Below are 46,258 nucleotides of genomic sequence, written 5' to 3'. Positions count from 1 at the left end.
CAACGATAATGATCACCGGGCGGATCTTATCTTAGCGGCATTGGTACTGCCGTACGGTGGTGGAATGGGCGACAAACAACTGTGGACGACCGGGGACATCGCTCAGAGGCTGGGTATCTCCGTACAACGGGCCCGGCTTCTCTCCCGTCGACCGGATTTTCCCGATCCCGCCCAGGAGATCCCCCACTTCARTCTGTGGCGTGCCTGCGACGTGGAGCTCTGGCTCGTGAACGGTGTGACCGATCGCGAAACGTAGTCGGCGTTGGTGGGCCACCGGCTGTCCTCCACCCGCCTCCAGGGGAATTCCTTCCGCGAGACGGACCCGCGATCCGTCTCGTCCGCCTCGTAACCAGGGACACGCGCCGTGCCGGACGGCCGGCGAGCGGGCCTACGCCGATCCCGAACTCGTCGATCTCATACGGACCGTGACGAATTCATCCGGACGTCCAGGTAGGCGACGCACACGGCGGATGCCGGAGGGTGGAGTGGACAGTGCTGGTCGACGTCGCCTACGGGCTGCTGGGCGCGGGAATGATCATTCTTGCGGCCCTGGTCGCGCGGAGGGTCGGCCTGCCGGCGCCGGTCCTGCTCGTCGCCGTCAGCATCCTGTACGCCGTACTACCCGGTCCGAACATCGCGCTGGACTCCGAGGTCGTCCTCGTCCTGGTCCTGCCGCCGCTGCTGTACTCCGCGGCGCTGAACTCGAGCCTGACAGGGATCCGCGCGAACCTCCGGACCGTGATCTCACTGTCCGTCCTGATGATCATAGCGACCGCTCTGCTCACGGGCTACCTGCTGGCAGCGGTCGTGCCCGGTCTGTCATTCGCGGCCGCCTGCGCTCTCGGCGCCGCGCTGGCTCCGATGGACCCCGTCTCGGCACTGTCCATCGGACGGCGGCTGGGTCTGCCCGAACGGCTGCGTACCGTGATCGAAGGGGAGAGCCTCCTCAACGACGCGACGGCTCTGACCGTGTACACAGTGGCGGTGGCCGCCCTGGTCGGCGGGGGTTTCGACGTGCCGTCCGTGCTGGGACGGTTCGTCCTGGCCCTCGCCGGGGGTATCGCATTCGGCCTCGCCGTCGCCTGGATCGTCGGCCTGGTCCGTCGCCGGCTGGAGGAACCGGTGGTGGAGACCACTCTTTCGCTGGCAACCCCGTTCCTGGCCTACCTGCCGGCGGAGGCCTTCCACAGCTCCGGTGTCCTCGCCGTGGTGGTCGCGGGCCTGGTCCTGGGCCACCGGTCACGGCGGCTGCAGTCCGGGCCCGCGCGCCTGCACGCCGTGGCCGTCTGGCACCTCGTCGACCTCCTGCTGGAGGGATTCGTCTTCCTCCTCATCGGCCAGCAGCTACCTGCCGTCCTCCACAACATCCAGAAGTATCCGGTCAGCACGGTGGTCGCCGCGACGACGGTCACGATCGCCTCGATCGTGCTGCTACGCCCCCTGTGGCTGCTGCTGCCCACCCTGCTGCCCGTGCGGCTGCGGATCCTCTCGCCGCACCCGAACCTCAACGGCCGTGAACTGACCGCTCTGTCCTGGACGGGCATGCGCGGGGTGATCTCCCTCGCCGCCGTCTTCGCCCTGCCGCCGTCCGCCGGCAGCGCCCCCTTCCCGCACCACGACCTGCTGCTGTTCTGCGCGTACGTCACGGTGCTGGTCACACTCGTCGGTCAGGGACTCACCTTCGGACCGCTGCTGCGGTGGCTGGGGCTACGACCCGACCTGGGCGAGGACCAGCGCCTGCGCGCACGGGCACGGATCGCGGCGGCGGACGCGGGGCTGCGGGCGCTCGAGTCACTCCAGAACCGCGAGTCGGTCCCCGAGGACATCGTCGAACGACTGCGGAACATCGCGGACATCCGCAGGAGACGGAGCGAGGACATCCTCGCGGYGCTGGCTGTGGACACCACGGCCAACCCCGCGGCCGAGAGCACCAGCGCCGTGTTCGGTCACGTCCGCCGAACCATGATCGAGGCGGAGCGGGACGAACTGCTGCTCTGGCGGGACACCGGGAACCTGCCTGACAGCAGCCTCCGGCTGCTGGAGAACGAACTCGATCGCGAGGAGGGGGCGCTGYCGCCGCCCGTGCCCAGGCCCCCGCGCCATGCTGAAACGGCCCCTCAGAGCTGAAACGGCCCCTCAGATCGCGGCGGACGCACGGCTGGCGTCCGCGCCGCTGGAGACGTTCCGCATACGTTCGCCGCCGCCGTACCAGTCCAGACAGAAGACCGACGCGTCGTCGGCCAGCCTGCCCTTCACGGCTCGCACGACCCTGCCGGTGAGGTCCTGGACGAGTTCCCGTGGATGCAGACCCCGCGTCTCGACCAGCACCACGGGCAGATCGACCCGTGCGGCGTTACGCTCCACGATACCGTCGGTGACCAGCACCAGCCGATCACCGGGCCGCAGCCGAAGGCTGTGCGTACGGTAACGAGTCTCCGCGAACATGCCGAACGGCGGATCCGCCGGAAAGGACACCGTCTCCACAACGCCGTCCCGCAGACGGTAGAACGGCACATGCCCGGCGTTCACCACGCTGACGGCCCCGGTGGACAGATCGACCTGCAGCAGCAGACCGGTGACGAACTGGTCGGGCCGAATGTGCRCCGCCATCATCGTGTTCGCCCGCACGACCTGCTCTGCGAGATCCCCGCCACCACGGCGGACGTTGCGCAGGCTACCCACCAGCAAGGTCGCCAGCAGCGCCGCCGCCAGCTCGTGTCCCATCGCGTCGGTGAGTGACACATACAGCTGGGAACGCCCGAAGCTGTAGTCGAAGGTGTCCCCTGCCACGGATCCCGCGGGCTCCACCCAGCCGGCCACCGTCGCCTGCGCACCCTCACAGGTGAACGACTCCGGCAGCAACCGTCGTTGGATCTCCGCCGCCAGCCCGAGCGGGACGGAACGCTGGCCCCACTCGAACAGATCCGTGTACCGCCGATTCGTGATCACGATGTAGGCCAGGGCATGCCCCGTGCTGGCGACGGTCTCGACAGYATCCTCGGTGGCACCGGCAGGCAGGTGTGCCTCGAGCACCCCGATCGCCTCGCCGCGGGCCGTAACCGGCACATACACACTCGTCCGGGCCGAGGATCGGCACACCCGCACCCGCTGTGTCCGCAACACCCACCCGTGGACGGTGCCATCCGTCGGCACCCGTTCCATCGTATTTCCGCCCGTCCCGTCACCATCGGGAAACCGCGCCAGGCAACCGCCCGCATAGTCCGCGATCAGGAAGGACACCCCAAACGCGCCGATCATCCGGGTCAGCTCACCCGCCACCGCGTGCAYCGCGTCGGCGGGCGCGGCGCGTTCCACCGCCGTCAGCAGCTTCCGTAAATCGACCGTTCCAGAAGGTGCCACTCCTCTCACGCTAGTCAGCGCCGCGACAACCGGCACGCTGGGCTATCGGGCTCACACCTTCAGCTTGTCGCTTAACCTCTTCCGGTCACACTTCGTGATAGGTGATGGTGATCCGGGATGCCCCGGCGTGTCACCATGGCATAAAACAACCTCCCGTTGATCATTCCTTCCCGCCAAGGAAATCATGATCAAATAGAAGGTCGCGGCGCGACAGCTCGGCCCACAATGTCCCCGCGGTCGAATACCCGAATGTGGTGGGTCGACTCCGAGGGGAGCCCCCTGCCGCTGCCCGACCCGGCGGAGCGACGTACTGTTCGAGCTCGCCGATGCCGTGCTGTGCTGTGCGCGGACGGTCCGGTACACGACCTGGTCGGCCTGCCCTCGGCCCCCGACAAGCACCGTCGGGACCACGGGACACTCTGTGACGGAATCATCCACAGCCGTCTCGACGTGAACCGTCTGCGCCGGTCACCGACCAACCAGCCGCTCCCGCGGGCCGCGGACAGCCGGATCATCCCGGAGACGGACATCCGAAGAGTGTGCGAACGAAGCGATGACATCGCTTCCACCCTGTTTTCGACGTCACGGCCCCGCCCGCCGACACCATCCCCACCCCGGCAGACCTCACACCCTCAGCGAAGCCAGAACCCGACAGAAACGCTAATGATGTTGTCAGAGCCGTCGCCCCTAGGATTTTCGGTGAGCTCGCCATCCGGGCCAGACATCACAGCCCCAGCAAAACAACACAAAAGACAGTAAACCAGCCCAACCAGCCCAACCAGCCCAGCGAAGCTTCCCAAAAGGCGGCAACCCACCCCAACCATAAAACCGTGGGGAGTGCCGGGGGCATGACGCCCCCTGCTCGAATCCGCCCTCACCCGGATGGAACAGCAGGTCGCTGGCCTGCCCCGGGCGCCGTCATACACCTGGACGGCGGCTACGACGGCCAGCCGTCCCGGGATGTGCTCACCACCCACAGACTCGTCGGCCGGACCGGGCCCGGCATGGAAGTCGGCGATGATCGTAAGTGCCGCCGGCCGGGGCGTCGGGGTCAGCCACCCGCGTGCCCCTGATGAGCCACGTCGGCCCGTCGGCGAAGTCGCGGATGGCGCGAAGAACGCGGCGGACGGCTCGCCGGCGCGGTGGGCGCCGAAGGCTGCCTCGTGGGCGTAGCCCTCGTTCAGGCAAATCGGTCGGGCTGATCGGGGTTCCGGACGAGCTGCGAACCGCAGGGTGGCGGGCTCGGCCGTGGCGGGCTCGGCCGTGGCGGRCTTGGCCGCGAGCGACGTCCGGCCATCCAGCAACGCTGCGTCGATGAACTCGCGGTTGCGTTCGGCGGGGACGTCGAACGCAACCGCGACGGTATACATGAACAGACCTTTCAGGGACGGATGGTCAACAGCGGCCGGCTGGGGCCTTCGCCGACGCCCGAGCGCTCGATCGCGGCGGCGACGGTCGCAAGCTCGTCGTCGTCGAGCGTCAGGTCCGCCGCGCCGGCCCAGTCGGCGATCTGCGTAGGGCGGCGCGCGCCGACGATCGCGGCGGTCACCCCGGGCCAGCTCAGCGTCCAGGCGATCGCCGCGGCGCTGGTGGTGATCCCGCGCGCCTCGGCGACGGCGGCCAGGGCGGCAGCGACCTCGAGGTTGGCGRCCAGGGCCGCGGTGAAGTCCGGGTGCCGAGCGCGCCAGTCGTTGTCGGGCAGCGCCGCGACGCGCGCGGCGCTGAACGCGCCGGTGAGCAGGCCCGAGGCCATCGGCGAGTAGACGATGACGCCGGTGCCGTGCGCCGCGGCCCAGGCCAGCTCGGGAACCGCCCCCCGGTGGATCGCGGAGAACAGCGGCTGGATCACGTCGACATGGGCCACCCGCTCGGCGCGCTCCAGCAGATCGGCTGTGTGGTTGGACAGCCCGATCGCGCGGACCTTGCCCTCGGCCTTGAGCTGCGCCATCAGGGCCCAGTACTCCTCGAGCGGCGTGCCGCCCGGCTGGTCGGGATCGCCGGCCGCGGCACCCACACCTCCGAGCGGCTGCCCGTCCCCGGGCCAGTGCACCTGGTAGAGATCGATCGCCTCCACGCCCAGCCGCCGCAGTGAGCCCTCCATCTCGTGCCGCACGCTGTCCGGCCGCATGACCCTGCGGATCGGCGCGTCCGGGCCGTCGCCGTCGCGGATGAGACCGCACTTGGTGAAGACCGCGGGCCGGTCGGCGGCCGGCAGCGTGCGCAGCGCCCGGCCGACGACGTCTTCGGAGTGCCCGTTGCCGTATGCCGCAGCGGTGTCGATCCATGTCAGGCCGGCGTCGACGGCGCGGTGGATCGCGGCGATCGAGTCGGCGTCGTCCTGCGGTCCCCAGGCGAAGCTCCAGTCGCCACCGGAGATCGCCCAGGCGCCGAAACCGACGCGGCTGATGCGCAGGCTGGTGGTGCCGAGGGGAAGCGTCGAGAGCGTCATGGCGGCATCGTGTGCCCGGCCCGGAGCGCGGGCCAAAGCGCTGTCGGCCCCAGGGCGGACGATCCTGGGGCCGGTAACCCCAGGCTGGATGGCGGGTGGATGAAACACAATGCGGACATGGACCGCCGCTCGGAGCTGGGGGCGTACCTGCGCTCGCGTCGCGCGCAGCTACGCCCGCAGGACGTCGGGCTGCCCGGGGGCCTCGGGCATCGGCGGGTGCCGGGACTTCGCCGCGAGGAGCTCGCGTTGCTGGCCGGCGTCAGCGTCGACTACTACATCCAGCTCGAGCAGGGGCGCACAGGTGCGATCTCCCATGTCGTGCTCGACGCGGTGGCCCGCGCGCTGCGCCTGGACGGCTCCGAGCGCGACCACCTCTTCCATCTCGCTCGGCCGGCGCCGGCGCGGCCACATCCGCCGCGAGCCGCTCGAGGCGTCCGACCCGCGCTGCGGCAGATGCTCGACTCGTTCGGCGGCAGCCCCGCCTATATTGTCGGCCCGCACACCGAGGTGCTGGCCTGGAACCCATTGGCGTGCGCCGTCTTCGCCGACTTCCCCCGGCYCCCGCCCGAGCGGCGCGTCAAGGCAAGGCTCGTCTACCTCGACGAGACGTGGCGCGACCTGTACGACGACTGGGAACAGAAGGCCGACGACCTCGTCGCCTACCTTCGCTACCAGGCCGGCCGCGACCCCGACGATCCCGACCTGGCCGCGCTCGTGGGCGAGCTGTCGGTCAAGAGCGAGGACTTCCGCCGCCGCTGGAGCCGCTACGTGGTGCGGGACAAGACCCATGGCACCCTCCGGCTGAACCACCCGCTCGTCGGTCCCCTCGACCTGTCGTGGGAGACCCTTCGTTCCACCGGCGAAGAGCACCACGTGCTGATCGTGTACTTCGCCGAGCCGGACTCGCCATCCGAAGGCGCGCTGCGGCTGCTGGGTAGCTGGCAGGCCGAGGGCAAGCCGCCCACCGGCGCAGGGGCACGGGGTGCGGCGATGAACTCGGCCGGGTCGGTGGCGACAGCGTCCAGCCGTCCAACCGACCCACGATGCTGATCGTAACGCGGGAATACTGCGCTGCTTCCGTCGGTCACGCCCGCCGGCGCACCCCCGCACCAACAGCCCCCGCCCGCCGACCAGCCCACCCGGACCGCCCCCGCCAGCCACCGCATCGACCAGCATCCGCACGGCCCGGGCAAGACGGCGCGGCGACCGCGCTCATCACCTCGCCATGCTGTTCACCGCCCACCCGGCACGGACCAGCCGGACAGCGCGACCTGACCCGGTTCGGGCGCCGTTCGCCGTCACCCGCCACGCGGCGAACGGCACCCGAACCATCCGCGCCACTACCCACAGCCCCCCGCAGGATCACGATCCGGCTCGATGGGACCACGCTCGCCGGGCACCAACCAGTGGGCACGAGCACACCCTGGTCGTAACATACCGACAGGATAAAATTACGGAGAGGCAGCGAAGCCAGTCACTGCCCCGAACGCAGACATAAACACTCAGCTCATGCCATAGCGTACGAAGATCACTTGGCTAGGCTCAACCCCCAAGCAAAGCGAAGCTGCCCAAAGGACAGCAAGCCACCCCAACCATAAAACCGTGGGGGGTGCCGGGGGGCTCGRCCCCCCCGGCAGACATCCCGGCCCCCGGGGAAGCCCCCCGCAGGGGGGCGACCAGCACGAGCCAGCTCGTGGGCGAGGGGGGAGTTGAACCCCCACGTCCGTCAGGACACACGGACCTGAACCGTGCGCGTCTRCCATTCCGCCACTCGCCCGAGTGCGACTATCACGCTATCACGCGATCCACACCGCCCGAGCCGTGGGCGGCGCTCAACCGGAAGCATACGATCTCAGTGCCGGTAGCAGGCCGGGGGAGGAGGGGAGGCCGAGATGGGCGTGCTACAGCGCTTTGAGCGTCGCCTGGGCGGCCTCGTCGAGGGCGCGTTCGCCAAGGTCTTCAAGGGCGGTGTCGAGCCGGTCGAGATCGCAAGCGCGTTGGCTCGTGAGACCGATGACCGGCGCGCCAACAGCGCGAACCGGGTGCTCGTCCCGAACGAGTTCGCGGTCGAGCTTGCCACCAGCGACTTCGCCCGGCTTGCTCCTTATACGCGAGCGCTTTGTGACGAGCTGGCCGAGATGGTTCGGGAGCATGCCGCCGAGCAGCGGTACACGTTCGTGGGGCCRGTGGGGGTACGGCTGGCCGAGGCTGACGACCTGGATGTCGGGGTGTTCCGTATCCGTAGCAGTGTTGCCGCGGCGGATCCCGGCGCGGTGGCTGGCAGGCGTGCGGCGGGGCGGTCGCGGCCGATGCCGCCGGGGGCGCCTCGGCTTGTCGTCTCGACCAAACCGGGGCCTGATGGCCGGGGCAGCGGGGAGGAGCGCGAGTACCCGCTGGACATCGAGGTCACGGTCATTGGACGCAGCGTCGAATGTGATATCCGTCTCAATGACACCGGGGTGTCCCGCCGGCACGGCGAGGTGCGTCGGATGCCCGACGGGCAGTTCGTCTATATCGATCATGGTTCGACCAACGGGAGCATCGTCAACGGCCGGGCCGCCAGTCAGGTGAAGCTCGTCAACGGTGACCAGATCGAACTGGGCGCGACGATCCTGGCCTTCCGGCGGGACGATCAACGGGGCGCTGACAGGGGCCGGGCCGCCGGGCGTGTCCCGGCGGGCGCGCAGGCTCCCGCAGGCGCGCCGCCGGGTCCGGCGGGCGCGTACCCTCCCGTCCCGGTGCCGCCGGCTCCACCTGGTGACCCGCGGGGCCGGCCTGCCGAGCCCCGCCGCGGTGATCCGCGCCAGGGCGTCCCTCCCGGCTCCCCTGGCGGCTACCCGCCTTCGCCCCCGCCGGCGGATCCCTATCGGGGCGACCCATACCGTGGTGGCGATCCCTATCGGGGCGAGCCGCGGCGTGGCGGTCCGCCCGGCGGCTACCCGCCCGCGCCGGCGGGTCCGTATCGTGACGATCCGTATCGTGACGACCCGCGTAGAGGTGGCCCCCCTGGCGGCTATCCGGCCCCTCCCGCGGAACCGCCGTACCAGGGCGGTGGACGCCCGGGCAGAGGTCAGCCCGCGGGAGGTCGACCGGGGGATCCGTATGGTGGCGGTTCCCGCTACGAYGATCCGTACGGGGAGAGGGAGGGCCAGTATCGTGGCGGCAACCCGTACGACCAGCTCGGCGGCCGGCCTCCCGGTACTCCGCCGAGCGGCTACGGCCCGGGTACGCCACCGGGCACGCCTGCCGCGGGTGCGCCCGGTCGTGGCGGCCAGCCCGGCTACGGCGGCCAGCCCGGCTACGGCGGCCAGCCCGGCTACGGCGACCCACGGCAGGGTGACCCACGGCAGGGTGACCCACGGCAGGGTGACCCACGGCGCGGTGCCGCGCCGGTGCGGCCGGACGACGCCGACCTGTACGAGCAGGAGACTCAGCGTCCGGGCCGGGTCCCCCCTGGGGAGGGCCGGCGTCCACCGGAGCGGGATCCCCACGGCGACCGTCCCGCCGGGCCGGGAGCAGCGGATCCGGACGAGCGCGCCTGGTAGGACGCCGTGAGCGGATCCGGACCCAGCGACCTGGTCCTCCTGGTCGTGAAAATCAGCTTCCTGGCGCTGTTGTGGCTGTTCGTGCTGGCTGCTGTCCGTGCGGTGCGCGCGGACATGTTCGGGCCGACGAAGCGTCAGCGGCAGAGCGTCCAGGGGCTGGGCCGCCCAACGCCCGCCCAACCGGCGCCGGCGCACCCGGCACCGCCACCCGCTGGGCCGCAGAACGCGTCTCCCAATCGGCGGGCGCGCACACCAAGCAAGCTGGTCGTCACGAAGGGGCATCTCGCGGGGACGATTCTTCCGCTCGGACCGACGCCTGTCACCATCGGACGTGCGCAGGACTCGACTCTGGTGCTGGAGGACGACTTCGCATCCGCGAGACATGCAAGACTCGTCCCCCACGACGGCCAGTGGTTCGTCGAAGATCTGGGCTCGACCAACGGTACTTACCTCGACCGCACGAAAGTGACCAGTCCCATGCCGGTTCCTCTCGGCGCGCCGGTCAGGATCGGGAAAACCGTCCTGGAGCTTCACCGGTGAGCCTTAGGCTTCACTACGCCGTTCGCTCGGACGTCGGCCACGTYCGAGAAGGCAACGAAGATTCCGCCTACGCGGGCGCTCGGCTACTGGCCGTGGCCGACGGTATGGGCGGTCACGCGGCCGGGGAGGTCGCCTCCTCCACCGTGATCTCCCAGCTGGCCACGCTGGACGACGACGTCGCCAGCGGTGCGGTCCTGGAGGTGCTGACCGAATCGGTGCACCAGGCCAACAACCAGCTGCGTGAGATGTCCGTCAAGGACGGGTCGCTGGAGGGTATGKGCACCACGGTCACCGCCCTGTTGCTCGCGGGGAACCATCTTGGTGTGCTGCACGTCGGCGACTCCCGGGCGTACCTGCTGCGGCACCAGGTGCTCAACCAGGTGACCCATGATCACACACTGGTGCAGGATCTTGTCGACCAGGGGCGGATCACGGCCGAGCAGGCGGACACGCATCCCCAACGGTCGTTACTGATGCGTGCGCTCGACGGCCGCGACGTCGAGCCGGACCTGTCCGTCCGRGAGGCGATCCCGGACGACCGCTATCTGCTGTGCACCGACGGACTGTCCGGTGTTGTGACGGAAATCACCATCCGTGAAGCGCTGCTGCTACCGACGCCTCAGGAGGCCGTCGACCGGCTGGTCGAACTCGCTCTCAAGGGCGGCGGGCCGGACAACATCACCGTTGTCGTCGCYGACATCGTCGAGGACGACGCCGATGACGACGGCCGCCCGCTCGTGGCCGGCGCCGCCGCGGAGAAGCAGACCGTGCCGGGAGCCTTGGCCGCCCGTACCGGGCCGAATCCCCGGTACGGCGACCAGGACTCCCCGGCCGCCAGGGGCGCGCGGATCGGCCGGCACAGCCCCACCACGCCGCGCGCCGAGGGTTCCGACAGCGTGGTGGACGAGGATTCGCCGCCGCTCGCCCGCCGGCCGCCGCCCCGGCCGGCGTTCATCATCCTGTGCACGGTGATCGTCCTGACCATCGCGACCGTCTGGGGCTGGTTCTACCTGCACAGCCGCTACTACGTCGGGGTCGACGACAAACAGGTAGCGATCTTCGAGGGTGTCGAGGGGAGTATCGCCGGCTTCTCCCTGCACCGGCTCAAGGAGCGCTCCCTACCGCTGAACGAGCTCAACGACGACGGGCGCCTGCAGGTGGAGGACGGCTACTCGGCCAGCAGCCTCACCGAGATCCGCGACTATGTCGAGCGGCTGCGGACGCAGTTCGCCGTCACGCACCCGGCCGACTCCGCGGCATCCACGGCGGCACCGACGCCGCTGACGGTGACCGCCACGGCGCAGGCGGGCACCGACGGGGAGAAGAACACCGGAGACGCTCAGGGCCCCCTGGGCGTTGCCACCACCGCCCCGGCGCTCTGTGCCACCGCCCCGGGCCCGAACTGCGTCCCGTCCATCCCAGCGGCCCCGTCGGTCCCGACATCTGGATGACGCCGACAGGATGACTGTTCTCCCTCCGCTTCGYGGCAAGGCGGTCGATCTCACGGGAACCTTCGCCCGGTTCCCGGTACCGGCCGGTGTCCATCTGCCGCCGTACCGTCGGCGAGAACTCTCCCTGCTGTTGTTCGCCGGCCTGCTCGCCACCGCCGCCCTGGCGGCTGTCGTGCTCGCCGTCGACGGAAAGATCACCGCTTCGGTGTTCGTCTACGGCCTGGGCTTCAGCGCGCTGTGGGGGATGGCCCACCTGGCCGTGCGCCGGTTCGCGCCGGCCGCCGACCCGATACTGCTGCCGCTGGTCGCGGCCCTCAACGGCCTCGGCCTCGTCATGATCTACCGGCTGGACCTGGCCAAGATGGATGCCGCCGAGAAAGCCGGCAGGAAGGTACCAGCCGGCGTCGCACCGTTACAGATGGTGTGGACGCTGCTCGCGCTCGTCGTCTTCGTGCTGGTGCTGGCGGTCATCCGGGACCACAAGACGCTGTCGCGCTACGCCTACACGGCGGGGCTGGTCGGCCTGGTCTTCCTGGTGCTGCCCGCGATGCCGGTGTTCGGCGCGACCATCAACGGCGCCCGGCTGTGGCTGCGGGTCGGGCCGTTCACCTTCCAGCCCAGCGAGATCTCGAAAATCATTTTAATGATCTTCTTCGCCGGCTACCTGGTGAACAAACGCGAGGTCCTCTCCGTGGTCTCCCGCTCCTTCCTCGGGATCCACTTCCCGCGCGCCCGGGACCTCGGCCCGGTGCTCGTCGCCTGGCTCGCGAGCCTCGGCGTCCTCGTCGTCGAGAAGGACCTCGGCTCGTCCCTGCTCTTCTTCGGCATGTTCCTGGTGATCCTCTACGTCGCGACCGAACGGGCGTCCTGGGCGCTCATCGGGCTCGGCCTGTTCTCGCTCGGCGCGGTCATCTCCTACCAGTTGTTCGGGCACGTCCAGGTCCGGGTGGACGRCTGGTTACACGCGTTCGACGGTGACAATCCCACCAGCACCTCGTTCCAGCTGGTGCAGGGCCTGTTCGGGTTCGCCGCCGGCGGGATCACCGGCACCGGGCTCGGGCAGGGCAGCCCGCAGCGGGTCCCCTTCGCCAACACCGACTTCATCGTCGCGAGTATCGGTGAGGAACTCGGCCTCGCCGGAATCATGGCTATCCTCGTCATCTACGGACTGGTCGTCACCCGCGGCCTGCGGGCCGCGCTCGGCGCCCGTGACCCGTTCGGCAAGATGCTCGCGACCGGCCTTGCCGCCTCGTTCGCCCTCCAGGTGTTCGTGCAGGTCGGCGGTGTCATGCGGCTCATCCCGCTGACCGGTCTGACCCTGCCCTTCATCTCCTACGGAGGCTCTTCGATCGTCTCGAACGCGGCCATCATCGCGCTGCTGCTGCGGATCAGTGACTCCTACCGCAGGCCCGGCCCGGCCACCCCGGCCGCGCCGCTGTTCGACCCGAACGCCGTCGCCGACAGCCCCACCCAGGCGGTGCGGACGACGTGAACGCACCCATCCGCAAGGTCGCCGTCGCCTGCCTGGTGCTGTTCACCGCCCTGCTGGTCAACGCCAACTGGCTGCAGGCGAAGCAGGCTGGCGAACTGCGTCACGAGCCGAACAACGCCCGTCAGATCACCGAACGGCTCGAGCGGGAGCGCGGCTGGATCGGCGTGGCCGGCGGGCAGGCGATCGCGAGCTCGGTGCCGTCCGATGACGAGTACAAGTACCAGCGGCAGTACCCGGCCGGGAAGCTGTATTCCGCCGTCGCCGGCTACTACGGCCTGTACACTTCCGCGGGCCTGGAGCGCTCCCAGAACGACTTCCTCTCCGGAGAGGACGACCGCCTGTTCGTTTCCAAGGTTTCCGACCTGGTGACCGGACGCAAACAACKGGGTGGCAGTATCGTCACCACGCTGGTACCCCGGATCCAACAAATCGCGACCACCGCGCTCGGCAACCGTAAGGGGGCGGTCGTGGCGCTCGACCCGAAGACCGGCGAGATCCTTGCGATGGTGACCAGTCCGACATACGACCCGACACCGTTGGCCAGCCACGACGAGGCCGCGRCCGGCAAAGCTGCCCAGGCGCTCAACACCGACCCGGACAAGCCTCTGCTCAACCGCGCGACCCAGGAGACCTATCCGCCCGGCTCCACCTTCAAGGTGATCACCGCGGCAGCCGCGCTCAACGCCGGCCGTCAGCTTGAGGAACGTATCGCCGCGCCCGACACGCTCCCCCTGCCGCAGAGCAGGACCATGCTGCCGAACTTCGACAACGAACGCTGCGGGGACGGCCAGACAGACACCCTCATCCACGCCCTGACGATCTCCTGCAACACGGCGTTCGCCCAGCTCGGCATGGATCTCACCGACGACACCCTGCGCGCCCAGGCCGAGGCGTTCGGTTTCAACTCCACCATCCCCGACTTCCCCCTGCCATTGGTGCCCAGCGTGTACCCGCCCCAGCAGCTCGACGGGGCGCAGACCGCGCAGTCCGCCATCGGGCAGTTCGACGACCGGGTCACTCCGCTGCAGATGGCCCAGGTCGCCGCCGCCATCGGCAACAACGGGGTGATGATGCGGCCGTACATCGTCTCCGAGCTGCTTGGCCCGGACCTCAAGGCGATCAGCCGCACCGAGCCGGAGGTCTACAAACGCCCCGTGAGCCCGGACGTCGCAGCCGACCTGAACACGATGATGCAGAGCGTGGTCAGCAACGGCACCGGTAGCAAGGCGCGGATCCCCGGTGTCGCCGTCGCCGGCAAGACCGGCACCGCCGAACACGGTGACAACGAGCCCCCGCACGCCTGGTTCATCGGCTTCGCGCCCGCCGCCAACCCGAGCGTGGCCGTCGCGGTCGTGGTCGAGGACGGCGGCGGGGAGCTCGGCACCGGCGGCGCGGTAGCCGCGCCCGTGGCCCAGCAGGTCATGAAGGCCGCATTGGACGTTCGACAGTGACCGGCCCACCGTCGCCAGGCGTCCCGGGGCCGGGCCCGGGTCTGCCGGGATCAGGCGTTCCGGCAGCGCGGATTCCCCCGGGACCGGGCGTTGCGGCGCAGGGCGGGCCGGCCGTGCCGCCCGGCGGGCCCGCCTCGTCACCGGCCACCGCGCAGCCGTTCGGCGCCTCGCCAAAGGGCATCGTCCTCGACGGCCGCTACCTCCTCGAGGGACGTATCGCCACCGGCGGGATGGGCGAGGTGTGGCGGGGCCTCGACCGCACCCTCGGGCGTCCCGTCGCCGTGAAGCTGCTGCGCCCGGAGTACGCCAGCGACGAGCTGTTCCTGGTCCGCTTCCGCGGCGAGGCCCGGCACGCCGCCCGGGTGTCGCATCCGGGTGTGGCGTCCGTCTACGACTACGGCGAGGTCGTCACCGATGGTGATCGTCCGACCGCCTATCTGGTAATGGAGCTGGTCGAGGGCGAGCCCCTGTCGGCGTTGCTGCACCGGGAGAAGCGCCTGTCCCCGGAGAAGACCCTGGACGTGCTCGGGCAGGCCGCCGACGCCCTGCAGGCCGCGCACACCCTGGGCGTCGTGCACCGGGACGTCAAACCCGGCAACCTGCTGCTGCGAACCGACGGCGCGATCAAGGTCACCGACTTCGGGATCGCGCGCGCGGTGGACGCCGCGCCGCTGACCGCCACCGGGATCATGATGGGTACCGCCTACTACGTCTCCCCCGAGCAGGCCTCCGGCCGGACGGTGACCCCGGCCAGCGACGTGTACTCCCTCGGTGTGGTGGCCTACGAGTGCCTGGCCGGCCGGCGGCCCTTCGACGACCGCAACCCGATCGTGGTCGTGATGGCGCACCAGCAGGACGACCCCCCGCCGCTGCCGCCCGACGTCCCCGAGCCGGTGCGCAACCTCGTCCAGGCGGCGATGGCCAAGGACCCGGCCCAGCGGCCGTCGTCGGCCGGCTCGTTCGCCCGCACCGCCGCCACGATCCGTCGCAACCTGTGGAACGCGGACATGACCCGCCGGGCCGGCGGGCCGGCGGCCGCACCCCGGTCGGACCCCGCCGGGGATTCCACCGGGCGGTGGCCCGGACCGACGGGAGCACCCGGGCCGGGCACGGGCGGGGCGGGGACCGACGGGGATCGGCCACCGTCCTGGACCCGCCGGCACACCCGGGACGACAGCTTCCCCGAGGAGAACCGGCCGTATCGGGACGCCCGGCCGTCCTGGGACGCCGGCGCCGCCCACGACGGCCGTCAGCCTGGCCAGGAACCGCCGGGGACGTCGGCGGGCACGCCCCCGGGTGCCTGGGGCACCCCGCCCCGGCCGCCCACGTCCGGCGGCCGATACCCGGCGGACGGCTACCCACCCCCCGGGCACCGGGAGGCCGGCCATGCCGGTGCGAGCTCCGGTGCCGGCTACGACACCGGTTATGAGACCGGCTACGAGGCCGGTGGCTATGACGCCAGCTACAACACGGGCTACGACACCGCGAGCCGGCCGGACATCCGGCCGACGAACGTCGCCCGGCTCCAGCCGCCCGGCAACCGCCCGACCTCCACGCTGCCGCCGTCGGACGCGCGGGGGGCCCGGCGACGACGCCTCCGTGGCCGGGCCGCGGGGGGCCCGGYGTCCGCGGGCAGGCGACGGCTATCACTTCCAGTACTGATAGCACTACTGATCGCCACAGTTGCGATCACCGCGCTGGTCACCCGGTCGATCGCCGGATCCAGTGGATCATCCGAAGGCGCGCCGGCCCTGACCCGGGCGGTGCACGGACCCGGATCCGAAGATGGCATCGTCACCGGTGACAGTACGACCGGGACCGACGGTGTCACGGACGGCATCCGGATCACCGGCGGCCTGGGCGGCCATACGACCGCAACCGGGCCAGATGTCCGGGAAGCGTCCGCGGGTACCGGCCCGGGAAGCGGAAAGGCGAGCACGGGTGGCAGTCGTGACTGAGGCGTTCGGAACCGAACCTCGCCTGGTGGGCGGGCGCTACGAGCTGGGCGAGGTCCTCGGGTACGGCGGCATGGCCGAGGTCTACCGCGGCCGGGACGTCCGCCTCGGCCGCGAGGTCGCGGTCAAGGCGCTGCGGGCCGACCTCGCCCGGGACCCGACCTTCCTGGCCCGCTTCCGCCGCGAGGCGCAGTCCTCGGCCGCCCTGAACCACCCGGCGATCGTTTCGGTCTACGACACCGGCGAGGATCTGATCAACGGCACGACCGTCCCGTACATCGTGATGGAGTACGTGGAAGGCCGCACCCTGCGGGACGTGCTCCAGCAGGAGGGCCGGTTCAGCGAACGCCGGGCCATGGAGATCACCTCCGACGTGTGCGCGGCCCTGGACTACAGCCACCGGATGGGGATCATCCACCGGGACATCAAGCCCGCCAACGTCATGCTGTGCCAGGACGGCTCGGTCAAGGTGATGGACTTCGGCATCGCCCGGGCGACCACCGCGACCACGTCCAACATGACGCAGACCGCCGCGGTGATCGGCACCGCCCAGTACCTGTCGCCGGAACAGGCCCGCGGCGTCCGGGTGGACGCGCGCAGCGACGTCTACTCGACGGGTGTGCTGTTCTACGAGCTGCTGACCGGGCAGCCGCCGTTCCGTGGCGACTCACCGGTGGCCGTCGCCTACCAGCACGTGCGGGAGAATCCGCAGCCGCCGTCCAGCCACGACCGCGCCATCACRCCCAACGCCGACGCGATCGTGTTCAAGGCGATGGAGAAGGATCCCGACCACCGCTACTCCACCGCCGGGCTGATGCGGGACGACCTCGAGCGGGCCCTGGCCGGCCGGCCCATCTACGCCCCCCAGCTCGACAGCGACCAGCTCACCACCCGGCTGGGTGCCTCACCCGCGGTCACCGCGGGGACACACATGATCTCCCGCGGCCGCGGCCCCTACGACGACGGCCCGGACGACCCCTACGGCCGCACCGGCGCCTACGACCGGACCGGCGGCTACGGGACGGGCGGTTACGACCGGGCCGGCTTCGGCGGCCCCGGGGGAGGCGACAGCGGGCCGCTGCCGGAGAAAAGACGTTCGGACGCCTGGAAGTACATTCTCGCCGGCCTGTCCGTGGTGGCGGTGTTCGTCGTCGTCACCATGATCGCGACCAACATGCTCGGCGGCGGGGGCGGGAACGGCGGCAACACCACCGCCGACACCGCGACGATCCCGACGAACCTCATCGGGCAGAAGTTCGAGACGGCCAAGAACAGCCTGAGCTCCGCCGGCTTCACCAACATCGTCTCAAAGGTCGTCGAGAACAACGAGCCGAAGGATCTGGTGGTCGAGGTCGACCCGGCCCCGGGCACCGCCGCCTCGAAGAGCGCGCCGATCACCCTCAGCATCTCGAAGGGGCCGGGTGACCTCGCCGTTCCGGACGTGGCCGGGCTGACCCAGGCCGCGGCCACCGCCAAGCTGAAGGAGGCCGGGCTGACGGTGAAGACCTCCGCCTTCACCGACGCGACGACCCGCCGAGCCGGGCTGGTCGAGTCCAGCGACCCGGCGGCGGGGACGTCGATAGCCCCCGGCGAACAGGTGATCATCTATGTGGTGAGCACGCAGGCGACCGTCCCGAACGTGACGGACCAGCCCGTCGACCCTGCCAAGATCGAACTGGAGCGCTACGGCTTCAGGGTCGTCCAGCAGGCCGTCGCGAGCAGCAAGCCGACGGGCACCGTCGTCTCCCAGAGCCCCGGCGGCGGCTCGGCGGCCCGCGGATCGACCGTGACGCTCTACGTCGCCCAGCAGCAGGCCATCAACACCCAGACGCCCACACCGTCACCGAGCGCCACCGCGACTCCGAGCAAGACACCGTCGCCGAGCCCGAGTTCAACCGGCGGCGGCCTCGGCGGCCTGCTCGGCTGACGGGGCCCCTGCCGGCTCTGATCCCTCCGTCAGGCGAAAGCCGCCTGGCGGAGGGTCTCGACCTCGGCCGACAGCGTCGGCGCGGCCGACAGCGCGGCGTCGTCCCCGCAGACCGACAGCCAGCGGGCCAACAGCAGATGACCACCCTGCGTAAGCACTGACTCCGGGTGGAACTGGACGCCCTCCAGCGGGAGGGTCCGGTGTCGCATCGCCATCACCACACCGCTGTCGGTCCAGGCGGTGACCTCGATCTCCGCCGGGAGAGTCGCCCGGTCCACGGCGAGCGAGTGGTAACGGGTTCCGATGAACGGCGACGGCAGGTCCGCAAGCACCCCGACCCCGCGGTGGCGCACCACGGACGTCTTGCCGTGCAGCAACTCGGGTGCCCGGCCGACCGTCGCGCCGAAGGCGACCCCGAGGGCCTGATGCCCCAGGCACACCCCGAGCATGGGGATGCCGGCCGCCGCGCACGCCCGGATCATCGGCACGCTGACCCCGGCCGCCTCCGGCGTGCCCGGGCCGGGTGACACCAGCACCCCGGCGACGCCGAGAGCGGTCAGCTCGTCGACGTCGACCTCGTCGTTGCGGCGGACGACGCTGTCCRCTCCAAGCTGGCCCAGGTACTGCACCAGGTTGAACACGAACGAGTCGTAGTTGTCGACCACCAGGATTCGCATGATTCTCCTCTTACCACCGAATCCGCCGCGGGATCCGGTGGATCCTGGCGCGGGATGTGGCGGTGACCGGCCCGTGAGCGCCCGGGGCGGCCACCGTCGGTCAGTTGCCGTAGGTCAGTTGCCGTCGGTGGCGGCCGGCTCGTCGGTGGCAGCCTGCTCGTCAGCGGCGGCCTGCCGCTGGGCCTTTGCCCGCTCCTCGTCACGCAGCGCGCGGCGCAGCACCTTGCCGATCCCGATCTTCGGTAGTGACTCCGTCCGGAACTCAATGATCTTCGGGACCTTGTAGGCGGAGAGCCGTTCGGAACAGTACGCCCGCACATCGTCGACGGTAAGCGACGTACCGGGCCGCAGCACCAGGAATGCCTTCACCGTTTCGCCACGGTACGCGTCCGGGATACCGATCACCGCGGTYTCGGCAACCTCGGGAATCCCGGCGAGCACATCCTCGATCTCGTTGGGCGAGATGTTGAACCCGCCCGCGATGATGAGCTCCTTCTTCCGGTCGACGATCTCGAACCAGCCGGCGGTGTCCATCCGGGCGACGTCACCGGTGGACAGCCATCCGTCGTCGCTCAGCACGGTCCTGGTGGCCTCCGGGTTCCCCCAGTACCCGGCGAACACCTGCGGGCCACGGATGAGCAGTTCTCCGGGCTCCCCCACCGGCACTTCCCGCGTGTTGTCCTCCAGGTCGACGATCTTCGCTTCGGTGGACGGGAAGGGCAGGCCGATCCAGCCGGGGCGAAGCTGGCCGCGCAACGGACCGGCATGGGTCACCGGGGACGCCTCGGTCATGCCGTAGCCCTCGACGACCGGGGTACCGGTCGCGCCCTCCCACTGCCGCTGCAGCTCACCGGGCAGCTTCATCGCGCCGGAAATGCACCCTCGGATCGAGGTCAGGTCGACGTTCTTCGACCGGGGATCGTCCAGCAGCGCCCGGTAGATCGGTGGCACGCCCGGGAAAATGGTCGGACGGTGCCTGGCGATGGCGTCGAGTACCAGGGTCACGTCGAATTTCGGTACGAGCACGACATGCCCGCCGATCAGCATTCCCACCGTCATGCACAATGTCAGCCCGTACGCGTGGAACATCGGCAGGACCGCGAGGACGGCCTCCCGCCCGACCTGCGCGTCGGCGAACCATGCCCGGCACTGCACAGCATTGGCGACAAGATTACGATGGGTCAGCATCGCGCCTTTGGCCGGACCGGTCGTCCCCGTGGTGTAGAGCAGGATCGCGACATCGGACGTGGCCACCGGCACCGACGTCCGCACCGGCGCGGCCCGGCCGCCCCGGTACACGTCGAGGAAAGCGTGGGCGCGGGCGCCGGCGGGCAGCTCCGTCACGATTTCGGCACGCTTCCGGCGGGCCGGTGGAATGGGCAGTCGTAGCAGCAACTGGTCTTTTCTCGGCAGAAAGTCGGGAATCGACGTGGAAATCACCTCGCGAACCCTGGTCCGGCCGGAGCGGCGGGCCGCCTCCACCACCGCGTAGGCGCGGTCCAGACACACCACGTACTCGGCTCCACAGTCGGAGAGCTGGTGGGTCAGCTCGGCCTCGGTGTAGAGCGGGTTGGCCTCGGCCACGACCGCGCCCAGCCGCAGCACGGCATAGAAGGCAATCACGTGTTGCGGACAGTTCGGCAGAATGAGYGCCACCCGGTCACCGGCGGCGACACCGAGCTTCGCCAGGCCACYGGCGAACGCGTCAACATACTCGCGAAGCTGGCTATAGGTCAGCGTCGTCCCGAAGAAGGAGATCGCCGGGTTCGAGGGAAACTCCGCGGCAGCGTTCTCGAACATCTGACCCAGCGTGATATCAGAGATMTCGACCTCGGCGGGGACGCCGTCAGCGTACGACGACTGCCACGGCCGGTCAGCATAGGTGACGGTCTCGAGCGTGCCGGTCTCCCGCTCGGTTGTCGATCCACCAGGCATCGCGGACACCTTCCTTGTCGGACTGCGGTTGGGCGTCATTCTGGCAAGGAAACGACAGGGAAACAGCTCCCGGGAGGCGCGATTTCTCCGATCACCGGCACGCGCGGCTCCCGTGGCCGCCACAGCGGCGTCCACGACGGTATCCACCGCCGTATCCACGGCAGCAGCCCACAACGTATCGACGATATTGCCACGTTTCGTCACCGGGACTCGTCGTCCGCGCCGGACGAGGCGCCCGTGCCTCCCCCGGCGCCGGCGTGGACGCGGCGCGAACGAGCCGGCTGTGAACCACCACGCCGGGCCCGGGGCCAGGGCCAGGGAGCCCGCCGGACACCGCCCCGATCACCTGGAACACCCGCGGTGCCGAAGCCTCCGAAGCGGTCGGACCGTCCCGGATCCCGACTCCTGCAGGTGAGCACGCACGATCAGGAGCATCCACTTTCGCCCCTTCGGGTGCCCCGGCGCATCCCGGCGCAGTGGATGTCTACMCTGTGAAACGGGCGATCCGCACCCGCGCGGCCATCCGGCCCAACCGGCGGCGCGGGTGACACTTCGCCCACGGAGATCATACAGTGCACCGAGGAGCTCTGAAGTGCCCGTTTCCCGGCGTCGCAAGAAGAAGTCGACCAGCGCACCACCCCAGACCACCCAGTTGCGCAAGCGCAAGCCACCGTCGCCCCCCTGGATGGGCGCGCTGATCCTTGCGCTCTTCCTGATCGGGATCGCCTGGCTGCTCGTCTACTACTTCTCCAACGGCGACATCCCCGGGATGGGCAGCCTCGGCGCCTGGAACATCCTCATCGGCTTCGGTTTCGTCGTGGTCGGCCTCGGCGTCTCCACCCAGTGGCGCTAGGCCTTCGCCAGCAGGCCTTTCTCCGGGGAATCCTCGACCTTCCGCGGATCCGTCGACCTTCGGTGGATTCGCGTCCGCGCGGGCGTCCGCGCCGGCGGGTGTCCGTGCCAACGGGTGTCCGCCGGGCGGATCCGGCCGAGGATCCGGTTGGCCACCGGGCGGCCCGCGCCGCCTAACGGGCGGAACTTCCACCGGTGTCATTCATCCCCAACGGTTGTCCACAGTGTGGATATCGCTGCGGGTGAACATCGCTGCCGGTGAACATCCGTTCCGGCGGGACGCCGCCGCGGGCAACACCACGGCGCGCCGGACACCCGGGGACGCAACGGTCAGGACACCGGAGTTGGCCCAGGCTCGCCCGCGGCATCCTCGGCCCGGATGACGTGCATGACCGCGTTGATGAGAGCCAGATGGGTGAACGCCTGCGGGAAGTTCCCCAGGTGCCGGCCGGTGCTCGGGTCAAGCTCCTCCGCGTAGAGGTCCAGCGGGCTTGCGAAGCTCAGCAGGCGCTCGCAGTGCTGCCTGGCACGGACCACCTCACCGATCTCCACCAGGGCGGATGTCAGCCAGAACGAGCACATGAGAAAGGCACCCTCCGTCCCGGTCAGGCCGTCGTCGGTCTCCTCCACGCGGTAGCGCAGCACCAGGCCGTCGACCGTCAGCTCGTCGGCGATCGCGAGGATCGTCGCGCGTACCCGCGGATCGGTCGGCGGCAGGAATCCCAGCAGCGGCATGAGCAGCAGCGACGCGTCCAGCGCCTTCGATCCGTAACACTGGGTGAAGACTCCGCGCTCGTCGAGACCGTTCGCGCACACGTCGGCGTGTATCTCGTCGGCGACGGCCGCCCAGCGGGCCGCGGTCTTGGCGTCCCCGCGCATCGCCGCCAGCCGCCGGCCCCGGTCGGCGGCGACCCAGCACATCACCTTCGACGAGGTGAAGTGCCGTAGTTCTCCCCGCACCTCCCAGATGCCGCAGTCCGGCTCCCGCCAGTGCTCGGCAGCGGTCTCCACCAGCCTGACCAGCACCGGCCACAGCCGCTCCGAGAGATAGTCACGCGACCGGGTGTGCAGGTAGACCGAGTCGAGGATCGCACCCCACAGGTCGTGCTGGCGCTGGGAGAACGCCGCGTTGCCGACCCGGACCGGGAACGCCCCGTCGTAACCGGACAGATGCCCGAGGACCTGCTCGTCCAGCCGGCTCTCACCACCGACCCCGTACATGATCTGTAGGTCGTCGCCGTTCTCGCAGACGTCCGCGATGAACGAGAAGAAGTCGTTCGCCTCGTAGTCGAGTCCCAGGGTGTACAGGCCMCACAGCGCGAACGTGGAGTCACGGATCCAGCTGTACCGGTAGTCCCAGTTACGCTCACCCTGCGGTGTCTCCGGCAGGGACGTGGTGGACGCCGCGAGCAGCGCCCCGGTCGGGGCGTAGGTCAGACCCTTGAGCGCCAGCGCGCTGCGCTGCAGATGCCCACGCCACGGATGGTCCGGGAAGACCCCGCGGGAGAGCCACTGCCGCCAGAATGCGGTCGTCCGCGTCACCGCCGCGGTCGCCTCCGCGTAGCTGGTGGGCAGGAAGGGGTCGCTGGCCCGCCAGGTCAGGGCCACGAAGGCCGTCCCGCCCTCGGCCAGGGTTGTCCTCGCATGCGCCCGGCGGCCGTCGAAGCCCAGCCGRAGATCCGTCCGTAGCCGCAGGGTCAGGTCGGGATGTGAACGGATCCGTGGGCCGGGCCGCTCCGACGGGCCGCGCCGGCCGTCGTCCGGCCCGCCCCTCGCCGGCACGGCGTCGCCGGCCCGGCCCGTGCCGCCAGGGACGGTGACCGCGCTGCCGTAACCGGCGTCCTCGTAGGCCCAACTCCCCGGCCGGCGGCCGTAGTCGAAGTTGGGCTCGCACAGCAGGGTGAGATCGACACTGCCGTGCTCACAGCGCGCGAGCCGGAGCAGGACGTGTTCGGCGTCCCAGTCCGTCGGGGTACGCCGATGGGTGTTGGACCGCTGCTGGGTACGGTGCCAACGTCCGACGATGAGACAGTCGGTGACGATGAGCCAGCCGTTGGGTGTCTGCCAGGTGGTTTCGAGGATGTTCGTGCCCGGCAGGTACCGGCGCCCGGCCGGGATCATCGTCCGCTCCGGGCCGAACCGGAAACCGCCCGCCGACCGGTCGATGATCGAACCGAACACCGACGGATCATCCGGACGTGGCAGGCACATCCACTCGATGTTGCCGCTCGGGGCGACCAGACATGTGGTCTCACAGTCGGAGAGAAAGCCGTATTCGGCAATGGGCGGAAACGGGCTGACGCTGCCACGCCGGGTGGGCGGCGACACCGTCTGGAATCCGGTCTGGAACGCTGTCTGGGACCCGGTCTGGAACGCTGTCTGGAACGAGGCCACGTCCGCTCTTCTCCTTCTCCGGCCGCAGGCCCCGGCAGCGGGGTGCGGTACACAGGCCAGGCCGTCATCCAAAGCGACGGCGAAAAAGCGGATAGTAATCGTCATGAAGATCGACCCAGTGCAGGCCGGGCGGCGGTCAGCCCGCGCGGGCGGGCGGCGGCGCTGGATGTGCCGCGGGATGTGCTGTGYTGGGCGACATGCGGGATGACGACTTCGACGGCCGGGACATCATCGGCCCACGGCACGCCGATGACGGCCGTACCGGCGCCGACGACGCCCACGACGGCCGTACCGGCGCCGGTGCCGGCTATACCGGTGCCGGTGCCGGCGCCGATGCGGGTGCGGGTGCGGATGCGGGCGATACCGGTGCCGGCCGTGCCGATGACGCCGGCGCGCACGCCTGGTCGCCGCCCTGGTGGCGGGTGGCCGGGTATGCCCTCGCCGGCGCGTTCCTGCTCGCGGTCGCTGCCGTGGGTACGCTCGCCGCCCACCTGGGGTCGCTGGACCGTCCCGGCCGGCTGTTGATCGGGGTCGCGGGGGTGGGGCTGTTGCTGCTGGCCGGCCGGGACGCCCTGGCCCGGCCGGTGCTGCGCGTGGATCAGGGCGGGGTCGACCTGGTGGACGGTATCCACCGGCGGCATCTGCCATGGGCCGCCGTGCTACGGGTGCGTGCCGGCACCCTGACGCACAACCGTCGCGCTGTGCACGTCCGCGTCCTCACGGTCGAGACGATCGACGGCCCGGTCATGCTCAGCCGTCGCCAGCTCGGCGCCGAGCCCGAACGGATCGCCGAGACGGTGGAGGAGATCCGCCTGCGCCTACGCTGACCCGCCGGATCGCCGGATCGCTATTGGACGATCGCCGACAGCGGCGTCGACGTCACCGCGGATGTCCGGAGGGCTGCGGCGAGCAACAGCGCGGCAAGGACAGCGCCCACCGCGACCGCCTGTGCCCACCCGCGGCGCGTCGGCACATAGGCATAGATCACCCCCACCACGAGCCCGGTCACAAGACCGCCGATATGGCCCCACTTGTCGATCCTGGCGATGGTGAACGTGATGATCAGGTTGATGCCGACGATGATGAGGATCGCCGAGGTGTCGGCGCGCAGCCGTCTGGCGATCACGTAGTACGCCGCGAAGAACCCGAACACTGCGGTGGACGCCCCGACCGAGAATGTGTTCCAGCCGTTGATCAGATAACTGAGCGTGTTGCCACCGATGGCGCAGACAACGAACAGGGCGAGATAACGCACCCGTCCGAGGATCWGCTCAAGCTGGGAGCCGAGCAGGTACAGCGCGTACATGTTGAACAGGATGTGCAGGACGCCCGCGTGCAGGAAGGCCGCGGTCAGCAGCCGGTAGTACTCGTCGTTGGCCGCTATGCCCGGACCGTACAGGGAGTAGTCCAGGGTGAAGGTGTTGTCGGGGCCGCTGCCGCTCAGGCCTGGCAGCCCCTGCAGGGCGTACGCGGCCACGCAGAGYCCGATGAGCAGCTGGGTGATCAGCCCGGGATGCCTGATCCTGGCCTGGCCGCCCAACGAGTTGATCGGCCGCCGGGAGGTAGCGCCACGGCGCGACGCCGCGGCGCCCTCCTCCGGGCAGTGGAACCCGACGGCCGCCGGACGCATGCACTCGGGGCAGATCGGGCGCCCGCAGCGCTGGCAGGACACGTAGGTTTCCCGGTCGGCGTGCCGGTAGCAGTAGGGGGCGGGACGAGGATGCGCCGCCGACCCATGATCCGGCTGGCCCGTGGGCCGGGAGCCGGTGGCGGAGGGGGCGTCCGGCGTCCAGCCGTCAGAGGGATCCGAGGACCCATCCGCGGGCCGCCAGCCGGCCGGCTCCGGTGGCTGCCCGGACGCGTGGTACTGCCCGGGCAGCTGATGCCGGCGCGGGCCGGGCGCCCGGACGGCACCCGCATCCACCGCCCGACGGGGATCCGGGACATCCGGTTCCGCAGGCCTCGACCAGGGTGGGTTCATCGCAGCGGTCCCGACACCTTCGCTTCCCCGTCCGCCTTCCCGTTTCCGCCGGCCGCTACGCCTGCCGGCGTTCGACGACGACCTGCGTGACGACGACGTCGCTGGCCGGGCGGTCCTGGGACCCGGTTGGCGCCTTGCTGATCGCGTCGACGATGTCGGTGYCGCTGGTGACCTCGCCGAAGATGGTGTGCTTGCGGTCCAGCCAGTTCGTCGGCGCCACGGTGATGAAGAACTGGGAGCCGTTCGTCCCCGGGCCCGCGTTCGCCATCGCCAGCAGGTACGGACGGGAGAAGCGCAACTCCGGGTGGAACTCGTCGGCGAACTTGTACCCCGGGCCGCCGCGGCCGGTACCCAGCGGGTCACCACCCTGGATCATGAACCCTGGGATCACCCGGTGGAAGATCGTGCCGTCGTACAACGGCGCCTTCTTCTTCTCACCCGTCTGGGGGTCGGTCCACTCCCGCGTGCCCGTGGCGAGACCAACGAAGTTCGCCACCGTCTTCGGTGCGTGGTTCTCGAACAGCAGGATCTCGACGTCACCCTGAGTAGTCTTCAGTGTAGCGTACAGCTCCTCGGCCATGAGCCTCTCTTCCGTCGTACCGGTAGCGGCTGATCGCCGGTGGCGCCGAATGTCGCGTCGTGGGTCCAACGATCGCCGTGCTGGGAATGCTCCGCTGATGGTATGCGTCCGGCCGTATGCGGCCAGCCGCGYGCGACCGATCGCGCGGGAGCGGCCACATGGGATCGGTCGTGTACGCCGCGTTCCGGCAGGGGCCGGCGGCTCTACCGACCCCTGCCGGGCTCGCACTCGCCCCTGCGGGCACCGACAGATCCGTCCTGGCGATATCCAGCGATACACCAGGAGCGAATGTTTTGTCACGATTCGCACACTGGTTGTGCTTAGCTCAATTGTGGGTAGGGGCAGATTCAGCAGACCGTAACGCGAGTTGCACGAAGGGGAGCCGATGAGCGACAAACGAGAGAGCAGACGGTGGCGTGGTCGCGATTCTTCCGTGGCCGAAACGCCTACGGGGCTTCGTTTCGGACCGCTGATGGTGAGCCGGGTCCGTGGTGGTCACGATCCTTCCGCGACCGAAACACCCACGGAACGCCGCTTCGGACCATTGACAGGCCGGGCCCGAGGCGGCCAGGACCCCTCCGCGACCGAGACACCCGGAGGGCCGGCCCAGCAGGCCCTCCGGGCTGGGCGGGCTCGACAGGCCCAGGTTGCCCGGTCGCTGACGGAGAGGATTTCCAGCGCGGCCGGGCACGTGCCCACCGAGAAGATCCCGGCCGCGTCCAGCGCTGTCACCGACCGTGCCGGCAAAGCGGTGACTCAGGCTGCCACCCTCGCCAGCACGATGTCCGAACGTGCCGGGCAACAGATCGACAGGACCCGTTCCCAACGAGCCACCAGCCGGGAGGAAAAAGTGCGTGCCCACACGGAGAAGACACAGCACCTGCTGGAACAGCAGCTGGCCAGAGCCGAGCACAAGCTCCAACGGATACACCGCCGCCGGCGACGCGGCATGACGGCGATCCTGCTGGTCGGCGCCGGCGCGGCAAGTGCCGCCGCGGCGGCCCGCGGCGGCGTCCGACAGCCCCAGCAGGCCGGGCCCGACGACACGACCGCGACAAGGGGTCCTGGGGCCGAATCGCCCGACGAAATCGGCTGGAACGAGAACCCGGAGAGCTCCCGTCCAACAGTGTGAGCAGGTAGCTCAGCACCCCGGGAAACGCTGGACACGGCGTCCGTCCGGGCCTTACGCCAGCATCATCCACGGTCGCGGACGACGGTCAGGGGCAGGCCGACGCGGTAGGCGGCCGGAGCACCCTCCGGTACGGCCGGACGTACCGGACGTACCGGAGGGACCCGCCGGTACGGCGACCCGAGCGGCGGACGCTGGTCCGGTTCGCCGTTGTTGGGCCACATCGCCATCGTGCGTTCAGCCTGCGCGACGATGGTCAGTGACGGATTGACGCCGAGATTGGCCGATATCGCCGCCCCGTCGACGACATGCAGGCCGTCATATCCGAACACCCGCTGATAGGGGTCGACGACCCCACTGGACGGGGAATCCCCGATCGCGGCGCCACCGAGGATGTGCGCCGTCAACGGAATATCGAAAATCTCCGTCAGCGTGCCGCCGGGAAAACCACCGATACGCCGGGCGATCCGCCGGGTCGCGTCGTTACCGGCCGGAATCCAGGTCGGGTTCGGCTCGCCGTGCCCCGGCCTGCTGGTCAGCCCGTGCCCGCCGAACAGGCCCCGCCGGCGGACAACCGTGAGCGAGTTGTCCCGGGACTGCATGACCAGCGAGATCATGGTGCGTTCCGACCAGCGCCACGGCAGCGGCGCGTAGAGGAACAGAAACGGATGACGCAACGCTTCGCCGACGAATGTGAGCCATCGTGGTATCCGCCGGCCGCCGTCCGTCATGAGGGTGGCCAACAGGGCCAACGCGTTGCTGCCCCGGCCGTATCGGACGGGCTCGACATGGGTGTCCGCGGCCGGGTAGAAGGACGACGTTATCGCCACGCCCCTGGTGATCCGCTCGTCCGGATGGAGCCTGGTGGCGCCGATGATGGACTCCGAGTTCGTCCGGGTGAGCACGCCGACCCGCGCCGAAAGCGCTGGCAGCACCCTGGTGTCCCGCATCGTGAGCAGGAGCCGCACGGTACCGAGCGTCCCGCCGGCGAACACCACCTGGCGCGCCCGCCACGTCCGCCGTCGGTGGCGAACCCAGGATCCGGTACGTACCGTCTCCACCTCGTAGCCGCCGTCGGGCAGCGGGCGCACGGTGGTGGCCTCGGTGTCGGGAAAGACCTGGGCGCCGGTCCTCTCGGCCAGATAGAGATAGTTGTGGTCAAGGGTGTTCTTGGCGTTCCAACGACAACCGGTCATGCACTCGCCGCACTCACGGCATCCGGTGCGGGTCGGCCCGGCACCCCCGAAATAGGGATCCCCGACTTCCACGCCGGGTTCCTTCCGGCCGTCCCGGCCGAAGAAGACACCCACGTTCGACGGTTTGAAGGTGTGYCCGACACCCATTTCCTCGGCGACCGCCCGGTATACCTCGTCGGCGTAGGTGACCGTCGGGTTCGACACCACCCCGAGCATGCGTTCGGCCTGGTCGTAGTAAGGCGCCAACTCCTCGCGCCAGTCGGTGACATGCCTCCACTGCGGGTCGGTGTAGAACGCCTCCAGCGGACGGTAGAGCGTGTTCGCGTACACCACCGAGCCCCCACCGACAGCAGCTCCGGACAGTACGAGCACACGGCCGAGCATGGTGAACTTCTGGAATCCGTGGCAGCCCAGCCGGGGTGCCCACAGATAACGGCGGATGTTCCAGCTGGTCCGGGGCAGCGCGTCGGGGGGAAACCTGCGGCCGGCCTCCAGAACGACGACCCGGTACCCCTTTTCCGCGAGTCGGAGMGCGGCGACGCTGCCACCGAATCCGGAACCAATCACGATCACATCGGCGTCCGCGCCCGCGGGCGCTCTCTCTTCCGATCCGGCGCGAGACGACTCTTCCGACCTGGCGCGAGAAAGGACCGGCGGCCGCCAGCGCCCGGCCGTCCAGCGCCCGGCCGCCACAGCGGGCTCGCTCTTCTCCGACCCGGCGCGAGCCCCCTCGCGGCGGCGGAATCGGCCCCGGCTCGCCGCGCTCCGGGTTGTCGTGCCGTCGGCGCCGGTCACGCCGCCGCTCGTACCGCCACCGGACATACGCTCACCCCCACCACATGTATCCCGCGCCCAAGAGATCGTCGTCCCGCGCGGGCCCTCTTCAGCGGAACCCTCCCCAGCCCGTACGGAAGTCTGTGCGGACCCGGACGGCTCCGGCCCCGAACGGGCCCCGCCCCCGGAGTTGGCTTCCCGGGCGGGGACGACCGCCGCGGGTGTGGTCGTCCCAGGCCCTGACCCGCGGGCCCACGGTCTCTCATCATCACCGCATCGGCCGCGAAGGCAACACATCTCCGCCGGCGGCGAGCCAGCCGATGTTCCAGCCAGCATCAACAGTGCTCGAGCGGGGCTTGCCCTAAGCAGCGCCGGTGGCGCGATGTGGACGGGTACGGGCCTGCGCGGCTCCGGCGGCCGCGGCCTGCTCTATCGCGGCAAGTTCTGGCAGGCCGGACGGGACCTGCCGCGGCATGGCCACGGGCGACGGGGCCTGCGCTGGTGCGGCCGCAGCCGGAGCGGCCGGGCTGGCACGGTGATCAGCGGCGACAGGTGCCGGGGCCCACGACCGGCACGACCGGCACAGGCATTCCGCGGACGACGCCGGCAGATGGTCCAGACGCCGCAACACATGGTCGACAGGGTCATCCACCCGGCCGGCTCCAGCGCTGGAGCCCACGGTGTCCACCAGGTGCATGGCCAGTTCCGCCGCGTTCCACAAGCCGGCGGCAAGGATGTGGACGATCCGGTCCCTGGCGACGGCAAGGGTCTGCGGGTCACGTCGGATGGCCCGGGCGAGCGTGGCGACGACCTGCTCGGCCGCTTCGGCGACCAGCCGTCGTGGGGAGACGGGCTGGGCCGGGCTGCTTCCCACGGGGGCCTGCCCACTCCCGTCCGCTGGCGCCACCCCGGCCCGCACGGCCGCACCCGGTGCGATCCCATCCGACGCCATCCCAGCCGGCTGGCTCCCGATCACCGGGATGACCCCGTCCGGGGCGACGGCCTCGTCCGGCGCGGTCGCGTCCGGCGCGGTCCCGCTCTGCCCGCTCGCGGGCGGCTGCTCGGTTTCGGAGCGAACGTTCCCGGGCTGGGCGCTCTCGGGGAATTCGGGCTGTGTGCTCCCTGCTGCCCCCGCACCAGCCGTGGACGAGGTGTCCACAGCCGAGACGGCGCCGGACCGTGTAACGGAAGGTGACGCCGTCATGCTCGTGGGAGGAGGCACCGGGGACACGGCCGCGGAGAAGGAACCAGCGGGGACGGACGCGGTGACCACGGAGTTGTCCCCGACCACCATCAGCGCCTTGGCCATGGCGGCGCCCGTGATGCGGGCGCGGCGTCGGGCGGCGGCGCTCGGCCGGTCCGAGGCGGGCCGCAGACCGGCCCGGCGGCGACGAGGTGTCACGGCGGCCGGCATGACGTCGGCTCGTTGGCCCGCCGGATACGGCGCGGCCGTGCTGGCCGCGGCGGCCGAGTCGGCCGCTACCGACGTACCAGCCGCTGCCGCTGTTGCCACCGCTGTTGCCACCGCCGCGGGTGTGCCCGTGCGGACCTGGCCGGACATGGTCAGCGCGAAGCTCGCGGGCCGGCGAACGGCGGGCCGGCTCAGCCCGAGCAGCCAGCCCAGATCCCGCAACAGCCTGATCTGTCGTTGCACGTGGGTACGGCTGTAGCCGGTCTCGGAGGCCAGCGTCACCAGCCCCGGAGAGCAGACCGCGATGGATTCGTCCAGGCCCGGGACTACCGGCTCGCCAACACGGACGCCGCAGTGGCTGGCAAGCGCGAGCGCGACGAGCTTGGCGGCGCGCGGGAGGCGCGAGCGCAGCACCGCGCGTTGCCAGGCCGAGGGATCCGCCACTGGTGTACCGGAATCGGGTGTGGGCATGAGTACCAGCACGCCAGGGATGGCAAGCTGCCTGCCGGCTGCGGCCTTCGCATCCGGCACCCGTGTGTTGTCGGCCACATTCCTCCTTCCGCCCAGTTGGTACCGACCAAACAGCGCGTCCCTAGCTGACAGCGGAGAGCTTCCCGCCGGGAACTCCACATCATCCGGAGACGCCATGTCACATCACGTCATGCCACGTCGCCAGAGGCAGCGTCCGACGTGACGGCGGACGCCTCGACCTATGGCGTGTCCGATGGATGCCTGGTCGCGCGAGCGGCGCCCAGACGACCAACATCCATCAGGCACGCCCCGGGCCAAAGACGGAACGATCGCGTTCCCGGTGCGCCACCGACGGCCCGGATTCCTCCGTCACCGTCGGGTCAGAAGTGACACGATCATATTTACCGGTGCCTCCGGGGTTCCCACCGATTCCGGGGTTCCTACTGGATCAGTCACRCTGATCCAGCGGTCCGGAAGCTGATCCAGTGGGCCCGGATGCACGCCCCCACCCTCATTCCTCGATCCAAGATCCTATTGTCGGACACGCCGACATCGTTCGATCCGCGTTCAAGCAAGGTACTCCGTCAGCAAGAACGACGAGGTGCCCGCCGGCCACCATCGCCACACGAGGACAACACAACTTCACGAAGTCGTTGTGTCAAAATTGGGTAACTGATTCATTTCTTTTGGCGGTCATCCCAGCCATCCACGCAAAGAGGGAGGCGGATAGCAGCGCCTGTCGAGATGATCCCCTGTCGGCGACGAAGCGCCCCGAACACCACAAAATCATCGGATACCCAAAAGGATACATCAAGTGATCGGGTCACGAACCCAAAAGATCGACGAATCGGACGCGCCAAGGATCGGGGCGAGCCGCACAACATCTCAACCGCATCCTGTAGAAGTACAAAACAAAACGCTACACAACGAAAATATGATCGATTCAGCGGCTGTCGGGTCCTGCCGCCCAGCCCTGACGCACAACCGTTTACATCGCGGTCCGAGGCGACGGGACAGCCATGATCGATTCTTCCGAGGCCGACCGACGCGGCCCAAGCCCGGCGGAGTCGAGATCTCCGGAATCGAGGGTAGCGAGCTCGAGATCAGCCTGGTAGCCGCGGCCAAGGGTGCGACGTTCGAGATCGAGAAGGTGCCGCTTACGGCCGATGCCACCGGCGTAACCCGTCAGAGAGCCGCTGGAGCCGATCACGCGATGGCACGGAATGATGATCGGGATCGGGTTGCGGCCGTTGGCGAGCCCCACCGCACGGAAGGCCGACGGCCGTCCGACGGCTTTGGCGATCTCCGCGTAGCTGCTGGTCGCGCCGTAGGGGATGGCCGCCACCGCCTCCCACACCGCGCGCTGGAACGGTGTGCCGACCGGATGCAGTGGGACGTCGAAAGTAAGCAGATCACCGATGAAATACGCCTCAAGCTGTTCGATCACGTCCCGCAGGGACGTCGGATCCGGCTCGATGGCATCCGGCCACCGGGACCCYGCTGTTGGCTCCCCCATGTGGATCGCGCGCAGGCCAACATCATCACCGGCGAGCAGCAACGGCCCCAACGGGGAGCTCATCCTTGCATATCGGGTAACGCCCTCCACGGGCACTGACGCTACCGTTCGGCTACTACAGGGGGAAACGACTGGGTCACAACAGCACGGGATGCGTGYGAAGATCACATGCTTATGGCCGAAGAAGCGATGAACATGATCCACTCAGGTAGTCATCCGCAAGATCGCAGGACGTCGTCGCGTACTCGGCAACGCTGGCAACCGCGTCCGCCTCCGGATGGGAGCCCAGCCAGGCCACCAGCAGCAGCCTGCGCAACAGGACGAACGTTGCGATCATGCTCTCCTCCTCGGCCGACACGGGCACGTGCCGTCGGTAGGAGGCGAGCCAGGCCTCGACGAGGTCACCCACCTCGGGCCGATGCTCGATGAAGGACAGGGACGCGGCCAGGTCGAAGAGGTACCAGCTGAACCCGCAGTCGTCGAAGTCGATGACCGTGGGCTCCTCCGACCGCCCGTCGACCAGCAGGTTCGCCAGGCGCATGTCCGCGTGGACGAGACCGAACCGGTCCGGGCCGGTACCGAACCGCTCAATCCTGCGGCGGATCTCCCCGACCGCCCGCGTCAGGACGGCGATCCCGCCACTGTCGATCACCTTCAGCCCGTTCTGATCGCCGTTGGCGGCGATACGGATCCCGTCCTGCCAGCTCCCCCACCGGCCCTGCGATCCGAGGGTCGTCCGCCACGTCCAGGCGAACCGGGTGAAGCCAGCCGGAGGCCGCCAGGCACGGGCATGCTGGTGTAGCCGCGCCGTGATCTCACCCAGCGCGCTGAACCCACGTAGGAGACCCACGGCGTCCGACGGGTGCGGCGAGGATCCCCGCACCCACTCGAAGAGCGCCGCATAGCGCGGCTCACCAAAACCAGCTGACCGTGCTCCCAGAACGGATTGATCATATGCGATCACCGTCACCAGTTCTCCGTCCCGGCTCGGGACCACCCGCGGTGTACGGATGACACCGTCATGACGCAGCGCCTGGATCCAGGCCAGCTCCGAAATGATCTCCTCAAGCGGATGGTAGCCGGGCCGGTACAGCCGTAACGCCCATCGGCGGCCCCCGGCCAGGTCGTCCACCTGGTATGTGATGTTCTCCGAAACTCCCAGAAAACTGACGGTGGGAGCAGAACCAAGATCATATGAGGTGAGCGCCCGCTCGGCCAGCGCATGCGCCCGGTCGAGGCCAGGCCACCCGAGGTCGGGAAGCACAGCGCTGATCGTAATCAGGCGGCGGTTCGCGTCCGGCAGCCGGCGGGAACGGGCAGGTCCATCGGGGGCGGGAGGTCATCGGGGGCGGGAGAAGGTACGCGGCGCCCCGTAGCCGGGGCCTCGCTCCGGTGGGCCTGTCCGGGACGTCCACCGCCACTGGACAGAGATCCGCCCCTCCACCACCCCGGGCACCTTGGGCACGGCGTGCAGCCAGTCGGCCTGGCAACGTCCGCCGAGAACAAGTAGGTCACCCGGACCCGGAGCGAGATCACGGGCGTCGCTGTCGTCGTTCAGAATCCGCCGCCCGGCAGGCACATGGCGGGACTTCACCAGGAACGGCCGGCGAGCACCCGTCGTGAGTATCGCGATCACCGTGTTGTCGAGCCAGCGCATCTCCCGGTCCCGATGAAAACCGACGCTGTCGTTGCCGTCCCGGTACCAGGACAATCCGAACCCGTCGAAATCAACCTGGTAGCGCCGGCGCAACGCGCGGTAGGCCTCAAGCAGGGCGGGAGAGGGCACCGCCCGGCCACGGGCGATCCAGGCGGTGAGCCGCGGTTCCTCCAGGTAGCGCTCATAACGCCACGCGCTGCCCTGTTTCCACGGCAGGGTGCGGGCCAGTTCGGCGTAGAGCTGCTCCGCGCCGGTCATCCAGTTACGCGCCACGTCGATCCAGGAACGGTCATCCAGCTGAATCCGCTCGAAGGTGGCGCCCGGGGCGATCAGGCTGGTACCGCGGGCGCCCTCCCCAGCCGTCCCGACGGAAGCGTCCGGCCCAGGATCGGACGTCCCGGCTGGGGCGGGGAAATCGGATGTCATGTCCGCTCCCTGTCGACGAGTCCCCACGCGCGCGTCCACGTGTCGATGAGGGCGTTCGCGTCCGCCTCGGAAACCTCGACGAGATCGTCGTCATCATGCCCGAGCCGGTAGAGACGAAGGTAGTCGGTCGCGTGCCATCGTCCGTCCCGGGAGAACACCTCGTCCGCGGRCAGCGGACCGTTCCGGCGACGGAAGATGCTTATCACCCCTTTTCCTGGAATCAGCGGATTGGTCGCGAAGTAGTATGTCGTCCGGCTCACCATGGCTCCTTACGTCAGATCCACTCCCTGTGTCTCCACTCCCTACGTCAGATCCACGGCGCCGGCCGGAACAGGTACCCGGGCGAAGACCGCGTTCTGTTCCGCGTCCAGTTCGCTTCGACGCGCCGCGCTGGTGCTGGGTAACCGGGCCTGYTCGTACAGTGCATGCGTGATCGTTTTCGCGTCGAAACTGTCAGCGGTGTGCAGCTGCAGCTCGAATGCCCGGCCGGATCCCGGATCGCGCCAGGTCGAATTGATCCCCTGATAGCCGTCGCCTCCCCATCCGTTCTTGAAGTCGAGCTGCTCGAAGCCATGGGAACGCAGGCTCGTCACGATGTCATGCACCGCCCCGCTGTAGGTGTCCGCGGGTAGGCGGACGGTGTAGCGGATCGAGTCCCGGATACGGGCAAGTGCCTCGCCGATCGAGACGTTGGGGGCGTTGAGCAATGTGACGGCGGCCTTCCGTTTCAGGGAGTCGACGGATTTCAACGCCTGGTCAAGACCCACCAGCTCGGCGTCTGGTTGACGTGCCACCAGTAATGATAATGGCACACGAATATCTGGTTCCGCCCCGGCGGCCTGAGCCAGGAAACGATCCACGGCGGCATTCTGTTCAGCGGTGAGCGTGAGCCCTCCGTCACCGGCCCACCCCACCGCACCTGCCCGACCGGTGACCGCGCCGTCGACGGTGGGCAGCACGCTGCCAGCATCCGCGGTGCCCTCGCCCGCCGACGGATTCCGGGCCGGAAAGTTCCGTGCCGACCTACTGGTGCGTGCCCCGGAGCCCCGGATCTCGGCGGCCAACGACGTAAGGCGAGTACCGCCGGCTGYCGGCGTGGAGCGTGTGAGGAGCCGGCCCCCGCGCAGGACCTGGCCGGCGCCGCGGACGCCGCGAGCGAGTCCGCCGAGCGTGACAAGCCCTCTGCTGCCGGGAACGCAGTCGAGCAACGCGAGCCCGACATCCCCCAGGGACGCCCGGCCGGCACCATACCGGGCGAGGGTGTCGGCAAGGACCACGAGCGCGGCGGCGAGCACCACCCACGCGGCCGGCCCACCGATGACGAGCGCGACCACGCCCAGGACGGCAACGGTGATTTTCGCGACCCGGACAGCCGCGTTCCAGAACCGTCCGGCCCGTTCTGTCAGAGCCTCCCAGAAATGCCGGGGCCTGTTCCGGATTCCCGCCCGGGAAGCTGCACGGATCGCGGCCGCGCAGATCGTCGCGGCATCCTCCCGCATCTGCCGCGCGGACGAGGCGAGGCGGCAGGCCATATCCAGGTCGGCCTGCGCGTCCTGGAAGGATTTTCTCGCCTGCTCGAGATGGGCCACGGCCACGTCACGGTCACGGATCGCCCGCGCGACCCGGGCCGGATCAGGTGGAGGCACCTCGACCGGGCCGGTGAGGAGGCTCGGGGCGATCGCGCCGGACACGCCAGGTATGACAGGGTCAGATACAGGGGCAGGTATGGCCAGCACGGGCGACRCGGAAATCAGCGTGCTCCGTGCCAGAGCGGCCAGCGCCCGGGCCTGGTCCCGGCGGGCGTGGGCGTCCCGGCCTCTCGCGAGCGCGGCATCCGCCTGTGCCTGTGCCGTCTCCAGGACCGGCCTGTAGGCGTTCAGTGCGTCCCCGACCATGCGGTGGGACATCTCGAGCGTGCGCAGCTGCCCGGGGAGTTCACCGAGCTCGTCTCGGTAGGCGTCGCCGGCCCGTCCCAGCCAGGACCGCGCCGCCCCGTCAGCGGTCAGCGTGACGACCTGGCCGCGGGCACATTCCACGTCCGCGGCGAACTCCAGGAGCCGGCGCGCGAGATCCCACACGGCAAAGGGGTCACCCGGCGCCGGATCGGCGTCCAGGCCGAGAACGTCCCAGCCCACGGGCCGACTCATTTCGGCCCACGACCAGAAGAATATGCGGGCCAGTTGCACCAGCCTGTAAACGGCCAGTCGATCTGCACGTACATGCCCATCACTCCGGYGGGTCAGGGGCGAAGCCAGGCGACCAACGTGGACATATGAACGGTAACGCGAGAACCGGCCGCACGCACCCCTCCGCCAAGGATTTCATGCCAGAACATTTGGCGACCCCCGCCAAATGTTCACGGCTCCACCGAATGGTCACGGCGAAGCCGCTCGGGTACACTCGACGACAGCATCCCGCGCAGCGGACAGGCAGCTGACATTCGGCGTTGACGACATCGAGATACCGGCTACTGTGGGTACACGGATTCGTCCGCGCGTCGRCACAAGAGCGCGCATGGAGCGCTATGACAAGCATCACAGGACGCCCGCTCCTCGAACGCACAAACAACACAGCCGCAGGTCAGRCCACAGCACGACCAGCACGGTCAGGGGGCAGCCAGCCAGTGAGCACCTTTCTTTTAGAGCACGTCCAGCAGGCCCCTATATCCTCGGCTATATCCTCGACCGGAACAACGGGAGGGGACGCGGATGACGATACTGGGTCTGCTGGCAGGCGCCTTGACGACGGGATGCTGGCTGCCACAGCTCCTGCGGTCCTGGCGGACACGGTCCGCCAGGGATATCTCCTGGACCTATCTGGGCATCCTCGGACTGGGGGTGACTCTGTGGCTGAGCTATGGCCTGCTCACCAACGAAATGACGATCATCCTGGCGAACGGGGCGACCGCCAGCGCCATCATCACACTGGCAGGCCTGAAGGCCTCGTTCGACCGCGAAGCCCGGAAAACCACATGACGACCGACACGGCGGTAGCGAGGGCACGGCCCCGGCGGCCCGCGCGTGCGGAGCGTGGACGATCGCGTTTCCGGTCGCATCCATCCGGACCTGACCGGCGGCCGCACATGCGGAGCGGGACGATCCGAGCAGGAGTTCGTGGCAGGCTCATGGCAGGCATCGTCCGCGGGAGGAGCGGGCCCGGTGGCCCCCGACGGGTCGCGAACAGAATCCGATATTCCCGAAAAGCAGAATTTCCGATGAACTTCTGATGACGCCAACCCACCCCTACAATCAGTATCCGGCGGAATACATCGATCAAGTGGTCGACTGCCGTTCGACTGGGTGTCGCCTCGTGGCCATATGGGTCTGCAAACGTGCGGACCCGGTGTTTCAAAGAGGGGACAAGACCCATGTCTGTAAGTCGTCGCCAGGTCATCGCCGGTACCGGAACGGCGGGTCTGGGATTCGTGTTTTCAGGAGCGGTCGGTTCGATCTTCGGTGAGACTGCCTCGGCCGCGGCGCCGAACGGGTTCCACGGCTATGGGGAGCTCATCCCCGACCCCGCAAAAATCGTCGATCTCCCCAAGGGCTTCCAGTACAAGGTTCTCTCCCGAGCCGGTGTGGACACGCTGCAGACGGGCGAGAAACTTCCGGGACTCCCGGACGGCTCGTTCGCCTTTCCCGGACGCAAGCGCAACAATGCGGTACTGGTACGTAACCACGAGCTTTCCCCGGGTGCGACGGACCCGGTTCCGCACCTGCCCGGGATCGTCTACGACCCGGGTGCCGCGGGTGGCACCACCACCGTCACGGTCGAGGGCGGCCAACTGCTCTCGCAGGTGGCGAGCCTCGCCGGAACGATCCGTAACTGCGCCGGCGRCAACACCCCCTGGGGAACATGGCTGTCGTGYGAGGAGACCGAACTGACTCCGGCCGATGACGCCCGCCTGACCAAGAGGCACGGTTACGTTTTCGAAGTGGACCCCCAGGGCCGCCTGAACGACGCCGAGGCCGTCCCATTGAAAGCGCTCGGACGCTTTGCGCACGAGGCGGTCGCGGTCGACCCCAAGACCGGGATCCTGTATCTCACCGAGGACGCGGGCTCGCCGCTCGGGCTGATCTACCGGTTCCTGCCGGCGAAGCCGCTGGGCGGCCCGGGCAGCCTGCGGGCGGGCGGGAAGCTGCAGGCGCTCGCGGTGGCCGGCGTACCCGATCTCTCCGTGTTCACCGAACTCGGCACCATACTGCCGGTCACCTGGGTCGACGTGCCCGATCCGGACGCGACGACCACGTCGGTCCGCAAGCAGTTCGCCGACAACGCGGTCACCCGCGTATCCAAGGCCGAGGGAATCTTCTGGGAGCGGACAAGCGCCTACATCGTCTCCAGCTATGCCAAGGCCAGCTCCAGGCTGGCAGGTGTGCACGAGGGGCAGGTCTGGGAGTTCAACCCGCGGAAGTCGACCATCGAACTGGTGGTCAGGATCGCCCCGGGCGGGCGTTTCGACGGCCCTGACAACATCACCATCTCTCCCTACGGCAGCAGCATCGTGCTCGCCGAGGACGGCGACGGTGAGAACTACCTGACCGTCGTGGGTGACGACGGCACCGTCTACCMGCTGGCACGCAACGCTCACTCCGACGGCGAGTGGGCCGGTGTGACGTTCTCCCCGGACGGCACATGGCTGTATGCCAACGCCCAGGTCGACGGCCTGACCATCGCGATCACCGGTCCCTGGCGAGCCAGGTAGGCAAGCAGGAGGGCAGACACGACAGARGTAGAGGTCCCGTCCGTGGCGTTGTCGGAGCCGAAGCGACACGACAACGCCACGGCGTCACCGGTGCGGGTTACGCGGAACTCTCCAGTCAAGATCTATAGCAGCGCTCCGACCTGCGACCACGCCACGATCCAGCTGGTCGTACAGACGGGGCTCGGAGCGGTCCTCGGCCCTTCACGCCTTCCTTCCGATCTTTCCCGCCCCTTCCTTCGAGTTCTTGTTTTGCATTTGACAAGATCCTGTAGATTTTTGTTTTCGATTCCCCGGCCGGCCAGGACCTGACTGGCCGTATGGCAGGCAGGGCCAGCGGCCCCGTTACGTCCTTTCCTGGACCCTCTGCCCTGCCTTCTTGCCGGTCCGCGCCGTCTCCCGTCAGTTCGTCGGCCGGTCAGCAGGCTTCCTTCGATGGATATCTCGCCGTATCGGCGAGCAGTCGCTCGTAGCGCCGTTCCAGTTCCCTGCGGCGGGCGAGCAGCGGGGCGACGAGTTCCACCAGGCGCTCCCGCTCACGGACAAGCGCCGGACAGCCTGCGTGTTCCGCGTCCTCGACCGTTTTCCGGTCCTCATCGGTCGCACCTGGCTGTCGGGCCGCCTCTGCCAGGGCCGCCTCACAACGATCGGCTTCCTCGGCGACAGCACGACACGCCCGGTTCGCCTCCGCAAGCGCCGACCATGCCTGGCCCGCGGCGGCGTCCCGGCGGGCGATCTCCTCGACGGTCACCGACGTGGCGGCCCGTTCATGAGCGGCTATCAGTGGCTCGACACGTGCGCGGTGCTGGCAGAGCAGACGGTCCGCCTCGGCGGCTGCCGTCACGGCCGCGCCGAACTCGGCCTGCCGCCGCGACACGAGGCTACCGAGACGCGATCGCTCGTTGCGGTTGCCGAACCGGTCGCTCCGCCAGTCGTTGGCAAGTCTGGTCCGCTGTCTGCGGGCGTCCCGTAGCCGCCTCTCGGCGAAGAGCGCCATGGAGGCGGTGTGCGCGGCCCTGGCCTCCAACCGCTGAACCTCGGTGCGTAACCGGATGACCTCGGCGAGATCAGAACGTGCCCGCTCGACCGCGGCGAGGGCTGCGGCCGCGTCGCTGGCAGCCGACCGGCAACTGTCACGGACCCGCTCGGCCTCCCACAACCGGCGTTTGGCGCTGTCGCGGGCGGCAACGAGCTCCTCGACACGCTGGTCCCGCTCGACGCGTGTGCTCGCGGAGCGGAAGGCTGCGATGTCGAAACCGGTGAGCCGACGATCCAGCTCGGTGATCCGCAGCAGTTCGGGGGTTCTCAGCAGATCGAGAAGCTGCTGCCCGACCTCGTCCCACTGGTTGCGCAACGCACGCAGGCTGGCTTCGGCCGTGACCTGCTCAACCGCCGCGCCCTGTTCGACGACCCGTTCGATCYGCTCGACCCGTCCCAGCACCATGACCGTCCCCCAGGTTGGCCAAGCGGTGGTGCCCCGCAGCGGGTGAACCGTACGCGGCGATAACGACGAGAATTAACCGTATTACAGATAGTAAGAATACTAGCGGATCGGAACCATCCGCAACACATGCTGYCGGCGAAGGTCACCACATCCCGGGTGGCCCTCCACGCACCGGGCCCCACACTCCGGACCTCCACGCCCGAACGGCCGGGAAGCACTCCACACCCACCGAGAAGCGTCATGATGCCGACGATCAGAAGGCAACCAACACTCGAACAACGAGAATGATCACGATTTCCCGTCCGCGCCGGTACGCCTGGGCCGGATGGAGGGATGCCGGCCAGCAGATCGGCCGAAGTACGCGCCCGGCAACCATGCCCCGGAGCAGGTCTCGCATATGCACGTGCGAATGACCGTGCTGTATCCTTCCCGCAAAGTACGTGCATATGCACGCGCTAATGCTCGACCGCCCAGTTGCTCATCGGCAGAGGGGGAGGGAACGTGGTCCACACAGGAGGCGGGGTCGCGACCGTCACCCCCCGGCCCCGGAGCCGGAGCCGGAGCCGGAGCCAAGCAGCATCCGCGGTACTGGATCAGGTCGTATTTCGTGTCGCGATCGCTACGGTCCCGAGGTCGAGCCCGCGATACCTACCGAGCGCCCGGGACCGGCTTCCAGCGGCGGCCCGGAGAGGCTGAGCCTTCCGGACCTGCTGCCGCACCCGGATCCGAGCGGCATCCCGGATGCCGGAAACCATAATCATATCGTTTTCAGTCCCGTCACACGAAGGAGGCCAACTTGCCCGAGATCTACAACGGGATTTCCACAACCGCGTTACCAGTGGTCGTCTGGAAGAAAAGCCGGCGCAGCAACTCCCAGGGAAACTGTGTCGAGCTGGCAAGGCTGTCATCGGAGATCATCGCGGTCCGCAACTCCAGGGACCCGAACGGCCCGGCCCTGATCTACACCCAGGCCGAGATCGAGGCGCTCATCCTAGGGGCCAGGGACGGCGACTTCGACGAATTCCTGCGGTAGCGCTGGTCCGCCGGGGCCTGAGCTGTACCGTCCGCGCGGGGGCTGGGGTAGTCCGCCTGCTTCAGCCCGCCCGGTGCGGGCTTCCCCCCGATCAGAGCTCGTTTATGATCTTGTTCAGCGCCTCGATACTGGCGGCGGGAGGCACACTGTCGACGCAGAGACGATCCATCGCCTCCATGTAGCGGTCCACGTCCTCCCGCTTGTCCAGGTAGACCRCGCCGGCGAGTTGCTCGATGTAGACGATGTCCGGCAGGTCCGCTTCGGGGAAACGCAGGATGGAGAAGGCACCGCCCTCGGCCGCATGCCCACCAAAGCGGAAAGGCATGATCTGCAGGCTGAGATTGGGCTGACTCGCCAGCTTGATCAGATGTTCCAGTTGAGCGCGCATCACCGCGGGGCCGCCAAGTGGACGCCGCAGCGCGGCCTCGTCGATCACGACCCACAATCTGGGATGCGACGGTCTGGCAAGCAGCTTCTGACGGTTCATCCGCACGCTGATCCGACGCTCGATGTCCTTGGGCCGGGCCCCGCTGTTGCCGAGCGTTATGACAGCGCGCGCATAGTCCTCGGTCTGGAGCAGGCCCGGGATGAACTGCACCTCGTAGGTCCGGATCAACGTCGCGGCCTCTTCCAGGCCCAGGTACGACTGAAACCAGCTCGGGAGGACGTCGGTGAAATTCTGCCACCAGCCCGGCGTGTTGGCTTCCCGGACCAGTTCCATCAGCGGCGCTCGCTCGGCATCGTCTGTGACGCCGTAGAGGGTGAGCAGATCGGCCACGTCCCGCTCTTTGAAGCTGACCCGCCCCAGCTCCAAACGGCTGATCTTGGATTCGGAGCCTCGAATGCTGTACCCGGCGTCCTCCCGGCTGATGCCYTTCTCCTCGCGCAGCCGCCGCAACAGGGAGCCGAGGAGAATCCGGYGCACGGTGGGACCCCCACCGGACTCAAGCGCCGTCACAACCTGCCCCCTTCACCGTCGTCTGATCACAAGAGTATGACATCCGATCTTCACGACCTGACAGGTTCCGACACCTTCTGCACGTGCACCCGCGCCTTGCATTTGCACGCAACGAACGCCATGATGTGCAGGCAGCTGTGCTGATGTCACGCACACAGGGGGTTCCGGGGAGGCCGTGATGACAACCCACGGACACACCCGGTGTTCGACGACGCCGATGACGCCGTCACCGATCACCGGAACAGTGCCCGTCGTCATGGCCGTCCGGCGTTCCGGGGCCACGACGGTTCACCGCCGACAGYGCGGCAATGCGATCGGGTACCGGTCGGCGGACCGGTACCCGGACATGCCAATGAGGCATTCACGATCGCCTTTCCGGGCCGCCGGCCCTGGCGCGGAATGTCTTCCCGCCATGTGGTGTGAATCCGGGCACCGGAGGATCGTCGATCCCCGGGGCGGACGGACGGACGACGATGTCGGCGGGATGGCCAGCTGGCTGCAAGGGGATGGCAGGGCGGTCGCGGGGCGGCTCCTCTGGAACAGGGTGTGGGCGCATCCGTGGCTTGGTGCCACTGCTGGCGGCACCCGCCGAGGGTGGGAGTGGTGATGGTCGACAATGCCGGCCCGGGCACGGGGTTGCCGGTCGACGTTCATGTGCTGATGTGGYGCGTGGACGGATCGGTACTGCTCTGTCGTGGCGCCGAGTCGGATTCACCATGGCAGTTACCGTGGTCCGAGCTTGGTAGTGGGGAACCCGCGATCGAAGCCGTGCTACGGATAGCCGACGAGACCCTGTCGGTGATGACAATGGCGACCCATGTGTGGCTGGCGCACGTAGCTCATCATCGGTCCGTCGGCGGCGGCGAACGACTGGGGCTGTTCTTCCGGCTGACCCACTGGAGCGGGATAMCCACACCGGGCACGGACCCCCGGGTAAGCCGCCTGCAGTGGCATCACCTGAACACGCTGCCAGAATCCCTGGCGGCTCTCGACCGGGAGGCGTTGGCCCGCTGGCAGGACAACGACGTGTATTCAGAGCTGGGATGGAACCCGCAACGACTGTGCACGGTGCCCCGGCTACGGGCCATCTCGGGCGTGCGGGCATCCTCGTAAGGTCATGACACCATGGCATGACGAAACCGTCGTGTAACAAAATCGTGGCGTGAAAAACCAGGACGCGGCGAATATGCGCGTTGTGGAGCTGCGGCACCATCAGATCCGCTACGGCCACTGCCATAGCGCTGTCGGCTCTACCGTCCTACCGCCGTACTGCCTGAGTTCGTGCGGAATTCACGCGTCCACCGGAGCTGGCTGGCTGTGCCGACAGGCACGAATGCCGGCTACCGGGGCCGCGTCCCGGACGTTCCGGCCACAACGGGATGCACCTGGAACGCGTCGCAGATGGTTGTCTGGCGCTCCAGCACCTGGCCTCGGGTCTGGTGCGGCGGAATGACCACGAACTGCTCGTAGGGCAGGCAGGCGGATTCGTCGCCGGACCGTACAGCCGTCCACTCGACACCGAACGACGCGGTGCCCTGCGGCTGGAGGACCACCGTCTCGGGCGGGCCCACCCGAAACAGGTTGCCGCTCTCGGAGCGGGCCGCCGGCCGTTCCTGCCGTCCGTTGTCGTCCGTGGCGGCCACGGACGGATAGCCGATCGCCGAGCACGGCTGGTCCGAGGTGTTGGTGAGAACGACGACGAACCCCTGGCGCTCGGCGGACGGATTACCCGCGGACGCGCCCACGGCCACCCGCAGACGCGCCTCGGTACACACCGGTGGCGATCCGGGCGCCGGGCTCAGCTGGCCGCCGGGGCCGGCCGGCGGACGCGAGGAGGAACCGTCGCTGCCGGTCTGCACCCTGGTGCCGGCCTCCGCGCCAAGCGGTGCGGCGGCCCGACGACGTCCCGGGTGCCGGCGTCCCGCCGTCGGAGCCACAGGCGGTGGCACCAGCGAGAAACAGCAGCCCGACCCCTGTCACGACGATCCGGGTTGCACGGGTTCGGGGTCTGTTCGGCATGTGGGCAAGTCTTGCATCAACCGGCCCGCACGTGAGAGGTCACCCCGGCGCGCGGTATCGGCCGCGACGCCGGCCTGGTAACAACGGCTGTGACGCCCTGCCGGGGCCGTGTCCGGGCCGCGTCCGGGCCGTGCCCGGGCCCAACGCGGTGGCGGGCCGCGCCGGGAGGCCAGGGCGTCGTTGACGGGCCGGGCGGCCGTCAACCCGTCGCGATATGCCCGCGATATGCCCAGATGCCCACGGCAGACCTGCGGCGGGCCCACCGCATGCCAACGTGCACCGGACCCGCGACCGAAAGCATCGAAGTCAGCCCTATACTCCAATTTGTCCTTCTCGGGGGGGTTCACGAAGATCGGAACCTGTGGAAGGAGCAGCAGGGCCAATGATGATCATAAATAGCTTACGGTGGGGTGCTCCAGCACGATCGTCAGTAACGGACACAGCTCTTTTGCCCCGCCGCCGGACGGCCGACACGGCCGACACGGCCGACACGGCCGACCGTTCTGAGCGGGACGGGGCCGCGCTCCGCCCGGTCGCCGGCCGGCTGCCGGTGGTTCTCACGCTTTCCGCTGCTGTTCTGCTGGCCGGTGGGCTCACCGCATGCAATCCGGCCAAGTCCGATCTGACGGAGCTGGCCGCCGGTACCGCGTCACCGACCAGCGGCTACCCACGACCCCAACCCTCTGTGACCGACGGAGCGGCACCGACGCTTCCAGCGGGATTCGGCACGTCAACGCCCCTGGCCGCGGCCGTGGGCGCGGCCGCGGCGGGCGCGCCGGCCGCCTCGGGCGTGTCGAAACCGGCCGCGCCGGCCGCGGCTGCCAAACCGGCCGTCCCCGCCGCGCCGGTGCCGGCCGCGGTCCTCGCCGCGCTCCCGTCCGTCCCACCCCCCCTGCGCACCATCGAGGTCACCACCACCGACCAACTCACCAC

At 69.2% G+C, this 46,258-nt stretch carries 34 protein-coding genes, 1 tRNA gene and 1 pseudogene; 18 read left to right on the top strand and 18 right to left on the bottom strand.

Annotated features, from left to right (window positions below):
- Both BL254_RS27910 and BL254_RS21495 read left to right on the top strand, forming a co-directional pair.
- The coding region (locus BL254_RS27910) for a hypothetical protein (RefSeq protein ID WP_371391134.1) at positions 1 to 256 on the top strand (256 nt) is incomplete at its 5' end.
- A 275-nt stretch (positions 257 to 531) separates the two neighbouring features.
- Positions 532 to 2,127 carry a Na+/H+ antiporter gene (locus tag BL254_RS21495; protein WP_371391137.1) on the top strand — a complete coding sequence of 532 codons (1,596 nt, stop codon included), beginning with the start codon at positions 532 to 534 and terminating at the stop codon, positions 2,125 to 2,127.
- 9 nt (positions 2,128 to 2,136) lie between these two features.
- Here the strand turns inward: BL254_RS21495 and BL254_RS21490 are convergent, their stop codons facing one another.
- Positions 2,137 to 3,315: a PP2C family protein-serine/threonine phosphatase gene (locus BL254_RS21490; RefSeq protein WP_083731293.1), complete on the bottom strand. Its 1,179-nt coding sequence runs from the start codon at positions 3,313 to 3,315 to the stop codon at positions 2,137 to 2,139.
- A gap of 1,426 nt (positions 3,316 to 4,741) precedes the next feature.
- Positions 4,742 to 5,809 carry an aldo/keto reductase gene (locus BL254_RS21485; protein WP_076844829.1) on the bottom strand — a complete coding sequence of 356 codons (1,068 nt, stop codon included), beginning with the start codon at positions 5,807 to 5,809 and terminating at the stop codon, positions 4,742 to 4,744.
- A gap of 99 nt (positions 5,810 to 5,908) precedes the next feature.
- Between BL254_RS21485 and BL254_RS21480 the strand changes: the two genes are divergently transcribed.
- On the top strand, positions 5,909 to 6,859 hold the full coding sequence (locus BL254_RS21480) for a helix-turn-helix transcriptional regulator (protein ID WP_083731292.1): 951 nt from the start codon (positions 5,909 to 5,911) through the stop codon (positions 6,857 to 6,859).
- Positions 6,860 to 7,503: 644 nt separating this feature from the next.
- Here BL254_RS21480 and BL254_RS21475 read toward each other — a convergent pair.
- Positions 7,504 to 7,586 (bottom strand) — tRNA-Leu (locus BL254_RS21475).
- A gap of 115 nt (positions 7,587 to 7,701) precedes the next feature.
- Here BL254_RS21475 and BL254_RS21470 point away from each other — a divergent pair.
- The 7 genes from BL254_RS21470 to pknB all read left to right on the top strand — a co-directional run bounded on the left by BL254_RS21470 (position 7,702) and on the right by pknB (position 18,170).
- The gene (locus BL254_RS21470) at positions 7,702 to 9,354 is read left to right on the top strand and encodes an FhaA domain-containing protein (protein WP_076844825.1); all 1,653 of its coding nucleotides are present in this window, start codon (positions 7,702 to 7,704) and stop codon (positions 9,352 to 9,354) included.
- Between the two features lie 6 nt (positions 9,355 to 9,360).
- Entirely contained in the window at positions 9,361 to 9,894 is a 534-nt protein-coding gene (locus tag BL254_RS21465; RefSeq protein WP_047223845.1) for an FHA domain-containing protein, read from the top strand.
- The gene (locus tag BL254_RS21460; RefSeq protein ID WP_076844822.1) at positions 9,891 to 11,345 is read left to right on the top strand and encodes a PP2C family serine/threonine-protein phosphatase; all 1,455 of its coding nucleotides are present in this window, start codon (positions 9,891 to 9,893) and stop codon (positions 11,343 to 11,345) included. The genes BL254_RS21465 and BL254_RS21460 overlap by 4 nt, the downstream gene beginning before the upstream one ends.
- 10 nt (positions 11,346 to 11,355) lie before the next feature.
- Positions 11,356 to 12,837, top strand: a complete 1,482-nt coding sequence (locus BL254_RS21455; RefSeq protein WP_076844821.1) for an FtsW/RodA/SpoVE family cell cycle protein — start codon at positions 11,356 to 11,358, stop codon at positions 12,835 to 12,837.
- The gene (locus tag BL254_RS21450) at positions 12,834 to 14,288 is read left to right on the top strand and encodes a penicillin-binding protein 2 (RefSeq protein WP_076844819.1); all 1,455 of its coding nucleotides are present in this window, start codon (positions 12,834 to 12,836) and stop codon (positions 14,286 to 14,288) included. The genes BL254_RS21455 and BL254_RS21450 overlap by 4 nt, the downstream gene beginning before the upstream one ends.
- Before the next feature lie 113 nt (positions 14,289 to 14,401).
- Positions 14,402 to 16,246 carry a serine/threonine-protein kinase gene (locus BL254_RS21445; protein WP_076844817.1) on the top strand — a complete coding sequence of 615 codons (1,845 nt, stop codon included), beginning with the start codon at positions 14,402 to 14,404 and terminating at the stop codon, positions 16,244 to 16,246.
- Positions 16,230 to 18,170, top strand: coding sequence for a Stk1 family PASTA domain-containing Ser/Thr kinase (pknB, locus tag BL254_RS21440; RefSeq protein WP_076844815.1), 1,941 nt, complete (start codon positions 16,230 to 16,232; stop codon positions 18,168 to 18,170). The genes BL254_RS21445 and pknB overlap by 17 nt, the downstream gene beginning before the upstream one ends.
- Positions 18,171 to 18,199: 29 nt before the next feature.
- On the opposite strand, the gene BL254_RS21435 is transcribed toward pknB, so the two are convergent.
- Positions 18,200 to 18,847: an aminodeoxychorismate/anthranilate synthase component II gene (locus BL254_RS21435; protein WP_076844813.1), complete on the bottom strand. Its 648-nt coding sequence runs from the start codon at positions 18,845 to 18,847 to the stop codon at positions 18,200 to 18,202.
- A 114-nt stretch (positions 18,848 to 18,961) separates the two neighbouring features.
- Complete coding sequence (locus BL254_RS21430) at positions 18,962 to 20,782, bottom strand: AMP-binding protein (protein WP_076844811.1); 1,821 nt, start codon at positions 20,780 to 20,782, stop codon at positions 18,962 to 18,964.
- Positions 20,783 to 21,374: 592 nt separating this feature from the next.
- Here BL254_RS21430 and BL254_RS21425 point away from each other — a divergent pair.
- Positions 21,375 to 21,635 carry a cell division protein CrgA gene (locus BL254_RS21425; RefSeq protein ID WP_047223838.1) on the top strand — a complete coding sequence of 87 codons (261 nt, stop codon included), beginning with the start codon at positions 21,375 to 21,377 and terminating at the stop codon, positions 21,633 to 21,635.
- A gap of 329 nt (positions 21,636 to 21,964) precedes the next feature.
- Here the strand turns inward: BL254_RS21425 and BL254_RS21420 are convergent, their stop codons facing one another.
- Positions 21,965 to 23,962 carry a glycoside hydrolase family 15 protein gene (locus tag BL254_RS21420; RefSeq protein ID WP_076844836.1) on the bottom strand — a complete coding sequence of 666 codons (1,998 nt, stop codon included), beginning with the start codon at positions 23,960 to 23,962 and terminating at the stop codon, positions 21,965 to 21,967.
- 263 nt (positions 23,963 to 24,225) lie between these two features.
- Here BL254_RS21420 and BL254_RS27905 point away from each other — a divergent pair, with 263 nt between their 5' ends.
- A complete protein-coding gene (locus BL254_RS27905) occupies positions 24,226 to 24,855 on the top strand; it encodes a PH domain-containing protein (RefSeq protein WP_086055493.1) in 630 nt (209 codons plus the stop codon).
- A 20-nt stretch (positions 24,856 to 24,875) separates the two neighbouring features.
- Here the strand turns inward: BL254_RS27905 and BL254_RS21410 are convergent, their stop codons facing one another.
- Together BL254_RS21410 and BL254_RS21405 are read right to left on the bottom strand one after the other, a co-directional pair.
- Complete coding sequence (locus tag BL254_RS21410) at positions 24,876 to 25,952, bottom strand: rhomboid family intramembrane serine protease (protein WP_254858376.1); 1,077 nt, start codon at positions 25,950 to 25,952, stop codon at positions 24,876 to 24,878.
- Positions 25,953 to 26,064: 112 nt separating this feature from the next.
- Positions 26,065 to 26,589 carry a peptidylprolyl isomerase gene (locus BL254_RS21405; protein ID WP_076844809.1) on the bottom strand — a complete coding sequence of 175 codons (525 nt, stop codon included), beginning with the start codon at positions 26,587 to 26,589 and terminating at the stop codon, positions 26,065 to 26,067.
- 691 nt (positions 26,590 to 27,280) lie between these two features.
- Here BL254_RS21405 and BL254_RS21400 point away from each other — a divergent pair.
- Positions 27,281 to 27,721, top strand: a complete 441-nt coding sequence (locus BL254_RS21400) for a hypothetical protein (protein ID WP_076844807.1) — start codon at positions 27,281 to 27,283, stop codon at positions 27,719 to 27,721.
- A gap of 62 nt (positions 27,722 to 27,783) precedes the next feature.
- Here the strand turns inward: BL254_RS21400 and BL254_RS21395 are convergent, their stop codons facing one another.
- The 7 genes from BL254_RS21395 to BL254_RS21365 all read right to left on the bottom strand — a co-directional run bounded on the left by BL254_RS21395 (position 27,784) and on the right by BL254_RS21365 (position 37,304).
- The gene (locus BL254_RS21395; protein ID WP_083731289.1) at positions 27,784 to 29,736 is read right to left on the bottom strand and encodes an FAD-dependent oxidoreductase; all 1,953 of its coding nucleotides are present in this window, start codon (positions 29,734 to 29,736) and stop codon (positions 27,784 to 27,786) included.
- Between the two features lie 313 nt (positions 29,737 to 30,049).
- The gene (locus tag BL254_RS26490; RefSeq protein WP_047223836.1) at positions 30,050 to 31,648 is read right to left on the bottom strand and encodes a helix-turn-helix domain-containing protein; all 1,599 of its coding nucleotides are present in this window, start codon (positions 31,646 to 31,648) and stop codon (positions 30,050 to 30,052) included.
- Between the two features lie 910 nt (positions 31,649 to 32,558).
- Complete coding sequence (locus BL254_RS29030; RefSeq protein WP_047223835.1) at positions 32,559 to 33,149, bottom strand: methylated-DNA--[protein]-cysteine S-methyltransferase; 591 nt, start codon at positions 33,147 to 33,149, stop codon at positions 32,559 to 32,561.
- A gap of 109 nt (positions 33,150 to 33,258) precedes the next feature.
- Positions 33,259 to 34,350, bottom strand: a complete 1,092-nt coding sequence (locus tag BL254_RS21380) for a phosphotransferase enzyme family protein (RefSeq protein WP_047223834.1) — start codon at positions 34,348 to 34,350, stop codon at positions 33,259 to 33,261.
- A 75-nt stretch (positions 34,351 to 34,425) separates the two neighbouring features.
- Positions 34,426 to 35,169 carry an alpha-ketoglutarate-dependent dioxygenase AlkB gene (locus BL254_RS21375; RefSeq protein ID WP_047223833.1) on the bottom strand — a complete coding sequence of 248 codons (744 nt, stop codon included), beginning with the start codon at positions 35,167 to 35,169 and terminating at the stop codon, positions 34,426 to 34,428.
- Positions 35,166 to 35,429, bottom strand: coding sequence for a hypothetical protein (locus BL254_RS21370; protein WP_139342439.1), 264 nt, complete (start codon positions 35,427 to 35,429; stop codon positions 35,166 to 35,168). The genes BL254_RS21375 and BL254_RS21370 overlap by 4 nt, the downstream gene beginning before the upstream one ends.
- 42 nt (positions 35,430 to 35,471) lie before the next feature.
- Positions 35,472 to 37,304 (bottom strand): hypothetical protein, encoded by a 1,833-nt coding sequence (locus BL254_RS21365; protein WP_076844803.1) that lies wholly within the window; start codon positions 37,302 to 37,304, stop codon positions 35,472 to 35,474.
- 573 nt (positions 37,305 to 37,877) lie between these two features.
- Here BL254_RS21365 and BL254_RS21360 point away from each other — a divergent pair.
- The gene (locus tag BL254_RS21360; RefSeq protein WP_047223832.1) at positions 37,878 to 38,144 is read left to right on the top strand and encodes a SemiSWEET family sugar transporter; all 267 of its coding nucleotides are present in this window, start codon (positions 37,878 to 37,880) and stop codon (positions 38,142 to 38,144) included.
- Positions 38,145 to 38,536: 392 nt separating this feature from the next.
- Entirely contained in the window at positions 38,537 to 39,874 is a 1,338-nt protein-coding gene (locus tag BL254_RS21355; RefSeq protein ID WP_076844802.1) for an alkaline phosphatase PhoX, read from the top strand.
- A gap of 415 nt (positions 39,875 to 40,289) precedes the next feature.
- On the opposite strand, the gene BL254_RS21350 is transcribed toward BL254_RS21355, so the two are convergent.
- On the bottom strand, positions 40,290 to 41,315 hold the full coding sequence (locus BL254_RS21350) for a hypothetical protein (protein ID WP_076844800.1): 1,026 nt from the start codon (positions 41,313 to 41,315) through the stop codon (positions 40,290 to 40,292).
- Between the two features lie 796 nt (positions 41,316 to 42,111).
- Here BL254_RS21350 and BL254_RS21345 point away from each other — a divergent pair.
- Entirely contained in the window at positions 42,112 to 42,348 is a 237-nt protein-coding gene (locus BL254_RS21345) for a DUF397 domain-containing protein (RefSeq protein ID WP_047223829.1), read from the top strand.
- Between the two features lie 91 nt (positions 42,349 to 42,439).
- Here the strand turns inward: BL254_RS21345 and BL254_RS21340 are convergent, their stop codons facing one another.
- Complete coding sequence (locus BL254_RS21340; protein WP_076844798.1) at positions 42,440 to 43,306, bottom strand: helix-turn-helix transcriptional regulator; 867 nt, start codon at positions 43,304 to 43,306, stop codon at positions 42,440 to 42,442.
- 606 nt (positions 43,307 to 43,912) lie between these two features.
- On the opposite strand from BL254_RS21340, the gene BL254_RS21335 reads away from it, so the two are divergent.
- Positions 43,913 to 44,419, top strand: a complete 507-nt coding sequence (locus tag BL254_RS21335; protein WP_076844796.1) for an NUDIX domain-containing protein — start codon at positions 43,913 to 43,915, stop codon at positions 44,417 to 44,419.
- A gap of 227 nt (positions 44,420 to 44,646) precedes the next feature.
- Here BL254_RS21335 and BL254_RS21330 read toward each other — a convergent pair whose 3' ends face one another.
- Positions 44,647 to 45,243: a DUF4232 domain-containing protein gene (locus tag BL254_RS21330; RefSeq protein ID WP_217699341.1), complete on the bottom strand. Its 597-nt coding sequence runs from the start codon at positions 45,241 to 45,243 to the stop codon at positions 44,647 to 44,649.
- A gap of 530 nt (positions 45,244 to 45,773) precedes the next feature.
- Between BL254_RS21330 and BL254_RS27415 the strand changes: the two are divergent.
- A pseudogene (locus BL254_RS27415) lies at positions 45,774 to 46,258 on the top strand (hypothetical protein); the annotation flags it as partial.

The organism is Protofrankia sp. BMG5.30 (assembly GCF_001983005.1).
GTDB classification, from domain to species: Bacteria; Actinomycetota; Actinomycetes; order Frankiales; family Frankiaceae; genus Protofrankia; species Protofrankia coriariae.
This window is presented reverse-complemented; position numbering and strand designations above follow the sequence as displayed.

Excerpts from the sequence above, each read along its gene's own strand:
- BL254_RS21360 (WP_047223832.1), top strand. The coding sequence starts at position 37,878 with ATGACGATACTGGGTCTGCTGGCAGGCGCCTTGACGACGGGATGCTGG.
- BL254_RS21375 (WP_047223833.1), bottom strand. The coding sequence starts at position 35,169 with ATGACATCCGATTTCCCCGCCCCAGCCGGGACGTCCGATCCTGGGCCG.
- BL254_RS27905 (WP_086055493.1), top strand. The coding sequence starts at position 24,226 with ATGCGGGATGACGACTTCGACGGCCGGGACATCATCGGCCCACGGCAC.